Below are 55996 nucleotides of genomic sequence, written 5' to 3'. Positions count from 1 at the left end.
CCGTCACCGGGCCGTGCGGCCATGTTCCGCCCAGCAGGGTGGCGGCGAGGCCGTGGTCGGCCGTGACCCAGGTGCCGGTGGCGCTGCGCCACAGCGGCCCGAGGGCGCGGATGCGTTCGTGGCAGGGGCGCGGGTCCTCGGCGTGGCCGCGGAGCAGGTCGGCGTACGGATCGCCCTTGACCCGGCGGAGCCACAGCTCCCCGTGCGCCCGCTGGAGCCGCCTGCCCAGCTCGCCGATTCCTCCGGGGTTCCGTGTGTGCTGGCTGACGCTCACCTTCGGCGGTCTCCTCCGGCTCCGGGTGTCTCAGACGAGGGGGAACTGGTCGTTGTTCAGCGGCTCACCGGGGGTCATGTGGGCGATGTGGGCGTCCTCGGTCCCCGGCCGGTAGGTGCTGCCGGCGTTCATGTAGACGATGCCGTGGCCCATGCGGGGGCTGTCGGTCAGGTTCGGTCCGGCCATGTGCACGGTGCGGCAGTGGTGGAAGGCGACGTCACCGGCCTTCAGCGGGACGGTGACCCGGGGCTGCCAGTCGTAGTCCGGCCAGATGTCGGAGATGGCGCGGTGTTCGGCGAAGCTGGTCATGTGGGTCTGCCGGTGGGCGGCGTCGCGCAGGTGGGAGCCGGGCACGTAGCTGAGGCAGCCGCGCTCGACGGGTACGTCGGCCAGGGCGACCCACGCGGTGAGGGTGTCCTCCAGGTGGTCGAGCGGCAGACCGGTCTCGTCGTCGTGGACCAGCGTGGGCAGGGTGGCCAGTTCCTTCTGGGCCGGCTTCAGGAGGATGTCGGTGCTGTAGATCCGCAGCGGGGTGCCGGCGAGCCGCTTGGCGGCGGCGGTGATCGCCGGGTGCAGCGCCAGGTCGCGCAGTGCCTCGTGCTTGAGCCAGGCCTGGGCGACGAAGTGCACCTGGACCGAGTCCTCGTCGGCGCCCCAGATCTCGGGGCCGTGCCGGGCGACCAGTTCCTCGGAGGCCTCCCGGAACCGTGCCACCTCGGCGGCGGTCAGGACCTGCGGGATCCGGACGAAACCGTTCTCCTGGTAGTACCGGTGGGCCTCGTCGGTGAGGACGCCGGTGGTGATCGGGTCGGTCGGGGCAGCCGTCATGGCGGTGGGCTCCTTCGTCGTGGGGGTCCGCGCGTCCGCGGGCCGGGGTCAGCGGGACAGCACCTGGGTCAGTACGGCCCGCAGGGTGGCGGTGGGGTCGTCGGGCCGGGTGGCGGTGCGCCAGGCGACGACGCCGTCGGGCCGGATCAGGGAGGCGCCGGCCGTGCCGATGCCGAACCGCCGGGCCATCTCGCCCTCGGTGTCGCTCAGATCGGTGGCCGTCCCGTGGACCTCCAGCGGTACGCCGAGCTCCGTGCCGACGGCGCGGGCGCACTCCGTCCAGCCGGCGCCGTCCGCGCCGGTCAGCAGCAGCCAGCCGGAGCCGAAGAGGTCCACGGTGGAGATGCGCTCGCCCGCCTGCCGCACCCATACGTGCGGCATCCGGAATCCGGGCCGTCCGGAGGGCCGGGCGGGCGATTCGACGCGGGCGCCGTCCTCGTCGTCGACGACGACGGCGCCCGAGCGGTAGCGGAAGCCGAGGATCACCTCGGCGTACCCGGCGGGTTCCGCCATCCGGTCCTGGAGGTGAGGGGCGAGCCGGGAGGCGTAGAGATGCATGGCCTCGTCCATCACGAGCTGGGCCACGAGCCTGCGTTCGGGCTCGTAGCTGTCCAGCAGTCCGGGGCCGGCCTGGCCCGAGAGCACGGCGGACAGTTTCCAGGCGAGGTCGAATCCGTCGCCGATGGCCGTGTTGCCGCCCAGTCCGCCGGTGGGCGGTACGACCTTCGCCGAGTCGCCGACGAGGAACACCCGGCCGGCCCGCCACCGTTCGGCGATCAGGGCCGCCATCTCCCAGCGCTGGATGTCCAGCACCTTGGGTTCCAGACCGGGTGCGTCCAGGCCGAGGCGGATCAGTTCGACGCAGCGGTCCTGGGTGAAGTCCTCGGCGGATTCGCCGCGTTCCGGGTCGTACTCGACCAGGAAGGTGTGCCGTTCGGGCCGGTCGCTGCCGATGAAGATGCCGCTGAAGTGGGGGTTGCGCAGGTAGTAGAGGCCGGAGGCGTCCGGCGGGAGCACGGTCGACAGGTCGGCCTCGAAGATGGTGCCGACCACGTGGGCCAGCGAGCCGTGCCCGTGGCGGGAGATGCCGAGCCCCTCGCGCACCGGGCTGCGGTCGCCGTCGGCGGCCACGAGGTACCGGGCCCGTACGGTGGTCTCCGCGCCGCCCCGGCGGTCGTGCAGCACCGCGCTGACACCGTCCGCGTCCTGTTCGTAGGAGGCCAGCGCGGTGCCGAACCGGATCAGCGCCCCGTCCTGCTCGGCCCGGGCCCGCATCAGGGGTTCCAGCTGGTCCTGCCAGGCCAGCGCCCAGGGCAGCGGGGAGCAGGGCGCGGTCGTGGCGACGAGGTGCTCGAAGCCCTCCTCGAAGGTGCCGAGCACCTCGCCCCGCACGGTCTCGGCGACCCGCGTGGTGAAGTGGCCCTTCGCGCCGCGGTGGTCGGTGACCTGCTGCACCTGTTCGGCGATGCCGGCGAGCCGGAGCAGTTCCATGGTGCGCGGGTTCTGGCCGATGGCCCTGGGGTGGATGGAGGTCGTCGGGTGCTTCTCGGCCATGAGCACCCGGATGCCGAGCCGGGCGAGGAACATGGTGGTGGAGAGCCCGCCCAGGCCCGCGCCCACCACCAGGACGTCGACTTCCGTGTCGGCTGTGGCCATTGCCGTCCTCCCGCTTCGGTGCGGCGCCGGTCGGGACGCCTGGTTACGGGGGCCGAGACTCGCCGGTGTGCTTCGAAATCCGCTCGAGAGGGGCCGCCGGCGGCTCGTGCGGCGCTGGCGGGATCCCTCGAGCGCCCTGCGACGGGGCACCGGCAGGGTGTGGTGCCATGCGAGTGCTCTTCACGCCGTTCCCGGCGAGCACCCACGTCCACACCCAGGTACCGCTGGCGTGGGCGATGCGGGCCGCGGGACACGAGGTCCGTGTCGCCACCCAGCCGGACGTGGCCGAGGACATCGGCAACGCCGGCCTGACCGCGGTCGCGGTGGGCGAGGCGCTGGACGTTCCGGCCACGATGAACCCGGAGTACACCGACGAGCCCGAGGAGATCCGTGACGAAGCCTGGCTGGACGTGCTCGACATCAGTGAGACCCGTCCCGAGCGGCTGACCTATCCCTATGTGCACGGGGTGCTGACCGCGTGGACGTCGTTCGTCCACCAGAACACACTGCCGGACGACACCACCGAGGAGCTGATCGACTTCGCCCGTTCCTGGCGGCCGGATCTGGTCGTGTGGGACACCATGTACTACCCCGGCGCGCTCGCGGCGCGGGCCAGTGGCGCGGCCCACGCGCGGCTGATGTTCGGGCTGGACCTGGTGGGGCTGATGCGCCGGCACTATCTGCGGGGCATGGCCGCTCTGCCGCCGGCGCTGCGGGAGGATCCGCTGGAGGAGTGGATGAGCCGGATCCTGCGCCGGCACGGTCTGGAGTTCGGCGAGGACCTGGTCGTGGGCCAGTGGACCATCGACCCCGTTCCGTCCTCGCTGCGGCTGCCCGTCGGTCTGCCGACCGTTCCGGTGCGGTACGTGCCGTACAACGGGGAGGCGACGGTTCCGGACTGGCTGGGCGAGCCGCCCCGGCGGCCGCGGGTCTGTCTGACCCTCGGCCGGTCGTTCCGTGAGGTGGTCGGCGCGGACCGGACGTCCGTCGCCGATCTGCTGGCGGCCGTGGCGGAGCTGGACGTGGAGGTCGTCGCCACCTTCACCGCGGACCAGCTGGAGCCGGGCGCGCAGGTGCCGGAGAACGTGCGGATCGTCGACTTCGCCCCGCTGGACGCCCTGCTGCCGACCAGTGCGGCGATCGTCCACCACGGCGGTTCGGGGACGCTCCAGACCGCTCTGGCGCACGGGGTGCCGCAGGTGATGGTGCCGGCCAAGATGTGGTGCAACGTGCCCAAGGCGCACCGGGTGCGGGACGCGGGGGCCGGGCTGTGCATCGCTCCGGAGGAGCTGACGCCCGAGGGCCTGCGCGCCGCGCTGGTACGGGTGCTGGGCGAGCCGTCGTTCCGTCTGCGGGCGGAGCGGCTGCGCCGGGAGGTCGTCGCGACGCCCGCGCCCGCCGACATCGTCCCCGTGCTGGAGCGGCTCACCGCCGAACACCGGGCGGGACGGGCCGGGTCGGCGCTTGCCGTCTGACGGCCTGTGCGGCCGTGGGGACACCGGTGTCCCCACGGCCGCGGCCGGGCCTCATGCGGAGGCGGGCGGGGAGCTCCCGATCCGGGGGAACGGGGTGATCGAGAAGATCACCTCGACCGGGACCTCGAAGTACTCCGCGATCCGCAGGGCCAGGTACAGGCTGGGGCTGTACTCGCCCCGCTCCAGATAGCCCACCGTCTGGTAGTGCACCCCGAGGGCCTCGGCGAGCTGCCTGCGCGTGATGGAACGCTCCGCCCGCAGCACGGCGATGCGGTTGTGCACCACCTCGCCCCCGCCGCCGCCCCGGGAACGCCCCTGCTCGCCGGTGGCGCGCCAGCCCGGGGCGGGCTCACCGGCCGTGCCGGGCCGGGAGTCCGCCGCCTCGGTCTCCGGCCGCGGCGCCCCCGTGCCGGGGCGCGCCGCGCCGCCCTTTCTGCGGGATGCCCTGTCACCCAACGCGCTTCAATGCCTCCTGCTGCCGTGCCTCGACCTTCGATCCCGTCTCGCCGCGTGCCGTACGGGCCAGGACCCTCGGCGCGACCAGCAGCGCGACGACGGCCCAGACGATCAGCACGACCGCGGTCATGGGCCTGCGCCAGGAGTCGCCGAGCTCGACCGCGACCGCCGCGTCGGGCAGCAGGGCGGCACGTGTACCCAGTCCGACCCAGTACACGGGGAAGATCTGCGCGATGCCCTGGAGCCAGCCGGCGAGCGAGGTGATCGGGTAGAAGATACCCGAGATCGCCATCAGGCCCATCGTCGGGAAGATGCCCCAGGTGTTGGCGCCGCGCGGGTTCTTCACCATCGCGCCGATGATCAGGCCGATCGGCAGCGTGGCGAGCAGGCCGAGGGCGAGCACCCACAGCAGGTTCAGCCATTTGGCGAGTTCCCCGGTCACCAGGTCGTCGAAGAGGAACACGCTCGGCACCAGGATGATCGCCAGCGTGAGCAGGGTGCTCAGGGCGATGCCCAGCACCCGGCCGGCGATGTAGCCGATCAGTCCCTGCGGTACGGTCCTCGCCCGCAGCAGTGTGCCGTCCTCCCGCTCGGCGGCCAGCGCGAAGGCCGCGCCGCCCAGCGCCTGGAAGGCCAGCAGTCCGCCGATCATGCTGGGCATGGTCAGTGTGGCGAGTGAGAGGTCGCTGCCGTCCACGGTGGAGTTCCGCATGAAGAACAGCACCCCGAGGAAGACCCCCCCGAGGAACAGGTAGTAGATGATGTCGCCCGGTGTGGTCAGGCTCTGGCGGAACTCGGTCCAGCCACGGCGCAGACCGAGCCGCGCGGCGTACGCGGTGGGGTTCATCGGCCCGCCTCCCGGAAGGCCGCGACGGCCTCATCGGACCGTCCGGCCTCGTGCTCCCGGACCATGGTCATGTAGGTGTCCTCCAGGCTGGCCCGGCGCACCTCGAGGTCGCGGACCCGGTCCCCGTGCTGTTTGAACAGCTCGTGGACGAACGAGCTGGCGTCGGGCGTGGCGTGCACGAAGTGCTCGCCGTTCACGCTCCAGCGGACCTCGGCCCGCCCCGACGCCTGCCGGGCGAGCTGATCGGCGCTGCCGTCGGCGACGATGTGACCGCCGGCCAGGATCAGGATGCGGTCGGAGAGCTTCTCCGCCTCGTCCAGGTCGTGCGTGGTGAGCAGGATGGTGGTGTCCTCCAGGTCGGAGAGCCGGTGCACCACGTCGTGGAAGTCCCGGCGGGCCTTGGGGTCGAACCCGACGGTGGGCTCGTCCAGGAACAGCACCTCCGGGCGTCCGACGATGCCGATCGCGACGTCGAGGCGGCGGCGCTGACCGCCGGAGAGCGCCCCGATCTTCTGTTTGGCCTGCTGCTCCAGGCCGACCATGGCGAGCAGCTCGTCCACGTCGCGCGGGCGGGGCCGCTCGGCGGTGGAGTAGGGCCGGTAGAAGTCGCCCAGCTGGGCCAGCAGTTCGCGGACCTCCCACTTCCCGTGGTCGCGCCACGACTGCAGCACGATGCCCAGCCTGGCGCGCCACCGTTCGTCGGCCTTGGCCGGGTCGGTCCCGAGCACCCGCACCTCGCCCGCCGAGCGCGTACGAAAGCCCTCCATGATCTCGATGGTGGTGGTCTTGCCCGCGCCGTTCGGCCCCAGCAGGGCGATGACCTCGCCGCGGCGCACGCTGAAGTCGACCCCGTTCAGCACGTCCTTGGACCCGTACCGCATCCGCAGTCCACGGATGTCGATCACGCGCTCGTCCGTCGGCGGATCCGTCAGTCCCGTCGTCCCGCTCAGCTCGTGCACATCACTCGCCCCTGCCATAGGCCCTCTGCCTTTCGATCAGACCTGTTAGATCGAAGATAGTACACCTACTACGACCTATACAAGTGGAACGGCGATATGTGGTCACGGTGCGTGAGCGGGCGGGGGTCAGCGGGCCAGGGGAAGCTCCAGGACGGCTCCGGTGACCCCGGACCGCAGCCGCCGCAGCACCGGGCCGGCCCGCCGTACCCCGGGGGCCTCCTCCGCCAGGACCCGCAGCCCGCACGCGGCCTGGAGCCTCACCAGCGGGGCGAGCAGGGACAGGGGCAGGCCCGCGGAGAACGCGAGCGGTTCCCCGTGGCGCTCCCTGGCCGGGTCGAAGACGGACGGCTCCGCGTGGACCCCGGGGTCCCGGCCGGCCGCCTCCACCGCCACCACCACCTGGCTGCCGGCCGCCACGGGCGTTCCGGCCAGGTCGAGGTCCTCGTGGGCGTACAGCGGTACGAGCCGGACCGGCGGGGAGTGACGCAGCGTCTCCTCGACCACCGCCGGGGCGCCGGCCGGCTCCTCCCGCAGCGACCGCCACACCGCGGGGTGGTCGAGCAGGGCCACCACCGCGTCGCAGAACAGGGTCGCCGACAGCTCCGCCCCGGCGAGGGCGACCAGCATGCACACCGACCGCACCTCGTCCTCGTGCGTCACCGCCAGCAGCGCGCTGACGAGATCGTCCGCGGGCGCCGCGCGCCGCCGCGCGATCAGGTCGGTGAGCAGGGACCGCATGCCCTCGACGGAGGTGATCAGCTCGTGCGCCGTCCGCAGGTGCGGCGAGCACACCATGGCGTCCAGGGCGGGCGCCGCGCCCCGGCACAGCGCGGCGAAGCGGTCGCGGTCCTCCTCCGGGACCCCGAGGACCTCCCGTACGATCTCGGCGGCGAACGGGTCGGCGACCTCCGTCCGCAGGTCGAAGGCGTCGCCCGCGGCGGCGAGCACCCGGCGCTGGGCCCGCTCGACCGCGGGCCGCCGCTGCTGGAGGGCCTTCGCACCGAGCAGCGGTTCGAGCAGCCCGCCCACGCGCTCGCAGTCGGCCCGGCCCGCGGTGAGGAACATCTCGCCGAAGGGCAGGATCTCGCGCAGCGCCGGCACCTCCCACGGCATCGGCTCGTGCGGCTCGCCCTCGCCGCCGGCGGCGGGCGCGTCCTCGTCGGGGTGCCGGAAGCTCAGGCGCGGGTCGCCGAGTGCCCGCACGGCGACTTCGTGACGGGCCGTCACGAACGCCTCCGCGCTGCTCCGGTACAGCGGGCCGCGCTCCCGGATCAGTTCGCCGAGCCGGTGCGGGTCGTCGTCGGCGGCCCGCAGCAGCAGGGCGTACGGGTCCTCCTTGGTACCGATGATCCACTGGACACCGCGGTGCGTGAGCAGCACCCGGCCCAGCTCGCTGTCGGTCATGCTCACCATGTCATCGACTCCGCTTCTTCCGGTCGGGTCAGGTCAGGGAGAGGCCGCCGTCGACCGGCAGGACCACGCCGGTCAGGTGGTGGGCGGCCGGCCGGGTCAGCCGCGTGATCCACCAGGCGATCTCCTCGGGGGTGCCGACACGGCCCTGCGGTGCCAGCCCGCCGACGTGCCGGAGCATGCCCTCGTACTGCTCGGGCGACATGCCCGCCCGTCCCGCGAACCCGGAGTCGACCAGCCCCGGGGCGACACCGACGACCCGGATGCCGCGCGGGGCGAGTTCGACGGCCCAGGTCCGGGTGAGGAAGTCGAGCGCGGCCTTGGTCGCGCCGTACACGCCGTTGCCCGGCCAGGCGCGGGAGCCGCGGGCCCCGGAGGAACCGATGTTCACCACGGTGCCGCCGCCGTCGGCGGCCAGGGCGTCGAGTGCGCACCGGGTGAGCAGGACGGGCGCCGCGAGGTTGGTGGCGAGCTGGGTGGTCACCTGCTCGTGGTCGGTGTCGGCGAGGGCGCGGTGCCCCAGGGCCGCCGCGTTGTTCACCAGGACGTCGATCCGGCCCAGTTCCCGCAGGGCGGTGTCCACCACCTGCCGGGGCGCGCCGGGCGCGGTGAGGTCGACGGCGAGGGTGGCGATGGTGTCGTACCCCTTCGCGGTGGCGGCGAGGTCGGAGGCGGTGCGGCCGACGACCAGGACGGCGGCGCCCTCGTCCGCGAAGGCGTGGGCGGTGGCCCTGCCGATGCCGGAGCCGCCTCCGGTGACCACGACGGACCGCGGGGCGGGGGGCGCGGGGAGGGTGTCAGGCATCGTTCCTCACAGGGGCGAAGGGCTGGTCGGTGCCGTGCGTGCGGTGCTCGGCGGTGAGCGACTCCAGCACCGGGACGACGTCCCGGGGCGACGGGGTGGCGAGCGTCTCGCGGCGCAGCCGGCCGGCCGCGGCCGCGAACGACGGCTCCGTCAGTACGCGCCCGACGGCGTCGCGCAGGGCGGCGGCGGTCAGGTGCTCCGCGTCCAGCCTCAGGCCGGCGCCGGCGCCGGCCACGAGGTCGGCGCGGATGCCGTTGTCCCACATGGTGCCGGGCACCAGGATCTGCGGGACGCCGTACAGGAACGCGGTGTGGACCGTGCCCGAGCCGCCGTGGCTGATGATCGCCGAGCAGCTCGGCAGCAGCACGTCCATGGGGACGAAGTCGACGGCGCGGACGTTGCCGGGGAGGCGGGTGACCTCGCGCAGCTGGGCGGCGTTCAGGGTGGCGACGACCTCGACGTCCAGTCCGGCGACGGCGTCGATCAGCTCGCCGATGGACGCCTGGTCGCCGCCCATCACCTCGCGGTGCGACACCCCGAGGGTGAGGCACACCCGGGGCCGCTCGGGCGCCTCGCGCAGCCAGGCCGGGACGGTGCCCCGGCCGTTGTGGGCGACGCAGCGGACCGGCACGTACGGCAGGTCCACCGGGAGCCGCAGGGAGGAGGGCACCGGGTCGATGGTCCACTGGCCGGTGACCAGGTCCTCGGTGAACGAGCCGCCGTAGCGCTCCATCGTCCAGCCGAGCCACTCCCGCATCGGGTCCTCGCGCAGGGCGGCGGGCCGCCCCTCCAGCTCCGCCAGATAGCTCTCGCGCATCCGGCCGACCAGGTCCAGGCCGAACATCAGACGGGCGTGCGCGGCGCCGGTGACCCGGGCGGCGACGGCTCCGCCGAAGGTCAGCGGGTCCCAGACGACCAGGTCGGGCCGCCAGCCGCGGGCGAAGTCCACCAGGTCGCCGATCATCCGGGCCGACGAGTAGTTCTGGAACACCGCGGACGTCATCGCCGTGAACACGCCGTGCATGTGGTCGTACGTCAGCTTCTCCGGGCGCAGTTCGTCCATCGCGAGCAGCAGCTGCGCGTCCGGGGCGTCGTCCTGGTGGGTGTCGCGGGAGGCGTCCTCGCGTTCCCGCAGCTCCTCCATGACCTGGTCCTCGTTGAGCTCGTGGCCCACCGGGACGGCGGTCAGGCCGGTGCGGGCGATCACCCCGGTCAGGTCGGGGTGACTGGCGAGGCGGACCTCGTGCCCGGCCGCCCGCAGCGCCCACGCGAGCGCCACCTGCGCGTGGACGTGGTTGCGGGCGCCGAAGGTGGTGAACAGGACCCGCATCAGCGCTCCCGTGCGGCGCGCTCGGCGTGCTCCTTGGCGAACCTCATGGTCGCGGTGCTGTTGCGGCCGAGCGCGTCCCGGACGAAGGTCCGCGCGTCCTGGACCGTGGCGCCCTCGCCGAGGACGGGGGCGATCGCCTCGGGGTTCAGCACGACGGTGTGCGTCGAGGTGACGGTGCAGCCGGACGGACTCTTCTCCACCCGCCAGCAGCCGTTGTGGACGGTCATCAGCGCGGGTGTCCTGAGCTGCTTGTAGACGATGGCGGAGGAGGGGAAGCAGACCCGCACCGACTTGGTCGTGTGGACCGCGCCGTTCGGGGTCAGGGTGTCCATCTCCAGCAGTTGCAGGCCGGGGGTGCTCTCCTCCAGGACGACCCGCCGCACATGCGGCAGGCGGTGCTCCCACTGTCCCGCGTCGTTGAGGAAGTCGTACACCTGGGCGGGGTCGCCGGCCACGTCCACCACGTCGTCGAACCGCAGCGAGAGTTCGCCGGCGCCGGCGGCGCCTTCCGCGGCCCGCCGGAGGGCGTCGAGTTCCGCCTGGCTGTTGCGGTCGACGGCCCGGGTGATCCACTGCGCGCCGTCCGGGTCGTCGTCGACGGCCCGGAAGTCGTGCAGCAGCCGGACGAGGGCCCGGGAGTCCCCGAGCGGTTCGACGATCCACTCGCCGCCCATGGCGGCGACCGGCGGCTGGGACACCTCCTGGCGGAAGGTCACCCGCAGGCCGCCGGGGTCGAGGACGCGGCGGGAGGTCCAGGTCTTGACGGAGTCGTTGGCGGTCGCCCAGAGCCGGATGCGCTCCTCGCCCGCGCCGCGTTCGAGGACCTCCACGTGCACGGTCGGGGGGAAGACGCCCGGCCAGGCCTCGACGTCGGCGATCAGGCCGAAGACGGTCTGCGCGGGGGCCTGTACGGTGATCCGGTGCTCGGCCCGGTGGGTGTGCGTCATGCTGCCGGTCTCCTTGTCGTCGCGCGGGGCCGTCAGTAGGTGCCCAGTCCGCCGCAGACGTTGATCGCCTGTGCCGTGACGGGGGCGGCCTGGTCGGTGACGAGGTAGCCGACGAGGCCGGCGACCTCCTCGGGGGTGGTGTACCGGCCGAGCGGGATCTTCGCCTCGAACCGTTCCAGCACGGCCTCCTCCGTGGTGTCCCAGACCGCGGCGTAGCCCTGCCGTACGCGCTGGGCCATGGGGGTCTCCACATAGCCGGGGCAGACGGCGTTCACGGTGATGCCGCTCTTCGCCAGCTCCAGGCCGAGGGCCTTGGTGAAGCCGACGACCCCGTGCTTGGACGCGGAGTAGGGGGCACCGAGCACCACGCCCTGTTTGCCTCCGGTGGAGGCGATGTTGACGACGCGGCCGCGGCCCCGTTCGAGCATGCCGCCGGTGGTGAGCGCCTCGCGGGTGACCCGCAGGACGCTGTTGAGGTTGGTGTCGACGACGTCGAGCCAGAGTTCGTCGGTGAGCTGCGCGGTGGGGCCTCCCCCGCTGCGGCCGGCGTTGTTCACCAGCACGTCGACCGGTCCGTACCGGTCGACGGCGGCCCGGACGAAGGCGCCGACCTGCTCGGTGGAGCGGACGTCGCACGTGTGTCCCGTGACCTCGTACCCCTTGTCGCGGAGCCCCTCGACGGTGAGTTCGAGGTTCTCGGGGTCACGGGCGCAGATGGACACCCGCTGTCCGAGCTCGCAGAGCAGGGTGGTGACGGCGAGTCCGATGCCGCTGGTGGCACCGGTGACGACGGCGTGCCGGTCGTCGTGAGCGGACATGATTCTCCTCATCGTTGCCGGGTCACGACCGCGGCCGCGTTGAAGCCGCCGTGTCCCCGGGCCAGTACGAGCGCGGCGGCGACCGGTGTCTCGCGGGGCTCGCGGACGAGGTCGATCCCGTAGCCGGGCACGGGCTCCCGGACGTTCGCGGTCGGCGGGATCACCCCGTCGCGCAGGGACAGCAGGGCCGTCGCCAGATCCAGTGCCGCGCCGCCGGCGCCGAGTCGCCCGGTCATCGTCTTCGGCGCGGTCACCGGCACGCCGTGCGGGCCGAAGACCGCGCGGACGGCCTCCGCCTCGGCACGGTCGAGTTCGGGGACGCCGGCCGCGTCGGCGAACACCACGTCGATGCCGCCGGGGTCCGTTCCGGCGTCGGCGAGGGCGAGTTCGGCGGCGCGGGCCAGGTTGGAGGGCCGGCCCGACCCGGGCGGCGGGTCGAAGGTGGCCGCGTACCCGGCGATCTCCCCGTACCAGGAGCGCACCCCGCGTGCGCGCGCCCCCTCCGGGGACTCCAGGACGAACATCGCGCCGCCCTCTCCGGGTACGTGGCCGGCGGCGGCCGTGTCGAAGGGCAGGTAGGCCCGTTCGGGATCGGCGACGGTGCTGATCCGGCCGCCCGCGAGCTGCGCCACCCAGCCCCAGGGCGAGGGCGAGCCGTCGACTCCGCCCGCGATCACCATGCGGACGTCGTCGTCGCGCAGTTGCCTGCGGGCCTTCGCCAGCGCGTCCAGCCCGCCGGCCTGTTCGGTGACGACCACGCTGCCGGGGCCGCGCAGCCCGTGCCGGATGGAGATCTGGCCGGTGTTGACGGCGTAGAACCAGGCGAAGGACTGGTAGGCGCTGACGTGTTCCGGTCCCTTGCTCCACAGGTTGTGCAGCTCGCGGTGGCCGAAGGCGAATCCTCCGGCCGAGCTGGCGGTGGTGACGCCGATGCCGTACTCGGGCAGCGCGGCTGGATCCACTCCGGCGTCCTCGATCGCCTGTGCGGCGGCCACCAGCGCCAGCCGGGTCATGTGGTCGGTCTGCGGCAGCAGCCGGCTCGGGACGCCCTGCTCCCGCGCGTCGAACCCGCCGATCTCACCGGCCAGCCGGCTCGGGTAGCGACCGGCGTCGAAGCTGCTGACCGGGCCGATCGCGGTCCGCCCGGCCAGGGTGCTGCTCCAGTGGGACGCGGCGCCCAGGCCGGTCGGCGCGAGCACGCCCAGGCCGGTGATCACGGCGGTGGGGCTCATGACGGCGCTCCCTGCGGTCCGCACAGCACCATCGCGCTCTGGAAGCCCCCGAAGCCGCTGCCCACGGTGAGCACGGTGTCCACCCGCTGCTCACGCGCCGTCAACGGCACGTAGTCCAGGTCGCATTCGGGGTCGGGTTCGTGCAGGTTGGCGGTGGGCGGGACGGTGTCGTGCTCGATGGCGAGGGCGCAGGCGGCGATCTCCAGCGAGCCGATCGCGCCGAGGGAGTGCCCGATCATCGACTTGATGCCGCTGACGGGAATCCGGTAGGCGTCCTCGCCGAGGGTCCTCTTGAACGCCGCCGTCTCGTGCCGGTCGTTCTGCTTGGTGCCCGAGCCGTGGGCGTTGATGTAGTCGATGTCCCCCGGGGCGGCCCCGGCCCGCAGCATCGCCACGCGGATGGCCTCGGCCATCTCCCGGCCGTCCGGGCGCAGTCCGGTCATGTGGAAGGCGTTGGAGCGGGAGGCGAACCCGCTGATCTCGGCGTACACGTGGGCGTCGCGGCGGCGGGCGTGCCCGAGCTCCTCCAGGACGAAGACCGCGGCGCCCTCACCGAGGACGAAGCCGTTCCTGGTGCGGTCGAAGGGCCGGGACGCCTGCCCGGGTTCGTCGTTGCGCGGTGTGGTCGCCTTGATCGCGTCGAAGCACGCCACGGTGATCGGCGAGATCGGGGCGTCGGTGGCGCCGGCCACCATCACGTCCGCCGAGCCCTCCCGGATCAGTTCCGCCGCGTGCCCGACCGCGTCCAGGCCCGAGGTGCAGCCGGTGGAGATCAGCGACACCGGGCCCTCCGCGCCGGCGTCGCGGGCGACCTCGGCGGCGATGGAGCTCGGGACGAAGTAGTCGAAGAGGTGCCGTCCGGCGTAGGCGTCGTCGACGTGCCAGTGCCGCCCGCCGTCGCTGACGACGGAGTACTCGTCCTCCAGGCTCATGGTGCAGCCGACCGCGCTGCCGATGGTGACGCCGGTGCGCGCGGGGTCCAGTTCCGTGAACTCCAGTCCGCTGTCGGCGACGCCCTCCCGGGCGCTCACCACGGCGAACTGGGCGGCGCGGTCCATCCGCCGGACCTGCTGCGGGGTCAGCCCCTCGCGCAGCGGGTCGAAGTCGACCTCGGCGGCGACCTGCGAGCGGTAGGGGGCGGGGTCGAAGAAGCTGATCCTCCGGGTCGCCGTGCGCCCCGCGGTCAGCGCGTCCCAGAAGGTCTTGCGGCCCACGGCGCCGGGCGCGACGACGCCGATGCCGGTGATGACGACACGGCGGCCGCCGGGTTCGTCCGTCACGGTCCCTCCGTCGCCGCCCGCTCCGCCGACATGTGCTGCCGGGGGACGTACAGGCCGGGCTCGCCGGTGCTCAGTTCCCGTATCGCCGCGGCGTGCCGGGGGAAGGAGGGCCCGCTCACCGCCGCGCGGAAGGCGTCCGCGTCGCGCCAGTGCGCGATGTTGATCCAGCGGGTCGGGTCCTCGGCGTGCTGGTGCAGGGTGTACCGCAGGAATCCGTCCCGGTCCGCCAGGAAGCGTCCGGTCTCGGCGAACGCCTTGACGAACTCCTCCGGGGAGGCGTGCACGGTGAACCTGTTGACGAAGGTGACCACCCCGTTCCCGGTGGGGTCGAGGTCGTTGGGCTGCATCTCATCGCCTCTTCTCACGTGCGGCGTCGGCCTGTGACGACGTGGCGTCGTCCAACGTGGGCGGCGGCTCTCGCAGGCGGCTCAACAGCGTCTGGAACCGGTGCCGTCCGGGGCCGGACGGGGGTTCGAGCGGCCGTGGAGCGAGGGGTCGAGTCATCGTCGATCCGCTGCCGACCGGGGCGCCCGGATGCTCGTCGACGATGGGCACACCGAGAAGTGGAGGCAGACGATGAGTCGGAACGTCGAAGCGGTACGGCGGATGATCAAGGCCTACAACACGGGCAGTACGGACGACGTCGGCGAGTTCATCCACCCCGAGTATCTGAATCCGGCCACGATCGAGCACGGGATCGGTGAAGGGCCCGAGGCGTTCGCGAAGGCGGTAGCGTGGCTGCGGATGACCTTCTCCGAGGACGCGCACCTGGAGGAGGTGAAGATCGAGGAGCGGGGCGACTGGGTGCGCGCGTACCTGGTGCTGCACGGCCGGCACATCGGCCCCATGGTGGGCATCGCCCCCACCGGACGCCGTTTCGCCGGGGAGCAGATCCACCTGCTGCGCATGGTCGACGGCAAGGTCAGGGACCACCGGGACTGGCCCGAGTACCAGAGCACCTACCGCCAGCTCGGCGAGCCCTGGCCCGAGCCGGACGGCTGGCGCCGCTAGAACCTACTCTGCAAGGAGCCGAAAGATGACCGGAGCGCGGACCGTCGACTTCTGGTTCGACCCCGTCTGCCCGTACACCTGGGTCAGCTCGCGCTGGATGGTGGAGGTCGCCAAGGTGCGACCGGTGACCGTCCGCTGGCGGGTGATGAGTCTGTCGGTGCTCAACGAGCACCGGGACGACAACCCCGAGGGCGAGTGGGAGGACTACATGTGGGCGCCGGTGCGGGTGTGTGCCGCGGTGGAGGAGCGGTTCGGCCGGCAGGCGCTCGGGGACCTCTTCACGGCGATGGGCACCCGTTTCCACCTCCAGGGCGACTGGGGGAACCTCACCGGGGCCCTGGCGGACGCCGGGCTGCCGGAGGAGATCGCGCGGGTCGCGGAGTCCACGGAGTACGACGAGGCCGTGCGGTCCTCCCACGCCCGGGCCGTCGAGCTGGCCGGCGGTGACATCGGCACCCCGGTGGTGTCGGTCGCCGGGCCCGGCGGCGAGCGAGTCGGCTTCTTCGGTCCGGTCGTCTCCCCCGCACCCACCGGGGAGACGGCCGGACAGCTGTGGGACGGCTTCCTGCTGATGGCCGCCGTCCCGGGCTTCTACGAGGTCAAGCGCACCCGTACCGGGGAGCCCCGCTTCGACATGCCCGCCTGAGCGGGCCGGCGGGGCTGCCGGTCAGCCGTGCCGGTGGACGTGGCGGAGCAGGGCCTCGACGAGCGGGCGGTGGACCGCGCTGGGCAGGGCGTGCCCCATGCCCTCGATCTCCACCAGTTCCGCGCCGGGGACCTGGTCGGCGAGATGGCGGCCGTGCGGGGGCGGGGCGATCGGGTCGCACATCGCCTGGATCACCTGGGTGGGCACCTCGACGTCGCGCAGTTCGGGGGCGCGCTCGCGCGGCGGCGGCTGCACCGCGTAGTGCACCTGGGGCTCGGTCGGCGATCCCGAGTGGTCCATCGCCTGCCGTTCCCAGCGCCGGAACTCGTCCTCGTCGAAGGAGACTTCGTCGCCGGAGAAGAGTTTCCACCGGCGCACCCGGCGGTCCAGTTCCGCCTCCGGTCCCGTCACGTCCTCGTTCATGACGGCGAGCGCCTTCAGGAACGGTTCCCGGGGCAGGGGCAGTCCGTCGGCCGACGGCTCCCCGGCCATGGCGCGGCGGATGCTGTCGGGGAAGTCCACGTCGAGTGCCCCGCTGAGCATCATCGACATGCTCAGCATCCGCTGCGGGTGGTCCAGCGCGACGAGCTGGCACAGGACCGCGCCCATCGACATGCCGGCGAAGTGCGCCCGCCCGACGCCCCAGCCGTCGAGAACGGCCACCGCGTCGGCGGCCAGGTCGACGTAGCCGTACGGCCGTTCGGTGGGGTCCCAGCCGGTGGAGCGGCCGACGCCCCAGTGGTCGTAGCGGATGACGTGGAGCCCGCCGGCGGCGAGCGCCTCGACGAACTCGGCGGGCCAGCTCATCGCGGTCAGGTTGCCGCCCGCGACGAGGAGCAGGGTGGGGTCGGCGGGGTCGCCGAACCCCTCGGTCCACAGGTCGACGTCCTTGGATGTGACGACGCGTTGTGCCACTGGCGTTCCTCTCGGCTCGGGGACCACGGGTTCCGTGATCGACGGTCGTGGTGGGGGGCGTGGTCGGCGGCACCGCTCAGCGCGGGGCCAGCTCCCACAGGCAGGAGTCCAGTGGCACGCTGGGCGAGGCCAGGGGACCGGTCCGGGAGAGGACGTCGAGGCCGGCGGCGTCGGCCAGCCGGGCCCACTCGTCGTCGGTGCGCACCCGGCCGCCGAGGAAGACCAGCATGCGCATGTCGAGCACGCTGAAGTACCGGTCCGACGTGCGGGTACCGCCGGCCGGCGCCTCGGCCCGCTCGAGCAGGACGATCCGGCCGCCCGGCCGCAGGGCGGCACGGCAGCGGGCCAGGATCCGGAGCGCCTCCGGATCGGACCAGTTGAGCAGGACGAACGACAGCAGCACGACGTCGGCGGAGACCGGCAGTTCGTCAAAGAAGTCCCCGCCGACGACGTCGACGCGGTCGCCCAGGCCGGCCGCCGCGATGCGCTCGCGCGCCCGGTCCGCCGCGCCCGGCAGGTCCAGCAGGGTGCCGCGCGCCCCGGGCGCGGCCCGCAGGATCGCGGTGAGCAGACCGCCGGGGGCGCCGCCCACGTCGAGCACGTGCCGCGCCCGGCCCCAGTCGTAGGCGGCGACGGGCGCGGCGAAGGCCGCGTCCTCCCGTGTGGTCATCAGGGCGTCGAACGAGGCCCCGAGGGCGTCGTCGGCGGAGAGGTCCGCCCAGAACGGCTTGCCGTAGTGGTCCTCGTACCGGGGCCGCCCGGTACGGACCGCGTCGAGCAGGTGGAGGAAGGTCAGGTCGGCGCGTCCGACGGCCTGGTCGAGAGCGAGCCAGGAACGCTGCCGTGCCGGATGGTCGTCGGCGAGCAGGTCGCCGAGGGGGGTGGGCGTGTAGTGCCCGGGCCGTGTCTCGGTGAGGACGCCGACGGCTGCCAGGTGCCGCATCAGCCGCGACAGCGCGTCCGCGTCGGCTCCGGTGGCCGCGGCGAGGGCGTCGGTGCCCGTCGTGCCCGCGCGCAGGTGGTCGACCAGCCGCAGGGTGGCCGCGACCCGCAGCGCCATGGGGGTCACCAGGTCGGACATCCGCACCAGCGCGTCGACCGGGCGCTCCTCGGCCCCGGCGCCGTGTCCGCCGCCCGCCGCGCCGCCCGCCCCGGTCATGCCGCGCCGCCTTCCGCGCCGGTGCCGAGCGCGTGGGCGCTGAGGTGGTCGACGGCGTCGGCGTAGGTGAAGGGCTGCATGAACCAGCCGGCCCGGACGTCGCGGTAGTGGCGGGACAGCGGATGGTCGGTGGTGAACGAGGCACCGCCCACCAGCGTCATGCAGTCCTCGACGACGGCCGCCGCGGTCCGGTTGACGACGAGCTTGGCGTACTGGAAGGGGGCCATCATCAGCCGGCCGCGCTCGTCCGGGTCGTCCGCGGTCCGCCGCGCGTGGCGGTCGGCGTTGGTGAGGGCCGCGGCCAGCGCGGTGCGCAGCGTGTACAGCTTCACGTCGACCTCGGCCACCAGGGTGCGCACCGCGGCCGGGGGCTGCCCGCCGCGCCGGACGACGCCGGCGACGGCGAAGTCCCGTGCCGCCTGGGCGATGCCCGCGTACACCCCGAGCAGTCCGATGGAACTGACGGTCTGGCCCGCCATCGCGGCGTCGTTGCGTACGCCGGCCGGTCCGCGCAGGAAGACGTCGGCGGCGGGGACCGGGCAGTCCTGGAGGACGACCTCCGTGCTGGCGGAGGCCCGCATGCCCATGCCGTTCCAGTTGTCCGGCGCCTTCAGGCCGGGCGCGTCGGCGGGCAGGAAGGCCGAGGCGAGCCGCGGCGGCCCGGAGGCGGGGCGGGTACGGGCCGCGACGACGAAGTGCGTGGCGTACGGGGCCATGCTGACCAGGATCTTCCGGCCGGTCAGCCGCCAGCCGCCGTCGGCCGCGGGGACCAGCTCCGTGGTGGTGCCGGCGTCCTTGAGGGCGCCGCTGATCAGGGCCTTCTCCTCGCCCATCAGCCGCAGCAGCCGCTCGGCCAGGGCGCGCCCGGTGCCGGCCGCGTGCGCGCGTTCGTAGGACATGGTGATCCCTCGGCTGAACTGCATGTGCAGCGCCAGCGCGACGGACGCGTCGGCCTCGGCGATCCGCTTCACCGCGAGACAGACGTCGTGGACGCTGCTCACGCCGAGTCCGCCGAACTCGCGCGGCACCGTCGCGCCGAGTACGCCGTCGCCGGCCAGCCGCCGGAAGGTGTCCAGCGGGAACGTGCCGGCCCGGTCGTGCCCGGTCGCGTCGGAGGCGATGGCCGGAAGGTGCCGGTGCAGTACGTCCAGCAGTGCCCGGCCCTCGGGGGTGAGGGGCTCGTCGAGGAGTCCCGCCGTGGTGACGGCCGTGCCGTCGGCCTGATCCGTCATGGCCTTTCCGTCCTTTCCGTCCGGATGGCGTCCGCGTGGCGTGTGGCCGCCAGATACCGGTCGATGGCTGTGCGGTGGTACCCCGGTCCGAATCCCAGCCGGTCGACCTCGGGCACCAGCCGCCGGAGTTTGCGTACGGAGGGGCAGTGCTCGATGGCGTCGCCGGTGACCTGCCACTCGGCCCCGGTGCCGAGCCGGCGTTCGAGGTGCCGCACGATGGTGGCGACCTCCACGCAGTCCCCGGAGGCGAGGTTCACGGTCTCGTCGCGGACTCCGGTCCGCAGCAGGGCGTCCACCACCGTGACGAAGTCCGCCACGTGGACCATGTCCCGGCGTGCCCCGCGCTGGACGCGCACCCGGCCGGCCAGCACCTGGGTGATGAGCGCGGCGAGCAGGCGGAAGGGGGGCTCGTCCGGTCCCGGTACGTAGCCGAGCCGCAGGACGAGATGGGGCACCCCGGACGCCTTGATCAGCCGTTCGAGGTCCAGCTTGTGCTGGCCGTAGCGGGTGGAGGCGACCCGGGGGCCGCTCTCGTCGCCCGCGCCGCCGGGACCGCCGTACATGCTGACCGTGGAGAAGAACACCAGCGTCCGGTCGTGCCGCAGACAGTGCCGGACCGTGTCGTCGACGAGCCGTGTCTCACGGCGGTGCGCGGCGTCGGGCAGCGGGTGCGTGGGCACTCCCGCGGCCAGGACCGTGGCCCGGGGGTGCGCGGACGCGAGCGGTGCGAGATGCCGTGCGAGGAACCCGTTCCCGATGATCTCCATCTGACAAGACAGTCCTTCGGCTCGCTGGGGGCACCGACCCTGGCAGCGGGCTGTCGAAGGACGCTCGAAGGATCTCGGACGGCGGGCCGGGGTCGGGCGGCTGTGCGCGTTCAACGAGGCTCCGTGCGCCCTCAAGGGCGTGGGTGGACGGTGGGGACTCCACCCCGTCCCACTCGCCGTCCGAGGAGTGCCCATGCGTGTACTGTTCGTCAACTCCCCAGGGCGGGGGCACATCTTCCCGTCCGTGCCCCTGGCGCACGCGCTGACCGCGGCCGGTCACGACGTGCTGTTCGCCCAGGGCGGCGACGTCGACTCCGTGGCCGCGGCCGGTGTCAACGTCATCGATGTGACCCCCGGACTCGACTACGCGACGGTCTTCCGGCCCGAGGAGATCGACTTCAGCGTCGACGGCGGCGACGAGTTCGTCGCCGGGCTCTTCGCCAGGGTCTCGGGCGTCACCGTCGACCGGGTGGTGCAGGTCGCCCGCGCCTGGTCCGCGGAGCTGATCGTGCACTCCCCGCTCCAGGGAGCCGGGCCGCTGGCGGCCGGGGCGCTCGGCGTGCCGGCGGTGCCGGTGGTCACCGGGCCCGCCGACAGCGCGCCGCGCATCGACGGCCTGCTCCGCGACCACATGAAGGACCACTACCTGCGGCACGGTGTCGCGCCGGAGCCGGCGGCCGGGTTCCGGCTCAACTCGATGCCGCCCAGCCTGCTGGAGCTGCTGCCCGAGCGGGTGCGCGCGGACGACGACGTGCCGTTCCGCTACGTGCCCTTCAACGGCGACGGCGAACTGCCCGGCTGGCTGCTGGACCCGGCGCCGCGGCCGAGGATCGCCGTCACGCTGGGGTCCATCGCCGGTCTGTGGGGCGGTCTGGCCATGCTGGCCCCGCTGGTGGCCGCGGCGGCGGACGTGGACGCGGAGTTCGTCGTCACCCTCGGCGGAGGCGATCCGGCGCTGCTGGGAGAGCTGCCGCCCAACGTGCGGACGGTGGACTGGCTCGCCCTCGGGCCGCTGCTCAGGACCTGTCAGGGGCTGATCCACCACGGCGGCTCGGGCACCTCGGCCGTCGCGATGGCCATGGGGGTGCCCCAGTGCGTGATGGCGCTCAGCCCGGACCAGAAGGACAACGAGCGCGCGCTCGTCGACCGGGGCGTCGCGGTCGCGGCATCGGCCGGGACGGTCGGCGCGGCCGAGGTCGGGGCCCTGCTGACGGACGACGGCATGCGGGCGGCGGCCGCCGAGGTGCGCGACGAGGCGGCGGCGATGCCCTCCCCCGCCGCGGTCGTCGAACGGCTGGAGTCCCTGGCCTGAGACCCGGCCGGCGCCCGCGACCCGGGCGCCGGCCGTGGGTCAGCGGCGGGGCGGGCGTACGGACAGGGCGTGCCGGAAGACGTTCGACGGGTCCCACCGGGCCTTGATCCGCTGGAGTCTCGGGTAGTTGGCGCCGTAGTAGAAGGTGTGCCAGGGCACCCCGGAGGTGTTCCAGCGGCGGTCGGCCAGGTCGGCGTCGGGGTAGTTGATGTAGGAGCCCCCGTTCGCGGCGCCGGGCACGGGCACGCCGCCGGTGTCCGCGTAGACGTCCCGGTACAGCTCGCGCACCCAGGCCAGTTGCGCCTCGCCGGAGATCCCGGGCCACCAGGATGTCTCGTACGTCGCGCTGAACAGGCAGTCGCGGTGCGGGATCGCCGTCGCCGACGCCGGTACCTCGTTGATCCGGCCGCCCAGGGTGGACAGGTACACGGCCGACGCCTGGTGCTCGTCACCGCCCCGGGTCAGATGGTGGTGCAGGGTGCGGATCTGCGCCTCGGTCCAGGGTTTGCGCAGCAGCGCCGCCTTGGACTTGAAGGGATATCTCCCGCCGGCGTACGGGTCGACGGTCAGCGTGGACTTCATCCACAGCGCGGTCGACTCCTCCGTCTCGGGGGCGGCGCCGGTGTCCGCCGTGACCGCCGCGGCGTACTCGTCGAGCAGCGCCTTGCCGTGCGGGACGGAACCGTCCACGGTGGCCACGAGGGTGAACCGGCCGCTCGCCCGGTGGTTGAGGATGAGCCAGCTGCTGAGCGGCGCGTAACGGGAGCCGCTGCCGGACTCCCGCTCGTGCCAGGCGCCGTGGTTGCGCAGGAGCCGCACGAACGCGGACTCGGTCGTGTCCGCCCAGGACCAGCCCAGGGTGAGGGAACGCAGGGTGGCCGGCGGTCTGGGCAGCAGGGCCGTGGGGTCGTTCCCGCGGGCGCCCGGGGAGCGCATCAGGTAGCGGGTGACGATACCGAAGTTCCCGCCGCCCCCGCCGGTGTGGGCCCACCACAGGTCGTGGTGGGGATCGTCCGGGTCACGGGTGGCCACCACCAGGCGGGCCCGGCCGGCACGGTCGGCGACGACCACCTCGACGCCGTACAGGTGGTCGGCGACGTAGCCGTGGTGCCGCGACAGCCCGCCGTATCCGCCGCCGGCGATGTGCCCTCCGGCGCCGACGGCGGGGCACGCGCCGCCCGGTACGGTCACGCCCCAGCCGAGGTAGAGGGTGCGGTACACCTCGCCGAGCGTCGCGCCGGACTCGATGGCGAAGGCGCGGTGCCGGGCGTCGTAGGAGACGGACTTCATCTCGGAGACGTCGACGACAAGCTGGACGTCCGGGTCGTCGACGAAGTTCTCGAAGCAGTGCCCGCCGCTGCGGACGACGACGCGCCGGCCGGACCGCAGGGCGTCGTCGACGGCTTCGACCACGTGGTCGGCGCGGTGCACCAGGCGTATGGACTCCGGCCGGCCGGAGAAGCGCCCGTTGTAGCCTCGGGAGACCAGCTCCGCGTACCGCGGATCGTCCGGGCGGATGTCCTTGGCCGGGGGCCCGGGCGGGCAGCCGCCGTGGCCGTCCGGCGCCGCGACCGCCGTACCGGCCGTGCCGAGTGCCGCCGCGCTTCCGGCCGCGGCGCCGCCCGCGAGAAAGCCGCGGCGCGAGAAGTCCTTCACTGTCCATCCCCGTTTCGTCGTGGGTGACTCGGTGCGCTGGTGTGGCCGGGCGGGCCCGGACCGGGTCCCGGCTACCGCCCGGTCTCGGCGAGCTCCTCCAGGACCGGTACGACGGCGCCGGGCGCCGGCATGTCCCTCGACTCCCGGCGCAGCCGGGCCGCCGCTTCCGCGAAGGAGGGGTCGTTCAGGAGCCGGGTGAGCATCGTGCGGAGCGTGTCCGCGTCGGCGCGTTCGGGTTCCGCTACGCGCAGCCCGGCCCCGCGTTCCTGGAGCAGACGTGCCTTGTGGTCGGTGTCCCACACCCCGTCGGGCAGGATGAGCTGGGGGATCCCGCAGCTCAGCGCGGTGTTGAAGGTGCCGGCGCCGCCGTGGTGGATCACCGCGGAGCAGCTGGGCAGCAGGGTCTCCAGCGGGACGAAGTCCACGACGCGCACGTTGTCCGGCACGGTGCCGGCGGACGCGAGCTGGGCCTTGTTCAGGGTGGCCACCACCTCGACGTCGAGTCCGGCCACGGCCGCGAGCACCTCGCCGAGCGGCAGCCGGTCGGCGCCGAGCAGTTCGCGGTGGGACACGCCGAGCGTCAGGCAGATCCGCCGGCGGCCGGCCGGTTCGCGCAGCCAGTCCGGGAGGACGGAACCGCCGTTGTGGGTGACGACCCGCATCGGTACGTGGTCCAGGCGGACCGGGAAGCGCAGCGAGGGCGGCAGCGGGTCGATGGTGCGCTGCCCGACGACCAGGTCCTCGCCGAACGCGCCGCCGTACTGCCGCATCGTCCAGCCCAGCCACTCCTCCATGGGGTCCTCGCGCTGCCCGGGGGGCAGCCGGCGTACCGCGTCGAGGTAGGTCTCCCGCATCCGGCCCACGAGGTCCAGGCCGAACAGGAGCCGCACGTGTGCCGCGCCGACGGCCCGCGCGGCGACGGGCCCCGCGAAGGTGAGCGGGTCCCAGACGACGAGGTCGGGCCGCCACCAACGGGCGTGGCGCACCAGCCCGTCCACCATGGCGGGCGCCGAGTACTGCTGGAAGACGTGCGTGGTCATGGCGGTGAACACGCCGTGCAGGTAGGTGTACGACAGCTTCTCCGGGCGGATCTCCGTCATGTCGGTCCAGTACTCGAACCGCTCGGCCATGGCCTGGTACTCGTCCGCGCCCCCGTCCCACTCGCCGGCGCCCGACGCCTCGCCGCTGCCGGGGTCGTCGCCGGTCCCGGGGCCGTCACCGGTGCCGTCCGGTCCGTCGTGCTGCTGGTAGGCGTCCAGCTGCGCGGCGAGGTCCAGGGGGGCACCGGCCGTCACGGCGGTCAGCCCGGCCCCCGTGACGGCGTCCGCGAGATCGGGCTGGCCGGCCATGTGGACCTCGTGGCCGGCGGCCTTCAGCGCCCACGCCAGGGGAACCTGCGCGAACAGATGGGACTTGGCGGTGTGCGTGGTGAACAGGACGCGCATCGGGCACCCTTCGTCGGCCGGCTGGTGGGGCGGGGGCGCTGGGGGGCGGGGGCGGGGGCGGGGCGGGGCGGGGGCGCGTGGCGCGGGGCGCTCACACCACCCGGACGTCGGGGACGTAGAGGATCCATTTGCCGCCCGATGCCCGGAACCGCTGCTCCTTGGCGATGATCTCCTCGGCGTGGTTCCAGGCGAACAGCACGGCGTAGTCCGGGTAGGGGTTCTCGAACTCCTCCCGGGAGCGCACCGGGATGTGCGAGCCCGGTGTCAGCCGCCCCTGCTTGTTCGGGGTGGTGTCGGAGATGAACGAGATCAGGTCGGGACCGATGCCGCAGTAGTTGGCCACGGTCGCGCTCTTGGCCGTGGCCCCGTAGCCGACGACCGTGCGCCCCTCGTCGCGCAGCCCGCGCAGCAGGGAGACCAGCTCCTCGCGGGCCTGGTCCACCCGCCGTACGAAGCCCCGCAGGGTTTCGAGGTCCGACAGCCCGCGCCGGCGCTCCCGCTCCAGCAGTTCGCCGACCGCGGGCGTGGGGGTGCGCCGTCCCGCGCGGGCGATGGTGTAGCGGACCTCGCCGCCGTGCACGGGCAGCCGCTCCACGTCGACCAGCTGGAAGCCGAACCGCTCGGCCATGGCGCTCACCGAGGAGACGGAGAAGAAGTAGTAGTGCTCGTCGTAGATCTGGTCGAAGGAAGTGAGGTCGACGATGTCGGCGAGGTACGGGTCCTCGAAGACGAACACCCCGTCCGGAGCGAGGAGTTCGTCCACACCCCGGAAGATGGAGTCGAGGTAGGGGATGTGGCAGACGGTGTTGGCCGCGTAGATGACCTGGGCGTGTCCCTGGGTCTTGCGGATGTCGGCCGCCGTCGACTCCTGGAAGAACTCGGTGGTGACCCGGATGCCCAGGCGGCGCGCGATGTCGGCCACGCTCTGCGACGGCTCGACCCCCAGGTGCCGGACGCCGGCCTCGGCCAGGACCCGCAGCATCACGCCGTCGTTGCAGCCGAGTTCGACCAGGAAGGGGTCCTTGCCGGTGAGTTCGGTCTCCAGGAAGCGCTGCGCCGTCCCCTCGAAGTGCTTGCGCATGACGGAGGACCCGGACGACAGGTACGGGTAGTGGCTGTTGAACATCAGGTGCCGCGGCACTTCCTCGGTGAGCTGGACCATGGTGCACTCACCGCAGACGCCGACCGCCAGCCGGAAGAAGAACTCGTCGCCGGGGTACTCGGGTTCGAGGAGCCCGCTGGACAGCGGCTGCTGTCCGAAGTCCATGAATTCGTGCAGCCGGCCGCCGCAGATCCGACAACTGAGCATGATGGGAGCCCACTTCCTTGAGTAGCGGAGTAGCGGAGTAGCGATCGTCGTGCGGTGCGGGGCGGGTCCGGCGGGGCAGCGGTTCACAGTCCGCCCGGCCAGTCGTCGTCGCCGCGCAGCAGCGCCCTGGCCAGGCTCTGGTAGAAGGCCACGACGCCGGGTTCCTTGGGGCTCAGATGGCCGCGGGCCGCGAAGCGTGAGCCGACGGCGCGCTGCACGGCCTCCAGACCGTTGCGGTCCTCGGTGTTGATCATTCCCGCGTAGGACTCGGCCTGCCGGCGCATCTCGTCGAGGTCGGCGCCGTCCAGCGCGGCGCGCGGCACGAGGATGCCGCCGCGGACCAGGGTGCGGTCGATGGTCCGCGGGATGAGGCTGAGCCAGATGACCATCTCGCCGGCCGCCGCCAGACTCGCCGCGGGGAAGACGAAGAAGCCGTACAGGTGGGCCTTCTCCGTCTCGGTCAGGGGCAGGGTGTACGCCTCCTGCGGTTCGGTGAAGGGGATGAGCATGCGCAGCGCCCACGGGGAGTCCACCCGTACGTCCGTGTCGGACCCGCCGGGCGTCGACTGCTGGAGGGTCTCGGGGTGGAACCCCATGACGTGGTAGTTCTCGTGGGCGTTCTCGACGGCGACCTTCCAGTTGCAGGCCCACTCCTCGCTCCAGGAGCCGAGCTGTGCCATGTCGTCCAGCCGGTAGTTGGCCAGGTCGTCGGAGACCCTGCCCAGTTCGGGGCCGAGCGGTGCGGCGGACGCGTCGAGGTTGACGTACACGAGGCCGTGCCACTCCTCCACCGCGAAGGCGGGCAGCCGGCAGCCGCGGGGGTCGAACTCCGGGTTCTTGCGCATGTGGGTGGCGCCGATGAGCCGCCCGTCGAGTCCGTACCGCCACAGGTGGTAGGAGCAGGTGAAGGAGTCGGCCCGGCCGGCGGTGCCGGGTTCCACGAGCGGCATCATGCGGTGCCGGCAGATCGGCGACATCCCGTGCAGCGCGCCGTCCGCGTCCCGGGTGATCACCACCGGTTCGCCGGCGATGTCGAGCGACACGTAGCTGTTCGGCTCGGCGAGTTCGTCGCGGTGCGCCACGAGCACCCAGGAGCGCCCGAAGACCCGGGTGCGCTCCAGCTCGTACAGCTCGGGCGAGGTGAACGCGCGCGGAGGCAGGCTGAGCTGGGGCGGGAGCTCCAGGTAGCGGCGCAGTTCGTCCAGCAGTGCGGCGGTCTCGCCGGAGAGGGCGGGGCCCGCGCCGTTGCCGTTCACGGCCCCGTGGGGGCCGCCGGGCGCCGTGCCCGGCTGCTTGTCACCGGTGGTCCGGCCTGTGCTCACGCCTGTGCTCACGGTGTGACTCCAACCTGTGCCGCGGGTAGGTGGTCGCCCCGACCCTGGCAGCCGGGATTCGAACCCCGCTCGACACCGGGGCCGGCCTCCGGTGCGGGCGCCACGGCCGCACGCGTCCAGCCGGTCTCCGGTGTTCCTCTAGCCGGCCGCCCGACGATCGGTGCTCCCCGCCGTCCCCGTCCGTGTCGGGCGCGATCGAATGAGGTCACCGTGTACGGAGCCGAACTCGCCGAGATCTACGAGCTGATCCACCGCGGCCGCGGCAAGGACTACCTCCGGGAGGCGACCGAGGTGGCGAGGCAGGTGCGCAAGCACCGGCCGGACGCCGCCACGCTGCTGGACGTGGCCTGCGGCACCGGGGCCCATCTCCGGTGCTTCGACGACCTGTTCGACGAGGTGGCCGGGCTGGAGCTGTCGGAGCCCATGGCCCGGTGCGCGCGGGCGGCGCTGCCGCACGTGCGCGTGCACGTCGGCGACATGCGGGACTTCGACCTCGGACGCACCTACGACGTGATCACGTGCATGTTCGGCTCGATCGGCTATCTGCTCACGGAGCCGGAACTGACCGACGCGCTGCGCCGGTTCGCGCGGCATCTGACGCCCGGCGGGGTGCTGGCCGTCGATCCCTGGTGGTTCCCGGCGACGTACCGCGACGGTCATGTCGCCGGCGGCACGGTGACCGCCGGGGAGCGGATCCTGTCCCGGGTGTCCCACTCGGTGCGCGAGGGGGACGCGTCCCGGATGAACGTGCACTACCTGGTCGCCGATCCCGCATCGGGGGTGCGGCACTTCCACGAGACGCACCTGATCCGCCTGTTCACCCGGGAGCAGTACGAGTCGGCGTTCACGGCCGCCGGTTTCGACGTCGACCACCTCCCCGTCGAACCCGCCGGCCGGGGTCTCTTCGTCGGCGTCCGGACCGCCGGCTGAGCCCCGCGGGCCGTGGCCCGCGCGAGGGGCCGGCGGGACGGGCGGCCGTGTCAGGGCCGCAGGGCGAGCTGCTCGTTGGCCTCCGCGACGAACTGGTTCAGCGTCCGGATCCGGGCCTCCGCGTCCGGCATGCCGATCGAGTACGTCCGCTCCACGCGGCTGATCGCCTCCAGCAGGGCGAGCGAGTCGTACCCGAGGTCGTTCAGCTCCATGTCGCCGACGTCCTCGCGGTTCAGCTCGATGTCCGGCGCCTCGCCGGCGCACTCCCGGAATATCTCGACCAGGACCGGCAGGGTGAGTTCACTCATGGCACGTACCTTTCGGCTTGTGGGGAGGGGAGGCACGGGCTCAGCCCGCCGCCTCCCACATGTCGCGCAGCGAGTCGCGCAGGCCGATCTCCGGGCGCCAGCCGAGCTCCTCCCGCGCGCGCCGGATGTCGGCCCTGGTCCAGCCGCCGCCCTTGCTCTCGACCGTTCCGCCGGTCTCCTCGATCGTCCCGGGCGGGAATCCGGCCACCTCGACCAGGTCCGTGACCAGTTCACGCATCGTCGGCGCCTGCCCGCGCCCGATGTTGAACACCGTGCCGCCGGCCGCCGCGTCCGCGGCCCGCAGGACCGCCGAGGCCACGTCCCGTACGTCGATGTAGTCGCGGGCGGCGTCGGCGATCATCAGCTCCAGCCGCTCCCCGGGGGCCAGGCCGCGCAGCCGGTGCAGCAGGGTGCCCAGGAAGCTCGCCCCGGACGGGTGGGGCCCGCACACGTTGACCGCGCGCAGCACCACGCCGTCGACGTCCCCGGCGCGGGCCGCCTCCAGCACGGACCGCGACCCGGCCAGCTTCGTCCGTGCGTAGGGGGTGCCGGGGTCCGGTGGCCATGTCTCGTCGATGCCGGTGCCGGCGGGCACGGGGCCGTACTCGTGGATGCTGCCGATGTGGACGACGCGGGGGCGGGAGGGCAGGGTGGCGACCGCGGCGAGCATCCGCCGCACCAGCCGCACGTGGGCGTACCGCATCGCCTCCTCGGTCACCGCCCAGCCGCCCGTGGCGTTGACCACGACGTCCGCGTTCCACTCGGTGAGCAGTCCGGCGATCTCCGGCGGGTCCGCCGCCGCCACGTCCAGCGCGACGAACGGGTGCCCGGCGGCGTGCGGCGCGTGCTGCCGGGCCACGCCGAGGACCTTGTGGCCGGCGCGCGAGAACGCCGCGCCCACCTGTCGCCCGATGCCGCCGGTCACCCCCAGTACGGCGACCGTGCCGGGGCGTCCGGGGTCACGCGGGCTCACCACGGTGTCCGCCCTCCTCGCCGGTCCGGGCCGCCGCGCTCCCGGTTCCTCCCCCGGACATCACGGCTGCCGGTCGTCACGGGTGACCCTGCGTTCCCGCACCTTGAGTTCGCCGCCCACCCGGACCAGTACGTCGTCGCACACGCACATCAGATGGAGCCGGGGGCTGCCGCCCCGGGGGGTGGCGACGATCTGCGCGTACGACCGCACGGCGAGCGTGCCGTCCGCCCGCTCCTCGACCGCGACCATGACGAGCAGGTGGCGGTGCACCTCTCCGGCCTCGGCCAGCGCCGCGGCGGCCTTGCCGACGCCGGCGGCCAGCGCTTCGCGGCCGACGACGGGTTCCGGCAGCGAGGGCGGCGCGAACGAGCCGTCCTCGGTGAACGTCCGGGCCCAGCCCTCGCCGTCCCCGGCGTCCAGCAGGTGCATGTGACGGGCGTAGAACTGCTGCACTTCGGCATGGAGCAAACCGACCGACGAGGTTCCCACCGGCATTGCCACCGCGTCCTCCTCACGTTCGTGCCGTCCGCGTCCGTACGGCGGCGTCCACGCACGATTCCCGACGCCCTTCGACATCGGCTCGAACGCGCCGCGCGGGAGGCGAGTGAGGTTTGAGCGCTTCTCCGTCGCCGCGCGGCACGATTCCGACGCGTCGGCACGAACGGCCGGCGACGGTAGGCGGGAGGCCCGTGTGCGGTTGATCGACCTGTCCTCGGCGGTGGACGCCACGGCCCACGAACCGGATCCCGTGGTGCACGAGATATTGACGCCCCGTCAGGGGGCGGAGCACATGAGCGCGGAGATGAAGGCGCACTTCGCTCTCGACTTCGACCCGGACGAACTGCCCGACGGGGAGTTCCTGTCGCTCGACCGGATCACCCTGACCTCGCACACCGGCACCCATGTCGACGCGCCGTCCCACTACGGTTCCCGGGCCGGATACGGCGACGGCGTGCCGAGGCACATCGACCGGATGCCGCTGGAGTGGTTCTGCCGGCCGGGGATCGTGCTGGACCTGACCGACGCCCCGACCGGGGTCGTCGGCGCGGACCGGCTGGAGAAGGAGTTCGGGCGGATCGGCCGGGCCCCGGCCCCGCTGGACATCGTCCTGCTGAACACCGGCGCGTCCGCGCGCTCGGGCACCCCGGAGTACTTCACCGAGTTCGCCGGTCTGGACGGACCGGCCGTGCACCTGCTGCTGGACCTCGGGGTGCGGGTGATCGGCACGGACGCGTTCAGCCTGGACGCCCCGTTCACCGACATCATCGAGCGCTACCGGCGCACCGGTGACCGTTCGGTGCTGTGGCCGGCCCACTTCGCCGGCCGGGACCGGGAGTACTGCCAGATCGAGCGGCTGGCGAACCTCGACGCCCTGCCCGCGCCGCACGGCTTCACCGTCGTCTGCTTCCCCGTGAAGATCGCGGGCGCCGGCGCGGGCTGGACCAGGGCGGTCGCGATGGTCGACGAGTGACCGGACGGCCTGCCACCGACACCGACGGGAGAGGACATGTACGGACGGGAGCTGGCGGAGGTCTACGAGATCTTCTACCGCAGCCGGGGCAAGGACTGGCCGGCGGAGGCCGCCCAGGTCACGGAGCTGGTGCGGTCGCGCTGCCCGGGGGCGGATTCCCTGCTCGACGTGGCGTGCGGCACCGGGGCCCATCTGGAGACGTTCGCCGGACTGTTCCGGCACGCCGAGGGACTGGAGATCGCGGAGCCCATGCGGGAGCTGGCGCGTCAGCGGCTTCCGGAGGTGACCGTGCACCCGGGCGACATGCGCGACTTCGGCCTGGGCCGCTCCTTCGACGCGGTGGTGTGCATGTTCTGCTCCATCGGCTATCTGGGGACCGTGCCCGAACTGCGGGACGCGGTGCGGTCGATGGCCCGGCACCTGCGTCCCGGCGGGGTGCTCGTCATCGAGCCGTGGTGGTTCCCCGAGAACCACGTGGAGGGCTATGTCGCCGGCGACCTCGGCCGGGAGAACGGCCGCACGGTGGCCCGGATATCGCACTCCACCCTCCAGGGCCGGGCGACCCGGATGGAGGTGCGCTTCCTGGTCGGCGACCGGACCGGCATCCGTGAGTTCACCGAGATCGACGTGCTCACCCTCTTCACCAAGGACGAGTACATCGCGGCGTTCACCGACGCCGGCTGCACCGTCGAGTTCCTCCCCGGCGACCCGACCGGCCGCGGTCTGTTCGTCGGCGTACGGAGTTGAGACCCGGAGCGGGGCGTATGCCCGAAGACGAGCGGAGACAGTGACTCACCCATGACCACTTACGTATGGGACTACCTGCGCGAGTACGAGAACGAGCGGGACGACATCCACGACGCGATCGAGACCGTGCTGCGTTCCGGCCAACTCGTGCTGGGCGCCAGCGGACGCGGCTTCGAGGAGGAGTTCGCCGCCTACCACGGGGTCGGGCACGCGGTGGGGGTCGACAACGGCACCAACGCGATCAAGCTGGGGCTGCAGGCGATCGGCGTCGGCCCCGGCGACGAGGTGATCACCGTGTCGAACACGGCGGCGCCGACCGTGGTCGCCATCGACGCCGTGGGGGCGACGCCGGTCTTCGTCGACGTCGACCCCGACACGTATCTGATGGACGTGGATCAGGTGGCCGCCGCCGTCACCCCGCGCACCCGGTGTCTGCTGCCGGTGCACCTGTACGGCCAGTGCGTCGACATGACGGCGCTCCAGGCACTGGCGGACCGGCACGGACTGCTCGTCCTCGAGGACTGCGCGCAGGCGCACGGCGCCCGCCGTGAGGGACGGCTGGCCGGCACCCGGGGAGCCGCCGCCGCGTTCTCCTTCTACCCCACCAAGGTGCTCGGGGCCTACGGCGACGGCGGCGCCGTCATCACCTCCGACGCGGAGGTGGACGCCGCGCTGCGGCGGCTGCGGTACTACGGCATGGAGGAGCGCTACTACGTGGTCCGGACGCCCGGGCACAACAGCCGCCTGGACGAGCTGCACGCCGAGATCCTGCGCCGCAAACTGCGCCGGCTCGACTCCTACATCGAGGGCCGGCGTGCCGTGGCCCGGCGCTACGCCGAAGGGCTCGCCGACACCGATCTGGTGCTGCCGGCGCTCGCCCCGGGCAACGACCACGTCTACTACGTGTACGTGGTGCGCCATCCGCGGCGCGACGCCGTCATCGAAGCGCTCAAGGCCTACGACATCTCCCTCAACATCAGCTACCCGTGGCCGGTCCACACCATGACGGGCTTCTCCCACCTCGGGTACGCCAAGGGCTCCCTGCCGGTCACCGAGGCGGTGGCGGACGAGATCTTCTCGCTGCCCATGTACCCGTCGCTGGACCCCGCCCGGCAGGACAAGGTGATCGGCGCGCTCCACGACGTCCTGGCGACGCTGTGAGTCCAGCGAGCACCGGGCCGGACGGCCCCGTCCGCGGCCGGGTACGCATGGGCGTGCTCGGCTGCGCGGACATCGCGCTGCGCCGGATGCTCCCGGTCGTCGCGGCGGCCGACTCGGCCGAACTCGTCGCGGTGGCCAGCCGGGACGCCGCGAAGGCCCGACGGGTCGCGGAACGGTTCGGGTGCGCCGGTGTCCGGGGCTACCGGGCGCTGCTGGAGCGGGACGACATCGACGCGGTGTACGTCCCGCTCCCGCCCGCGCTCCACTTCGAGCAGGTGGCCGAGGCCCTGCGCGCCGGCAAGCACGTGCTGTGCGAGAAGCCCTTGTGCACGACGTACGCCGAGGCCGCCGAGCTGATGGAACTGGCACGGCGGCACCGCCGTGTCCTGGCCGAGAACTTCATGTTCCTGCACCACTCCCAGCACGCCGGTGTCCGGTCGCTCCTCGACGCGGGCACGATCGGCGAACTGGAGGTGCTGTCCGGCTCGTTCGGCGTGCCGCCGCTGGATCCCACGGGGTTCCGGTACGCCGCCCCGCTCGGCGGCGGGGCGCTGCTGGACGTGGGGGTCTATCCGCTGCGGACGGTGCAGCTGTATCTGCCGGGCGAGCCCGAGGTGCTCGCGGCGACCCTCCGGGTGGACGAGGCGACGGGGGTGGACGTGGCGGGCACGGCCCTGCTGTGCGCCCCCGACGGCGTCGCCGCGCAGATCGAGTTCGGCTTCCGGCACTCCTACCGCTCGCGCTACGCCCTGTGGGGCCGGCGGGGGCGGATCTCGGTGGAGCGCGCGTACACCCCGCCGGAGCAGCTGAAGCCGGTCGTCCGCGTCCAGCAGCAGGACCGGCTGACGGAGCTGGCGATGCCCGCCGACCACCAGGTGCGCAACGCGCTGGCCACGTTCACCGCCGCCGTCCTCGCCGGCGGGTCCGGCCCGGTGGGTGAGGCGGAGTCGCTGCTCCAGGCCCGGCTGGTCGACGACGTCCGCAAGGTCGCGAGGGTCGTCACGGCCTGACCGGTGCCCGGCCCCACCCCCGGGCGCTACGAGGTCTCGGCGGCCTTCAGCTCGGCGGCGATGGACATCACGTACTGCCCGTAGGCGGACCCGCTGATCTCCTCGCCGAGCCGGTGGCACGCGTCGGCGTCGATGAACCCCATCCGCAGCGCGACCTCCTCGATGCACGCGATGCGGCATCCCTGGCGTTCCTCCAGCATCCCGACGTACTGGCTCGCCTGGAGCAGGGAGTCGGGCGTGCCCGTGTCGAGCCATGCGAAGCCGCGGCCGAGATCGACGAGCCTCGCCTCGCCCTGTTCGACGTAGTACCGGTTCACGTCGGTGATCTCCAGCTCCCCCCGGGCCGACGGGGTGATGTTCTTGGCGATGTTCACCGCCCGGTTGTCGTAGAAGTAGAGGCCGGTGATGGCCCGGTTGGACCGGGGCCGCGCGGGCTTCTCCTCGATGGAGAGGAGCCTGCCGTCGGCGTCGGCCTCCCCGACCCCGTACCGCTGCGGGTCGTGCACGGGGTAGCCGAACAGCACGCATCCCCGGGGGTCGCGGGACTCGCGGGCCAGGACGTCGGAGAAGCGGGGGCCGTGGAAGATGTTGTCGCCCAGCACCAGCGCGACCGGGTCCGTGCCGATGTGGTCGGCGCCGATCAGCAGGGCCTCGGCGATTCCGCCCGGATGGAACTGCTCGGCGTACGTGATCCTCATCCCGAGGCGGGACCCGTCGCCGAGCAGGGTGCGGAAACGCGGCAGGTCCTGGGGCGTCGTGATGACGAGGACGTCCCTGATGTCCGCGAGCATGAGAATCGACAGCGGATAGTAGATCATCGGTTTTCCACCCACGGGCAGCAACTGCTTGGACACCACCCGGGTGATCGGATACAGCCTGGCCCCGGTGCCGCCGGCCAGAACGATGCCTTTCACGAGGACTCACCCCCACAACGCAACAGCACTACCGGGCAAGCAGTCTCACGGGGCGCTCTCGCAGGCACCTCAAGCCCCGCTCGTGCGCCCGGGCGGGCGGCGGCGCGTTCCGGGGGCGGCCGCGCCCCCGCCGCCCGGGTCAGCCCGGTGGCAGGCCCCGGCCGCGCAGCCGCCGGAGCAGGGCGTCCTCGTCGGCGGCGACGGCGCCCGGGTTCCAGCCGGCCAGCGGCACCGAGCCCAGGCGCCGCCCGGCGGGGTCCAGCAGCTGGCCGGCGAGCTTGACCGGCCACAGGGTGACCGCGCGGTCGGCGACGGTCAGGCCGGGGAACGGCGCGGTGAGCCGCGACTCGAAGGCGTGGATGTCGTCGACGGACCGCAGCCAGGCCGCGAAGAGCAGGTTGTGCGGGCCGGACAGGGAGGCGACCAGCCGGACCTCGCGCAGCCCGGAGACATGCGCGGCGATCCGCGCGGTGTCCTTCGGCGGTGCCGCGCACCACAGGCTCACGCTCACCGGCCAGCCGGACAGGCCGCGCGCCACCTCGCAGCGGAAGACCAGCGACCTGGACTCCTCCAGGCGGCGCAGCCGCCGCCGTACCGTCGTCGGGCTCAGACCCGTGCGCCGTGCCAGCCGGGCCACCGGCTGGCGCGGGTCGTCGGTCAGGGCCCGTACCAGGGTCTGGTCCTCACGCCGCACGGGTGAGCGCCCCGGCTGCCCGGGCGCGGCGCCCGTACGCCCCTGCCGCGGCCGGGCCGCCGCGGTCGGACGGTCCAGCCGCCACCGGCTGCCGTCCATGTGCAGCGCGGTCGCGATCTGCGTCCGGCTCGCCGCGACCCCGGGCAGTGCCCCGACCCGCATCCCGGTGTAGCGGGCCAGCTCGCCCAGACCGTCGAACACGCACGTCAGCACCAGGTCCCGGGCGCCGGTCATCTGCTCGACGGTGAACACGTGCGGGTCACCGGCGAGTTCGACGGCCACCTCGTGCACCCGGCCGGGCACGCAGTCCACCTCGACGAAGGCGACGACCATCGGGGCGCCCTCCAGGCTGACCGGGTAGCAGCTGAACCACGCGTGCCCCGCCGCGGAGAGCCGGGCCCAGCGCCGCGCCGCGGTCGAGGGGTCGACGCCGAGGGCCGCGCCCACCTCGCTCCACTCGGCCCGGGGCGAGTCCTGCAACAGGGTCACCAGCCGCATGTCCAGCTCGTCCAGCCCGCCCGCACCGCCGTCGCCGCCGGGGTCACGCGGGGACCACGGCCAGTCGGAAGCAGCGGATTCGGCGGTGGCGGACCGGGAGGCGGTGGATTCCTGCACGGGATCGGGTGACATCGGCGCATCCAGGCGTGTCGGCGGGTACGTCTTCGGCCAGGCGCACCCTATCGGCCATGTTCCACCTCAGCGATGCCTCCGTGCTCACCGACGACCTGCGGCGGCTGCGCCGCGCGCTGCACCGCCACCCCGAGACCGGCCTGCACCTTCCGCGGACCCAGCAGGCCGTGCTCGCCGCCCTCGACGGGCTCGGCCTGGAGATCACGACCGGCACGGCCCTCAGCTCGGTCGTCGCCGTGCTGCGCGGCGGCCGGCCCGGCCCCGCGGTGCTGCTGCGCGGCGACATGGACGCGCTGCCCGTGGCCGAGGAGACCGGGCTGCCCTACGCCTCCGAGCGCCCCGGTCTCATGCACGCCTGCGGGCACGACCTGCACACCGCCGCCCTGGTCGGCGCCGCCCGGCTGCTGGCCGGGCGCCGGGAGGAGCTGGCGGGTGACGTGGTGTTCATGTTCCAGCCCGGGGAGGAGGGCCACGACGGCGCCCGGCTCATGATCGAGGAGGGCGTGCTGGACGCGGCCGGCGAGCGCGTCGTGGCCGCGTACGCCCTGCACGTCACCGCCAACACGCTGCCCGCCGGCGTCGTGGCCACCCGGCCCGGCACGGTCCTCGCCGGCTCGGACGGGTTCGACGTCACCGTCACCGGCCGCGGCGGCCACGGCTCCTCGCCGCACACCGCCGCCGACCCGGTCACCGCCGCCTGCGAGATGGTGACCGCGCTCCAGACGATGGTCACGCGCACGGTCGACGTGTTCGACCCGGCCGTCCTCACCATCGGCTCGGTGCACGCCGGGGATGCACGCAACGTCATCCCGGAGACCGCCGTGCTCCGGGCGACGGTCCGCACCTTCTCCGAGGCCACCCGTGCCAAGGTCCGCGAGGGCGTCCTGCGCACGGTGCGGGGCATCGCGGACGCGCACGGCGTCACCGCCGACGTCGACTACCAGGACGGCTACCCGGTGACCGTCAACGACCCGGCCGAGACCGCGTTCGCCACCGCCGTGGCCGCGGACCTGCTCGGGCCGGGCCGCAGCCTCACCGCGCCGCGTCCGATCTCCGGCTCGGAGGACTTCTCCCTCGTCCTCCAGGAGGTGCCCGGCGCGTTCCTGGGTCTGGGCGCCTGCCCCGCCGGCCGCGACCCCGCCACCGCCCCGATGAACCACTCGCCGCACGCCGCCTACGACGACGGGGTGCTGCCGGCCGCGGCGGCGCTGCTGGCCGGCCTCGCCGCCCGGCGGCTGGAGCGGGCGGCGGAGGCGGTGACCGCATGACCGGCACCGCCACGCCCGGCAGGGCCGCCGGCACCGCGCCCGCCGCCTCGGTGAGCGCGGTCGTCGGACTGCTCGTGCTGTTCGAGGTGATGAGCGGCTTCACCCAGATGGGCATCACCCCGCTGCTGCCCGAACTGGCCGCCGCCTACGGCCTCGACGACTCCGCCGCGAACTGGATCGGGGCGGTGCAACTGCTCGCCGCTACCGTCTGCGTGCCGCTCTTCGGGCGCCTCGGGGACCTGTACGGCCACCGCCGGATGCTCAGGGTGGCGCTGGTGTGCGTGGCGGCCGGTTCCCTGCTCGTGGCGCTCGCCCCGGCTCCGGCGCTGCTGTGGACCGGGCGGGCGCTGCAGGGGCCGCTCGCCGCGCTCCTGCCGCTGGAGATCGCCCTCGTCCGGGACCGGCTGTCGGTGCCCGACGCCCGCCGGGCCATCGCCCGGCTGGTCGGCGCGCTGACCGTCGGCGGGCTGCTCGGCGCGGCCCTGATGGGTGCGGCGGCCGGCGCCCTCGGGGACGTCCGCGCCGCGCTGCTGATCCCGGCCGGGCTCGCCGCGGTGTGCGTCCCGCTGTCGTTCGTCGCGGTCCCCGAGTCCGCCGCGGCGGGCGGGGCGCGCATGGACTGGGCCGGGTTCGCGCTGCTCGCCCTCGGCGCGAGCACCCTGCTCGCCGGGGTCTCCGCACTGGAGCGGGACGGCGGCGCGGGGCCCCTGGTCGTCGGCCCGCTGGTCCTCGGGACCGTACTGCTCGCGGTGTGGGTACGGGTGGAACTGCGCCGCCCCGATCCGCTCGTGGACGTACGGTCACTGGCCGACCGGCGGGCGGGCCCGTTCTATCTGGCGGCGGCGGGCTTCGGCGTCGTCTACTTCGCCGCCCAGGCGCCGGACACCACGTTCCTGGCCGCCGACCCGGGCGACACCGGCTACGGCTTCGCGATGTCCTCGGCGGACATCTCGCTCATGCTGCTGCCCGCCATCCTCGCCGCCGTCGCCGGGTCGGCCCTCGCCGTGCCGCTGGCCCGCCGCGTCGGCTACCGCTCCGCGCTGGCCTGCGCGTTCGCCCTGGTCGCGGTGAGCTTCCTGGTGCTGGCCGCGCGGCACGGCGCCGTGGGCGAGATCGTGGCGGCCAAGGTCGTCACCGGACTGGGGCTGGGCATCGCCCTGAGCGCCATGCCCACGGTGATCGTCGAGGCCGCCGACCGGTCCCGCAGCGGGGTGGCGACGGCCCTCTACAACAACGTGAAGACGTTCGGCGGGGCGGTCGCCGGCGCTCTCATGGCCGCCGTGCTGGCCGCGTCCACCCGCGACGCCCCGGCACCGGACGCGGCCCCGACGGAGGGCGCCTACGTGGTGGTGTGGCTGCTGTGCGCGGCATGCGCGGCGGCCGGGTCCGGCGCGGCCCTGCTGGCCCGCCGTACGGAGGGGGCGGACGACGGCGTTCCCGCCTGACGACGGGCTCACGGCTCCGGCGATCCGGTGGGCGGCGGGTCCCGGTGCACGGCGGCCGTTACGGCTCCCGTGCACGGGGGACCCGCCGCCCATGGCACTCACACATGCGAAGCACCGCTCGCACCACCCCGCCGCGGCCATCGGCATCGGCGCCGCGGCAGGCCTCACCACGGCGGCGAGCGTCCTGCTCGGCCGCAAAGCGGCCACGATCGGCAGGATCGGCAAGGGACACCCGCTCAAGCACCGCGCGCTGGACCTGGCGGCCGGTGCGATGCAGCCGAAGTACCCGCTGGACGCGATGAGCACCTACCTCAACGGGTTCCACCTGTACGCCGACGACATGGGCCGGCAGGTGGAGGCCACGCACTTGTGCATCCACCTCCGGCACGACCTGCACCAGTGCGTGATCTTCGACCGCAACGCGCCCGACGCCCGGCTGATCGGCATCGAGTACATCGTCAGCGAGGAGCGCTTCCGCGGTCTGCCCGAGGACGAGAAGCGGCTCTGGCACAGCCACCACTACGAGGTGAAGTCGGGCATCCTCACCGCACCCGGCATCCCCGACCTGGCCGAGCACGTCTACTTCGAGGACCTGGTGACCACGTACGGGAAGACGTTCCACACGTGGCAGTACGACCGCGACGACTTCCCCTACGGGATCCCGCAGCTGATGATGGGCTTCACCGAGGACGGACAGGCCGCGGACGACATGGTCCGGGACCGGGACGACAGGCTCGGCGTCTCGACGTCCCGCAAGCGGCGGAACCGGTCGGACATCCCCATGCCGGACGTGGCACCGGGCGCCAACGCGTGGGAGAGCGGCCGGACGGTGCAGACACGCCTGGAGGAGATGGACTTCAGGCGCTGACCGTCACCGCCCGGGCGGCTCCTCCAGCGCGTGCAGCACCTTGTCCAGCGTGATCGGCAGGTCCCGTACGCGCACCCCGCAGGCGTGCCACACCGCGTTCGACACCGCGGCGGCCGTGCCGACGATGCCGATCTCCCCGATGCCCTTCGATCCCATGGCGTTGACGTGGGGGTCGTGCTCGGGGAGCCAGTGCGCCTCGATCCGGTCGACGTCCGCGTTGGCCGTGATGTGGTACTCGGCGAGGTCGTGGTTGACGACATGGCCGGTGCGGGGGTCGAGGACGCTGTTCTCGTGCAGCGCCATGGACAGCCCCATCGTCATCCCGCCGACGAACTGCGACCGCGCCGTGCGCGGGTTGATGATCCGGCCCGCGGCGAACACGCCGAGCAGGCGCGGCACCCGCACCTCGCCCGTGTCCGTGTGCACGTGCGCCTCGGCGAACTGCGCGCCGAAGGCGTGCATCGCGTGGTGTTCGTCGGGCGGCCCGACGGAGCCGGACGCCTCGGCCCCGTCCGGCGGCTCGGTCCCGTACCTGTCGCGGAAGGCCCGTGCGGCCTCGACCACGGCCGAGCCCCACGTCGTCATGCCCGAGGAACCCCCGGCCACCGACGCCATCGGGTAGTCGGTGTCGCCGATCCGCACGTCCACCCGGGAGACCGGTACGCCGAGCGCGTCCGCGGCGATCTGCGGCAGCGTGGTCCAGGTACCGGTGCCGAGGTCGGCCGCGCCGATCTCGGCGACGTAGCGGTCGCCTTCCCGCCGGACGGTCGCCGTCGACTCCGGCATCCTGCTCACCGGGTAGGTGGAGGCCGCGACGCCCGTGCCGACCAGCCAGCCGCCGCGACGGCGCACACCCGGCCGCGGATCGCGCTCCGTCCAGCCGAACCGCGCCGCGCCCTCCCGCAGACAGCCGACGAGGTCGCGGCTGGAGAACGGCTTGCCCGAACCGGGTTCGACCTCGGGCTCGTTGCGGATCCGCAGGTCGACGGGGTCCATGCCGAGGCGCTCGGCCAGCTCGTCCATCGCCACCTCGGGCCCGAACATGCCGGGGCACTCGCCGGGGGCGCGCATCCAGGACGGCACCGGGACGTCGAGGGCGGCGAGCCGGTGCGTGGTCCGCCGGTTCGGCGAGGCGTACATCATCCGGGCGGGTACGCCCGTCTGCTCGGCGAACTCCTTGATCCTTGACGTGTGTTCGACGACGTCGAGCGAGACGGCGGTCAGCGTGCCGTCGCGGTCGGCGCCGAGCCGGCACCGCTGGATGGTCGGGGTGCGGTGGCCGGCGAGGGAGAACATCTGCTGACGGGTCAGGGCCAGCCGCACCGGCCGGCCGGGGACCGCGCGCGCGGCCAGCGCGGCGAGCACCACGTTGACGTGCGGCTGCCCCTTCGACCCGAACCCTCCCCCGACGTACGGGCAGACGACCCGCACCCGCGCCTCGTCGAGGCCGAACACCGACGCCACGGCGGTACGCGTCGGATGGACGCCCTGCGTGGAGTCCCAGAGGGTGAGGAAGCCGTCGCCCTCCGGGTCCCAGAGGGCCGTGGTGGTGTGCGGCTCCATCGGGTTGTTGTGGTACATCGCGGTGGTGTACGTCTGCTCGACGGTCACCGCCGCGGCCGCCATGGCGGCGTCGACGTCGCCCTCGGCGGTGTCGGTGGGAATGCCCCCGCTCACCGTCTCGGGCGCGTACAGGTCGTCGCGGTCGGCCCGCAGGCCGACGTCGTGCGCCGCCTCCGCGCAGGTCACCCGGACGAGAGCGGCGGCGTGCCGCGCCACCTCGGAGCTGTCGGCGACGACCGCGGCGACGACCTGGCCCCGGAAGGCGACCTCCTCGTCCTGCAGGACCGCCAGTTCCCTGTCCTCGGTGGAGGCGAGGCGCTCCGCGGTACCGGGGGTGAGCACCGCGACCACGCCGTCGAGCGCCTCGGCGGCGGTGGTGTCCAGCTCCGTGACGCGCCCCCGGGCGATGGCGGCCTGGACGGGGTGCAGGTAGGCGGCGTTCTCCAGCGGGGTCTCGTAGGCGTAGACCGCGGTGCCCAGGACCTTGACGGCTCCGTCCCTGCGGGGCAGGTCGCGGCCGATGGCGTCCGGTTCGCTCAGGAAGGTCATCGGGCGTCGTCCTCTCGGGCCAGGTCGCGCAGGGTGGCGGTGAGGGTGCGGCGCAGCAGGGGGATCTTGAAGGCGTTGCCGCCGTCGAGCCCCTCGGCCGGCCGGGCGTCGGCGAGTTCCGCGTCCGCGGCGGCGCGGTAGCCGCGCTCCGACGCCGTCGAGCCCCGCAGCGCCTCCTCGGCCCGGTACGCGCGCCACGGCGCGTGTGCCACGCCGCCGAACGCGATCCGCGCGTCCACGATCACCCCGTCCTCGATCTCGACCGCCGCGGCCACGCTGACCAGGGCGAAGGCGTACGAGGCACGGTCGCGCACCTTGCGGTAGGCCGACCGGCGGGCGAGGGGCAGGGCCGGCAGGTCGATCGCGGTGATCAGCTCGCCGTGCTCGAGCACCGTGTCGCGCTCGGGGGTGTCGCCGGGCAGCCGGTGCAGGTCGACGAAGGGGAGGGTGCGCTCGCCGTCCGGGCCGAGCACCCGTACCCGCGCGTCGAGCGCGGCCATCGCCACGGCCATGTCGGAGGGGTGGACCGCGATGCAGTGCTCGGACGCGCCGAGGATCGCGTGGTGGCGGGTCCAGCCACCGATGGCGGAGCAGCCCGAGCCCGGGGTCCGCTTGTTGCACGGCGTCGTGACGTCCTGGAAGTAGACGCAGCGGGTGCGTTGCAGCGGGTTGCCGCCGGTGGTGGCCATGTTGCGCAGCTGCCCCGACGCGCCCGACAGCAGCGCCTGGGACAGTACGGGGAACCACTCGCGCACCCGCGGGTCCGCGGCGAGTTCGCTGTTGCTGACGCCCGCTCCGATGCTGAGGGCGCCGCCGCCGAGCTCCTCGATCCCGTCCGGCAGCAGCCCGGCGACCCCGACGACCAGGCCGGGCTCGACGATGCCCAGCTTGAGGTGGTCCACCAGGTTCGTACCGCCGCCGAGGAAGACGGCGGTCGGGTCGTCGGCGACGCTGCGCACGGCGGCCGCCGCGTCGGCGGGGCTCCGGTAGTCGAACGGCTTCATCCGGCCGCCTCCGCACCGGCCGCCCGCCGGGCGGTGGACGCCCCCGCGGCCTGCTGGACGGCGGACACGATGCTGACGTAGGCCGCGCAGCGGCACAGGTTGCCGCTCATCCGCTCGGCCACCTCCGCGCGGTCGAGCGTCGGCGCCGCCGTGCCGTCGGTGACGGCGCTCGGCCAGCCCCGCGCGAACTCGTCGAGCATCCCCGCCGCGGAGACGACCTGTCCCGGGGTGCAGTAGCCGCACTGGAACGCGTCGCAGTCGATGAAGGCCCGCTGCACCGGATGCAGCTCGCCCCCGGCCTGCTGTCCGCCGGCGGTGGCTCCCTCGGCGGTGGTTGCCTCGGCGGCGAGCCCCTCGGCGGTGACGACCCGGGCGCCGTCCTGGGTGACGGCGAGGGTGAGGCAGCTCAGCACACGCCGCCCGCCGGACAACACCGTGCACGCGCCGCACTGCCCGTGGTCGCAGCCCTTCTTGGGGCTCGTCACCCCCAGCCGTTCACGCAGGGCGTCGAGCAGCGTCGTGCGGGTGTCGACCGTCAGCCGATGCGGGACCCCGTCGACCTGCACGGTGATATCGGTATGCATTGCGCGAGAGTTCCCCGCACCGGCTGCGCTGACACGGCGGACGGCACCCGCTCACACAGGTGGCGGCAGGGGGCAGGGGAAGCACGGGCACGTGCATCCGCGTCCGCGTCCGTGTTGAAGCCGGCCGCCGCCGCGGGGGCGGCGTTTCGCCCGTGCCCGCACGGTTACCTTGCGCGAGTGGGATGTCGACCACGTCTTCGCCTACCCGGGCGACGGCATCAACGGTCTGCTGGCGGCCTGGGGGCGGGCGGACAACAAGCCGAAGTTCGTCCAGGCCCGTCACGAGGAGATGGCCGCGTTCCAGGCCGTCGGCTACGCGAAGTTCTCCGGCAGGGCCGGGGTGTGCGCGGCCACCTCGGGGCCCGGCGCCATCCACCTGCTGAACGGACTCTACGACGCCAAGCTGGACCACGTTCCCGTCGTGACCCTGGTGGGGCAGACCGACCGCACCGCCATGGGCGGCTCCTACCAGCAGGAAGTGGATCTCGCGAGTCTCTACAAGGACGTCGCCTCCGACTTCTGCGAGACGGCGACGGTCCCCGAGCAGCTGCCGAACCTGATCGACCGCGCCTTCCGCACCGCCTACGCCCGGCGCACCGTGACGGCGATCATCCTGCCCGGTGACGTGCAGGAGCTGGACTACAGCCCGCCCACGCACGCCTTCAAGATGGTGCCCTCGAGCCTCGGACTGGGACGGTACGCGCCGGTGCCGACCGACGAGGACCTCCAGCGGGCCGCCGACGTGCTGAACGCCGGCGAGAAGGTCGCCGTCCTCATCGGGCAGGGCGCCCGCGGCGCGAGGGAGGAGGTCGAGCGGCTCGCGGACGTGCTCGGTGCGGGTGTGGCCAAGGCCCTGCTCGGCAAGGACGCGCTGCCCGACGACCTGCCCTACGTCACCGGCTCCATCGGGCTGCTCGGCACCCGCCCCTCCTACGAGCTGATGCAGGAGTGCGACACCCTGCTGATGATCGGCTCCAGTTTCCCGTACACGCAGTTCATGCCGGAGCTGGAGCAGGCGCGGGGCGTGCAGATCGACATCGACCCGCACATGATCGGCCTGCGCTACCCCAACGAGGTCAACCTCGTCGGCGACGCCCGCGAGACGCTGCGCCGCCTGCTGCCCAAGCTGCACCGCAAGCAGGACCGGGCATGGCGGGAGAGGACCGAGAAGAACGTCGCCCGCTGGTGGGAGGTCATGCAGCGGCGCGCCGCCGTCAGCGCGGACCCCGTCAACCCGGAGTACGTCGTCCACGCCCTCGACGGCAAGCTGCCCGACGACGCGATCCTGAGCGCCGACTCCGGCTCGGCCGCCAACTGGTACGCCCGTCACCTGCGGCTGCGCGGCCGTATGCGTGGTTCCCTGTCCGGCACGCTCGCCACCATGGGCCCCGGCGTGCCGTACGCCATCGGCGCGAAGTTCGCCCACCCCGACCGGCCCGCCATCGCCCTGGTCGGCGACGGTGCCATGCAGATGAACGGCATGATGGAGATGGTCACCGCCGCGAAGTACTACCGCGAGTGGTCCGACCCGCGGCTGATCGTGGCCGTGCTGAACAACGGCGACCTCAACCAGGTCACCTGGGAGATGCGCGCCCTGTCCGGCGCCCCCCGGTTCGAGGAGTCGCAAGCCGTCCCCGACCTCCCCTACGCGGACATCGCCCGGCACATCGGCCTGGACGGCGTACGGGTGGAGAAGCCCCGGCAGGTCGAGGCCGCCTGGGACCGGGCCCTCGCCGCCGACCGGCCGTTCGTCATCGACTTCCGCACCGACCCGGCCGTGCCGCCGATCCCGCCGCACGCCTCGCTGGACCAGATCGAGGCCGCGGCCACCGCGATCCTCAAGGGCGACAGCGACCGCGGCTCCATGGTGAAACAGGGCCTGAAGGCCAAGGTGCAGGACATGCTCCCCGGCATCGGCGCCCTGGACGTCCCGACTGAGCCGCGGGGTGTTGACGGCCGGCATCCGGAACCGTCATGGGCTGTGAGCGGAACCGTCTGCGCACCGGTTACGGTTTCCTGGACCGTGCCCGTACACAACTCTGCACGAGGAGACGGACGTTGACACCCGACCCGACGACCCTTCACCCGCTGCCGGCACATGACCGGGTGGTCTTCCTCAAACCGCTGGTCGGCTCACCGAAGATCGTCGTCGGCGAGTACACCTACTACGACGACCCGGAGACCGCCACCGAGTTCGAGCACCGCAACGTGCTCTACGCGTACGGCCCGGAACGGCTGATCATCGGCAGGTACTGCGCCATCGCCGCCGGCACGCGATTCCTCATGGCCGGCGGCGAGCACCCCACGATGGGCGTGTCCACGTACCCGTTCACCATGTTCGGCGGCGACTGGGCCGAGCGGACCCTCGACATCGTCACCGGCATGCCCAGCCGCGGCGACACCGTGATCGGCAACGACGTCTGGTTCGGCCACCGGTCCACCGTCATGCCCGGCGTACGCATCGGCGACGGCGCCATCGTCGCCGCGGGCGCGGTCGTCACCGCGGACGTACCGCCGTACACGATCGTCGGCGGCAACCCGGCCCGCCCGATCCGGCAGCGGTTCGAGGACGCCGACGTCGAACGGCTCCTGCGTGCCGCCTGGTGGGACTGGCCGGCGGAGCTGGTCACCGAACACGCCCGCACCATCATGGCCGGCACCCCGGCCGACATCGCCCGTATCGCCGCCGGCCCGGACGGCTCCCTGTGATTCACCGAGTACCAAGCAGACCGCATCGGCCGGATCACACGCTCCGTGGACAGTGCTTTCAGGTCGGTGGCCCGTAGCGCGCCGCGATCACCGAAGCACGGTGGTGCAGGGAGGTGCGCAGCCACTGCGGGGCCTCCACCTCCGCGTCCATGGCGTGCTGCCACAGCGCCCATTCCGCGTGCCGTGCGTCCTGGAAGACGACGTGCAGCCGGAGCCGGCCGTCCTCGTCGGTCTCCTCGGAGCGGACCGCCAGGGCGGTGGCGACCAGGTGCTCCCGGTGCGCGGGGTCCACGCGGACCACCACGGTGGTGTTGTCGCCGCCGGTCCGGAACCGTACGTTGCGTTCGCGCCAGGCCCGGTCCAGATCGACCGTGTCCGAACGCTGCGCGGGTTCGTCGAGCTCCTCGGCTGCCAGGATCCGGCTCAACCGGTAGGTGCGGTCCTCGGTGCCGCGCTTGGCCAGCAGGTAGCCCTGGTCCCTGACGGTGACCAGACCGATCGGGTCCACCGTGCGCCACTTCGGGGGCCGGCCCACGGCCTCGTAGCAGATGCGCAGTTTGTGCCCGGCGAACACCGCGCGCCGGACCTCGGCGGTGATGGAGTCGGGGATCTCCTCGGGGGCCACGCGACGCGAGAGGAGGTCGGTCTCCGGGTCGATGAGCAGCCGCTGCGCCGCTCCGGCGGCGGTGTCCCGCAGCCCCTCGGGCAAGGCGTCGACCACTTTCAGCACGGCCGAGGCGAGCGCCGATCCCAGACCGAACAGCTGCGCGCCGCGCCGTGATCCTGCGACCACGAGGGCGAGCGCCTCGTCGTGGTTCAGTCCGGTGAGCGCCGTCCGGAAATCCGGCAGCAGCTCGAACCCGCCGTGCCGCCCGCGCTCCGCGTAGACCGGGACCCCCGCCGCGGAGAGTGCCTCCATGTCGCGCAGCACCGTCCGGGTCGACACCTCCAGCTCACGGGCGAGTGTCTCCGCGGTCATCCGGCCCCGCTGACGCAGTAACAGCACCAGGGAGACCAACCGGTCGGCGCGCATGGGAAAACCCTAACGACATACATGACCAAAGGTGTCACGTTTTCCTGGCAGCGTTCATCACACGACGTTAGAGCGCGGCGGTTGCCGGCGCGATGGGCGTGCGCAGTGTCAGTGAACCGAACGGAGCAGATGCGGCAATGGAACGTAACGCGGTCAACCCGGTGTCGTGGTCGGTCGAGATGGGCTTCAACCAGGGCGAGGTCGTCTCCGGGCACTCGCGCACCCTGTACCTCTCGGGCCAGACGGCGATGAGCAAGGAAGGCAGGCCCGAGCACGACGGTGACATGGCGGCGCAGCTGGCGCTGGCCATCGACAACGTCGAGGCGGTGCTCGCCGAGGCGGGCATGACCCTCTCGGACCTCGTCCGGCTGAACGTCTACACGACCGACGTCGATCTGCTCTTCCAGCACTACGGTGTGCTGGCGGGCCGCCTGGGAGCCGCCGGCGTCGCGCCGGCCACCACCATGCTCGGTGTGACACGGCTGGCGATCCCCGGTCAGATGATCGAGCTCGAGGGCACCGCCGTCGCGTGACGTGAACCCGTCTCGGCCACTGCTCAAGCCCGTCGAACCGGCACGAGCAGCGGGCGGCTCGTCACCCGCCTGCGCGCTACCGCTCCCCGCCGTGCCGCGTGGGGCGGTAGTGGTCCTCGTCCACAAAGTCGCCCGGCGGGTACTGCTTCGGCATCCCGGGGACCGGGCGACGTCCACCACGTCCACGCCGGACCACCGGTACGGCTTCCGAACCGAAACGAACCGTAGCCTGACGCCTCGTCGGGTCCGGCATCGGACGAGCGTCAGGACGGTCGGCGCCCGCCCGCGGAGGTCACGGCCTGTTCGCGGCAGGCTCCAGAATCGCCACGCACTGCTGAGAGCAGGGTTCGGTTTCCCGAACCCCTGAATCGGTGGCTGCCACGATCGATCGCCGTGCCGTGGCCGCCGAGGATGAGGGCATGGCTGAGATGACGACGGATACCGGCGGGGGAACCGCCGCCCGGGCGGCGGACCTGCACCGTGAGTACGGGCGCGGCGCCGCAGCCGTGCATGCGCTGCGCGGGGTGTCGGTGACCCTCGCACCCAGGACGTTCACAGCGGTGATGGGGCCCTCGGGCTCCGGCAAGACCACTCTGCTGCACTGTCTTGCGGGGATGGACCGGCCCACTCGGGGCTCCGTCTGGTGGGGCGGTACCGAGGTGTCCCGGCTGCCCGAACGGCAGTTGGCAAAGCTGCGGCGCAGCCGGGTCGGATTCGTCTTCCAGGCATTCAACCTGATGCCTGCCATGACGGTCTCGCAGAACGTCGAACTCCCCGGTCGGCTGGCCGGGAAGCGGCCTGACCGGGGCCGGGTGATGGAGGCGCTCGACCGGGTCGGGCTGGCCGGGCGTGAGCGACACCGGCCCGGGCAGTTGTCCGGCGGGCAGCAACAACGGGTGGCGATCGCCCGGGCGCTGGTGTCCCGCCCCGAGGTGCTTTTCGCCGACGAGCCGACGGGCGCGCTCGACCGGGCCACCGGCCAGGAGATCCTCGCCCTGCTGCGCGCCGGTGTGGACCGGGAGGGCCAGACCTGTGTGATGGTGACCCACGATCCGGTCGCCGCCGGGTACGCGGACCGGGTGCTGCTGCTCGCCGACGGTCTGGTGGTGGACGAGCTCGACCGGCCGTCCGCCACCCAGGTCGGCGAGCGTCTGAGCCGGCTGGGCGGGCGAACATGATGGCCTCGGTCGCCCTTGGACAGATGCGCCGGCGTCCGGCTGCCTTCGTCGGTCTGGCGGTCGCGCTTTTCCTCGCCATTGCCACCCTGACGCTGTTCGGTTCCCTGTTCGCCGTCGATGTCACCACACCTGCCTCCGTCCGGGAGGCGACCGCAGGGCCCGGGCTGATGGTGATCGCCGGTGCCTTCGGGGAGATCGCTGTCCTGGTCGCGTTCTTCGTCGTGATCAACGCGCTGGGTTTCGCCCTCCGTCAGCAGCACCATGAGCTGGCCCTGCTGCGCACCATCGCGGCGACGCCGCGTCAGGCACGGCGACTGGTCCGTGTCCAGGTCTTCACGACCACCTTGCTGATGGCTGTGCCGGGCTGGGTCGTCGGAGTGGCCACGGCACGTCGTCTCCTCGCCGAGCTCCAGCGGCTGGGGTTGGCCGTGCCGGGGGTTCGGGTTCCAGTGATGCCGGTACCGATGCTGGTCGCACTGGCCGCCGCGCTCGCCGTCGGTCTGGCGGCCTCGGCCGTCGCGGCCCGGAGGATCTCCCGCATCGCGCCTGCGGCAGCCCTCACCGCGAGCTCCACCGAGCACGGGCGGGCGGGCGCGCTGCGCCTGCTCGCCGGCATCGGCGTACTGGTGGGCGGAATCCTGCTGCTGCGGCTGGCCGCGACGCGGCCGCCCGAACAGGCGGACAAGGCCGGGCAGGCAGCGTTGCTCGGCTCGCTGGTTCTGCTCATCGCCGTCGCCCTGACGGGGCCGTTCGCGGCGCGGCTCCTGGCGGCAGCGCTGGGGGCGCCGGTACGGGCGCTGGCACCCGGTGCGGGATGGCTGGCCGACGCCAACCTGCGCGGGTATGCGCGGCGGATGTCGTCCGCCGTGGTGCCGGTGGCACTGCTCGTGGGACTGTCGGGCACCATGCTGATCATGACAAGCACCGCCGAGCATGCCACGAACCCGACGGCGGCCGGCGCCACCTCCGCGACGGACGTCTGGCTACGCCAGGCCGAGTTGGCGCTCCTGGCCTGCTTCGCCGCCGTCTCCACCCTGAACACCCTGGTCGCCGTGACCGCCGAACGGCGCCGCGAGTTCGCGCTGCTGCGGCTGGCCGGCGCGACCCGGCCGCAGCTCATGCGCATGCTGACCGCGGAGGCTGTACTGACCACGGCGGTGGGTGTCCTGCTCGGAGCGGCGGTCGCGGGCGCCGCGTCAGCGGCGTTCAGCACAGCGGTGACCGGATCACCCGTGCCGTCCTTCCCCGTGGTCGCCTGCTGGCTCATCGTCGCGGGTGCGGCTCTGCTGACCGTCCCGTGCATCCTGGCCACGGGCCTGCGGGCGGCCCATGGCCCGGCGGCGGAACTGGTGGGCGGTGGCCGTGAGTAAGCGCAGCGGTGGACCCGTCGCCGGGGACGCGGCCGGCAAGCAGACGTCCACCCGCACGGGACTCCGGACCGGGGTGAACCCGCCACCCCCCGGGTCGTTTCTGTCACCCTCCACGCAGGAGGTGGCCGGGCCGGAGATGGCTGAGCAGCGGCGCTACCTGTCCGTCCGAGGCGGCGAGTGGGCCTTCGCCGTCGTCGGGCTGCCGCTCGCCCTGCTCGGCGGCGTCTACGCATTCGCCGTCCTGTATGCGGGGGCACTGCTCTCGCTCACCGTGATCGGTCTGCCGTTCGTGGTCGCCGCGCTGCTGGGCGCGCGTGCTTTGGGCACGCTGCACCGACGGCTGGTCGACCAGTTGCTCGGCGAATACGTCGAGGCACCGGCGAAGCTGCCTCTCCCGGCGAGCGCAGTCGTCCGTGGCCGTGTCGTGCTGACCGATCCGGTTGCCTGGCGAACACTGCTCTACCTGGTGTTGCGGTTGCCACTCGGAGTACTCGGGTTCGCCACCGCCGTGGCGCTGCCCCTCGGCTGCGGCTGGCTGATCGGCTTTCCGCTCTGGGTTCACCTGCTGCAACCGGGTACGCGGCCGGCCGGCTGGCTGGATACCGCCTCCACGGTGCTGGGACTTCTCCTCCTGTCCGCGGTGCCCGGTACGATCCGGTTGCTGAGCGGAGCGAACCGACGACTCGCACGATCGCTGCTCGGCCCGGCCCGTGCACAGCAGCGTGTCAGAGCGCTGGAGACTGCCCGTGCCGCCCTGCTCGCGGACACTACCGATCAGTTCCGCCGCCTGGAGCGCGACCTGCACGACGGTACCCAGGCCCGGCTCGTCGCCCTGGCCATGACCCTCTCGCTGGCCGACGACGCCCTCTCTCCCGCCGGCGGCCCGGACCTCCGACGGCTGCGGTCCCTGCTGGACCGCGCCCGCACCCAGACCGACGACACCGTCGCAGAACTGCGGCGGCTCACCCAGGGGATTCACCCGGTGGCGCTGGACGGCGGCCTCGGCGAGGCGCTACCGGGCCTCGCCGCCACCTCACCGGTACCGGTCCTCGTCCATCTGGATCTGCGGGAACGCCCCCACCCGGTGGTCGAACGCGCCATCTACTTCTGCGCCGCCGAACTCCTCACCAACATCGCGAAACACAGCGGTGCCCGCTCAGCCGAATGCACAGCGCGCGCCGCCGACGGGCGCGTCCGACTGATCGTGCGCGACGACGGCTGCGGCGGCGCGACCCTCGGCACCGGCACCGGACTGACCGGCCTGGCCGAGCGGCTCGCGGCGGTGGACGGGGTTCTGCGGGTGGACAGCCCGCCCGGCGGGCCCACTGTCGTCACCGCCGAGTTGCCGACGCATCTGTGCTGAGGTCTCGACCGCCACTCTCCGACAGGTAGGCCAGGACGGCCTTCACCCGCCTGTTGTCGGTGTGTGTCGCCCGCAAACCGAACTTGGCGAAGACAGCAGCGACGTACTTCTCCACCGCCCGCTCCGACACCACCAGCAGTGCGGCGATGGAGCGGTTGGAATGACCTTGCGCCATCAGTTCCAGCGCCTGGCGCTCGCGCGGTGTGAGGGTGTCCACCCGGCTGCGCTGTCCACCGCGCATCATCCGGGTGACCACGTCCGGGTCGAGCGCCGTGCCCCCTTCGGCAACCCGGTGCAGCGCGTCCACGAACTCAGAGGTTCGGGCGACGCGTTCCTTCAACAGGTACCCGGTACCTGCGGCGCCGGCGGCCAGCAGCCGGGAGGCCCAGGCTGTCTCGAGGTGCTGGGAGAAGACCAGGATGCCGACCTCGGGTGTCTTCGCACGGATCTCGACGGCGGCACGAATGCCCTCGTCGGTGTGGGTGGGCGGCATCCGGATGTCCACCACGGCTACGTCAGGTTGGTGCTCGGCCACCCCGGCGAGCAGCTCGGGGGCCGTCCCGGCGATGCCCACCACCTCGCATCCGCGGGCACCCAGGAGCTCGACCATACCGTCGCGGAGAACGACGGAGTCCTCGGCCAGCACCACACGCAAACGCCTGTTGATCACGACGCCATTATCGGGCCCCGGCCGACAGCCGTCACTGCCTGTCGCCCCGCCGGATGCTCTTGCAGGGCGATGCCGTCCGGGCAGGGCCGGCCCCTCCGAGCGGGACGGCCCCGCGTCAGCAGCCCGAATGGAGCGTCATCCGAACGTCAGCAGCCGTGAAGGCCACGTCGTCACCATCACTCGGACGATCCTCGCCCCCGCCCCTGTGCCCGCAGGTCGGCTCGGTTCTCGACGACGGTGACACAGCGGGGCTTGAAGCCGGTGCGGGGCTTGGCGACGACCGGGAAGCCGTGAGGGAGGGCGTCGCCGACGCAGGTTCCGTCCGACCGGCCGACGCTTCGGGTGGCCGGCACCCGTGCCGCCCCTTCACATGTCTCGACGAGGCGCCGTGGAGCGGCAGAAGGGCATGGCTTTTCGGCGGACTCGTTTTCCGGACCCGGCCGGCCGGCGACGTGGTCGGCGCCATCGTCTTCCTCCTCGCTCCCAGGCCGCCCACCCTGTCGGCGGGCCCGGAGCGAAGCGCGCGGGCGGCCGAAGTACCGGCGAAGTGACCTGCTCGCCACGGCCCGCGGCTCAGGCCCCCTTCGCGGCCGGTTCGAGGATGGCGACGCACTCCACGTGGTGCGTCATCGGAAAGATGTCGGCCTGAGCGAGTCTCGGAAAAGGCCAGGTCAAAGCCTCTTTCTCGGCTCGCTGTCCTGCATACGGACGCCCAGAGCGTCAAACGAGCGTCATGACGAACTAGCCATCTCTCCTGGGGGCGGAACTGGCTGGCACGACCAGCTCCCCCTGCGTGAGCTCGACTGCGTTCACTGCGGACACCGGCTCGCACATCATGATCCGCACCACTTGGCCGGCCACGACAATGGAGTCATGCCTTCCAGCCCACAGCGCCCCGCACCCGCGCCGAGGGCCCTCTCGGGAGCGAACGCCGAGGATCTCGCGTTGTACGGGAGAAGTTGCGGCGGCGCCTACCGGAGTCGCTGGCCGAGCTGCAGGGACCCACTCAGGGGGCGTGGCGCTGCCGCCGCACATGGCTTGGTCCGGGATGACCTCGTACGACCTCAGCAAGCCACGCCAGCGCATGGGGCTGCAGCGCACCGTCCTACACGAGGGCCTACGATGATCTGCCCCTCTATCTCAACCAGGACCTGCTCCTCCAGCTGTGGCCGATGCTGTGCACACTCGTCGGTCGCACCGTGCGCACTGTCTGGGAGGACACCTTCCCCGAGCTCGCCTCCCGCACTCGGGCAGCCTCGTGACGGACATGCCGGGGCTCCACACGTGGCTGCTGGCGGATGTGACTGCGCTCGGCTCCCCGTACACCCCTGGTCCTCACTGGCGGATACACCGTGCGGGCGCACCACCTTGTAAACCGCCCTCGCCAGGACCTCGATATCGCCACCGACAACCCGGCGCCCGCGGCCGCCATCGCAGCCCCTCCGTAGGGTCTGGAAGCCGGGACTGGAAGGTGCAGGCGCTCGAGACCGCCCCGCTGGCCGCCCGTTTAACCGTAACCGGCTCAGCCACCGGGCAGGACGTGAGGTCGGCATTCTCAAGGAGATCTTCTGGCGGCCGTCCCCCAGAACCCGTACAGGCTTGTCCTCGCGGAGGAGGACGTGATCGGGACGAAGATCCGCGCTCTCGCCGACTGCGGAGTGCCGCGTGATCTGATCGACGTGTTCGCTGCGTGCCGCCTCTTGACCACGGCCGAACTCGAGGAGTTCGGCCGTCGCCGCGCCCGCGGCCGCTTCGCCCCAAGCCAAACAAAGGTTGATCATTCAGCAGGCCCCGCTGCCGTGTGGACCTCGAAACGTTCAGGTACCCAGCCTCCGGGTTCACTCTTCCCGAAGGACGTGCACAGGTCATTGTCAGTGGTCCCTCTTATCCTGAGTTGACTCGGACCACGCGCGAACGACGGAGGATCACTGCATGGGGTGGGACAACAAAGCGCGCCGTCGGCCGCCCAGATTCAGCAGGGCTGCGGAGCACACATGTGTGCGTTTCTCGGAGCACTGATCGGATGCCGAAGCGCAGTGTCCAGCAGCGGGCTGGGTACCGGGGTGAAGCATTCGTCGACAAGGCCGTCTCCGATGCCGGCCATGTGTGGAACGACACCAAACGTGACTTCGCCGTCGACGGGCAGATCGAGTTCGTGGATGTCGACCGGGAAGTCACCGGTGTCGCCGTCCTGGCTCAAGTGAAAGGCACAGAAGTCGGATTTCGGGGCGAGACGGCGACGGGATTCAAGTTCACGTGCAAGGCCGACCACATCGCCTACTGGCTTCGGCTGGGGCGACCAGTCGTGCTCATCTGCGTCGACCTGCGTATCCAACAAGCATGGTGGAAGCGCGTCGACACCTGGTTCGCCGACCCTGAACGCAAAGCCCGGCGGGTCGTTCAGTTCGACAAGGCCGCAGACCGCTTCGACCCCGACGCCTTCAGCCGACTGTCGGCCCTGGGCGTACCCGTGGGGGAGCCGTTGCCGCGGCTCGAAGGAAGCGAACAGCTGGTCTCGAACCTCCTCAAGGTTGAGGGCTTCGCCCCACTCATCTACGAGGCGTCCACGCCCTGTCGTGACCGCGGCGATGCCTGGGAGCGGATGCGATCGAACGGCAACCAGTTCGAGAGCGGCTTCGTCCTGGCTGCCGGACGGATCTTCTCGCTGTGCCGACTGGACGAGGGCCCGCTGGCCGTGCTCTGCGACGGGCCGGTCACCTCCGTCCTCAGTGAGGAATGGGCGACCACCGAGGACCCCGACCTGCAGCGGCGCTTCGTGTCCCTGTTGAACTTCACGCTGCGCTCCGCCCACCATCCCGAGTTGGTCTGGCATCCCACCAAGAAGGTCGTCTATATGCAGGCCCCGCCCGACCGGTCCCGCCGGAAGATCAAAGGCCGCTACCGAGGCAGCCGCGGACGCACCTTCTTCACCCCGTATTTCGGCAAGGACGACCAGACCAAGATCAGCTTCTGCCGTCACTACGCTGCCAGCCTGTACTTCCGCCGCTGTAGTGAGCAGTGGTTCTTGGAGATCAACCCCACCTACCACTTCACCATCGACGGTCACCGCGACTCCCTGTTCGACGCCGAGTACGTCCAGAAGATCAAGCGGCTGGAACGCAACAATGCCGTCTACCAGCTCGTACGCGCCTGGGCCGACTATCTGCAAGGCGATGACACCCTGTTCAGGAGCCGGGATGAGCGCATCCGATTCGGCCAGCTCCTACAGCTCGACTGCGATGCCGCCATCGACGAAGGCGTCTGGATTCCGCAAGAACCAGCGCCGAAGCCGAGCGTGAACGGGCTGGCCGAGGGACTGTGGGAGCTGCCGCAATGAAAGCACCAGTGCTTCATGAGCCGGAACTGGAGTTCCGCGCCGGAAACCGTCACATCGATCCCCGCTACGGCATCAGCGTGTTCGGCCCGGCCGACGCCGACTCCCCTACCGGACCCCGTCAGATCCCCATCGCCTTGGTCGGCCCCGCCCATGCGGTCGACGGCATCCGGAGTTGGCTGCAGCGCTGCCAGGACCCAATCGAAGCGAAGGAGACGAAGCCCGGGCAGGAGAATCTTCACCAACCGTTCCCCGGTTTCAGCGGCGACTCCCCGTTCGGTGCCCAGCTCGTCTTCGACGACGCCCTCGTCCGCGAGATCCCCGAACGCCAGCTGCGCCGCCTTGCCCGCGTCGACATTGCCTCCGCCACCGCCGATGCGGTCGAGCTCTACGCCGACGCCGCCCGGTCGCTGGCCGAGACCGGGCGCTGCCGGGTCATCATCTGCGCTCGCCCTGAAGAACTGCGGGACAGAGAAGACCCTCTTCCCTCCAGGGTCTTTGAGAAGTCTCGAGGTGGGCGGTTTGCCTGCTGAGCTCCGGATGTGACGATTTGTCGCCTTCTGCCCGTGGCATGCCCTGGACGT

Annotated in this window: 53 protein-coding genes and 1 pseudogene (1 of these 54 cut by a window edge); 21 read left to right on the top strand and 33 right to left on the bottom strand. The window is 72.6% G+C overall.

Features of this window, described 5'->3' with window-relative positions:
• The 3 genes in view from ACZ434_RS31060 to rdmE are tightly spaced (at most 48 nt apart) and all read right to left on the bottom strand, a layout consistent with a single transcriptional unit that may run on beyond the window.
• A protein-coding gene (locus ACZ434_RS31060; protein WP_468461741.1) for a cytochrome P450 family protein crosses the window boundary here: on the bottom strand, positions 1-274 show its beginning. 878 nt of this gene lie to the left of the window's left edge; the window shows 274 of its 1152 coding nt (coding positions 1-274); the start codon lies at positions 272-274; its stop codon lies off the left edge, out of view.
• A gap of 30 nt (positions 275-304) precedes the next feature.
• Positions 305-1102, bottom strand: coding sequence for a phytanoyl-CoA dioxygenase family protein (locus ACZ434_RS31055; RefSeq protein ID WP_468461738.1), 798 nt, complete (start codon positions 1100-1102; stop codon positions 305-307).
• Positions 1103-1150: 48 nt separating this feature from the next.
• Complete coding sequence (gene rdmE, locus ACZ434_RS31050; RefSeq protein ID WP_468461736.1) at positions 1151-2758, bottom strand: aklavinone 12-hydroxylase RdmE; 1608 nt, start codon at positions 2756-2758, stop codon at positions 1151-1153.
• Between the two features lie 167 nt (positions 2759-2925).
• Here rdmE and ACZ434_RS31045 point away from each other — a divergent pair, with 167 nt between their 5' ends.
• Positions 2926-4233, top strand: coding sequence for an activator-dependent family glycosyltransferase (locus ACZ434_RS31045; protein ID WP_468461734.1), 1308 nt, complete (start codon positions 2926-2928; stop codon positions 4231-4233).
• 51 nt (positions 4234-4284) lie between these two features.
• Here ACZ434_RS31045 and ACZ434_RS31040 read toward each other — a convergent pair whose 3' ends face one another.
• From ACZ434_RS31040 to ACZ434_RS30990, 11 genes are all read right to left on the bottom strand, one after another.
• Entirely contained in the window at positions 4285-4689 is a 405-nt protein-coding gene (locus ACZ434_RS31040; RefSeq protein ID WP_468461732.1) for a helix-turn-helix transcriptional regulator, read from the bottom strand.
• Entirely contained in the window at positions 4682-5536 is an 855-nt protein-coding gene (locus ACZ434_RS31035) for an ABC transporter permease (RefSeq protein WP_468461730.1), read from the bottom strand. Before ACZ434_RS31035 ends, ACZ434_RS31040 begins: the two co-directional genes overlap by 8 nt.
• Complete coding sequence (locus tag ACZ434_RS31030) at positions 5533-6417, bottom strand: ABC transporter ATP-binding protein (RefSeq protein ID WP_468461760.1); 885 nt, start codon at positions 6415-6417, stop codon at positions 5533-5535. The genes ACZ434_RS31035 and ACZ434_RS31030 overlap by 4 nt, the downstream gene beginning before the upstream one ends.
• Before the next feature lie 204 nt (positions 6418-6621).
• Positions 6622-7899, bottom strand: a complete 1278-nt coding sequence (locus ACZ434_RS31025; protein ID WP_468461728.1) for a cytochrome P450 family protein — start codon at positions 7897-7899, stop codon at positions 6622-6624.
• A 37-nt stretch (positions 7900-7936) separates the two neighbouring features.
• On the bottom strand, positions 7937-8710 hold the full coding sequence (locus ACZ434_RS31020) for an SDR family NAD(P)-dependent oxidoreductase (RefSeq protein ID WP_468461726.1): 774 nt from the start codon (positions 8708-8710) through the stop codon (positions 7937-7939).
• Positions 8703-10040 (bottom strand): activator-dependent family glycosyltransferase, encoded by a 1338-nt coding sequence (locus tag ACZ434_RS31015; RefSeq protein WP_468461724.1) that lies wholly within the window; start codon positions 10038-10040, stop codon positions 8703-8705. Before ACZ434_RS31015 ends, ACZ434_RS31020 begins: the two co-directional genes overlap by 8 nt.
• Entirely contained in the window at positions 10040-10987 is a 948-nt protein-coding gene (locus ACZ434_RS31010; RefSeq protein ID WP_468461722.1) for an aromatase/cyclase, read from the bottom strand. The genes ACZ434_RS31015 and ACZ434_RS31010 overlap by 1 nt, the downstream gene beginning before the upstream one ends.
• 32 nt (positions 10988-11019) lie before the next feature.
• Positions 11020-11805 (bottom strand): SDR family NAD(P)-dependent oxidoreductase, encoded by a 786-nt coding sequence (locus tag ACZ434_RS31005; protein WP_468461720.1) that lies wholly within the window; start codon positions 11803-11805, stop codon positions 11020-11022.
• Positions 11806-11813: 8 nt separating this feature from the next.
• Positions 11814-13037, bottom strand: coding sequence for a ketosynthase chain-length factor (locus tag ACZ434_RS31000; RefSeq protein ID WP_468461718.1), 1224 nt, complete (start codon positions 13035-13037; stop codon positions 11814-11816).
• A complete protein-coding gene (locus tag ACZ434_RS30995) occupies positions 13034-14317 on the bottom strand; it encodes a beta-ketoacyl-[acyl-carrier-protein] synthase family protein (RefSeq protein WP_468461716.1) in 1284 nt (427 codons plus the stop codon). The genes ACZ434_RS31000 and ACZ434_RS30995 overlap by 4 nt, the downstream gene beginning before the upstream one ends.
• Complete coding sequence (locus ACZ434_RS30990; protein ID WP_468461714.1) at positions 14314-14664, bottom strand: antibiotic biosynthesis monooxygenase family protein; 351 nt, start codon at positions 14662-14664, stop codon at positions 14314-14316. Before ACZ434_RS30990 ends, ACZ434_RS30995 begins: the two co-directional genes overlap by 4 nt.
• 229 nt (positions 14665-14893) lie before the next feature.
• Between ACZ434_RS30990 and ACZ434_RS30985 the strand changes: the two genes are divergently transcribed.
• Positions 14894-15328, top strand: a complete 435-nt coding sequence (locus ACZ434_RS30985) for a SnoaL/DnrD family polyketide biosynthesis methyl ester cyclase (protein ID WP_468461712.1) — start codon at positions 14894-14896, stop codon at positions 15326-15328.
• Positions 15329-15353: 25 nt separating this feature from the next.
• Positions 15354-15974, top strand: a complete 621-nt coding sequence (locus tag ACZ434_RS30980; RefSeq protein WP_468461710.1) for a mycothiol-dependent nitroreductase Rv2466c family protein — start codon at positions 15354-15356, stop codon at positions 15972-15974.
• Positions 15975-15995: 21 nt separating this feature from the next.
• Here ACZ434_RS30980 and ACZ434_RS30975 read toward each other — a convergent pair whose 3' ends face one another.
• The 4 genes from ACZ434_RS30975 to ACZ434_RS30960 all read right to left on the bottom strand — a co-directional run bounded on the left by ACZ434_RS30975 (position 15996) and on the right by ACZ434_RS30960 (position 20047).
• On the bottom strand, positions 15996-16889 hold the full coding sequence (locus ACZ434_RS30975) for an alpha/beta fold hydrolase (protein WP_468461708.1): 894 nt from the start codon (positions 16887-16889) through the stop codon (positions 15996-15998).
• A 76-nt stretch (positions 16890-16965) separates the two neighbouring features.
• Positions 16966-18048: a methyltransferase gene (locus ACZ434_RS30970; RefSeq protein WP_468461706.1), complete on the bottom strand. Its 1083-nt coding sequence runs from the start codon at positions 18046-18048 to the stop codon at positions 16966-16968.
• Positions 18045-19280: an acyl-CoA dehydrogenase family protein gene (locus ACZ434_RS30965; protein ID WP_468461704.1), complete on the bottom strand. Its 1236-nt coding sequence runs from the start codon at positions 19278-19280 to the stop codon at positions 18045-18047. Before ACZ434_RS30965 ends, ACZ434_RS30970 begins: the two co-directional genes overlap by 4 nt.
• On the bottom strand, positions 19277-20047 hold the full coding sequence (locus ACZ434_RS30960) for an NAD-dependent epimerase/dehydratase family protein (protein WP_468461702.1): 771 nt from the start codon (positions 20045-20047) through the stop codon (positions 19277-19279). The genes ACZ434_RS30965 and ACZ434_RS30960 overlap by 4 nt, the downstream gene beginning before the upstream one ends.
• Before the next feature lie 193 nt (positions 20048-20240).
• On the opposite strand from ACZ434_RS30960, the gene ACZ434_RS30955 reads away from it, so the two are divergent.
• Positions 20241-21359 (top strand): nucleotide disphospho-sugar-binding domain-containing protein, encoded by a 1119-nt coding sequence (locus ACZ434_RS30955; RefSeq protein WP_468461700.1) that lies wholly within the window; start codon positions 20241-20243, stop codon positions 21357-21359.
• Positions 21360-21398: 39 nt separating this feature from the next.
• On the opposite strand, the gene ACZ434_RS30950 is transcribed toward ACZ434_RS30955, so the two are convergent.
• From ACZ434_RS30950 to ACZ434_RS30935, 4 genes are all read right to left on the bottom strand, one after another.
• Positions 21399-23015, bottom strand: coding sequence for an FAD-binding oxidoreductase (locus ACZ434_RS30950; RefSeq protein ID WP_468461698.1), 1617 nt, complete (start codon positions 23013-23015; stop codon positions 21399-21401).
• A 71-nt stretch (positions 23016-23086) separates the two neighbouring features.
• Entirely contained in the window at positions 23087-24460 is a 1374-nt protein-coding gene (locus tag ACZ434_RS30945; protein WP_468461696.1) for an activator-dependent family glycosyltransferase, read from the bottom strand.
• A gap of 91 nt (positions 24461-24551) precedes the next feature.
• Complete coding sequence (locus ACZ434_RS30940; protein WP_468461694.1) at positions 24552-25769, bottom strand: methyltransferase domain-containing protein; 1218 nt, start codon at positions 25767-25769, stop codon at positions 24552-24554.
• A gap of 83 nt (positions 25770-25852) precedes the next feature.
• Complete coding sequence (locus ACZ434_RS30935) at positions 25853-27091, bottom strand: aromatic ring-hydroxylating oxygenase subunit alpha (RefSeq protein ID WP_468461692.1); 1239 nt, start codon at positions 27089-27091, stop codon at positions 25853-25855.
• A 222-nt stretch (positions 27092-27313) separates the two neighbouring features.
• Here ACZ434_RS30935 and ACZ434_RS30930 point away from each other — a divergent pair, with 222 nt between their 5' ends.
• Positions 27314-28033 (top strand): class I SAM-dependent DNA methyltransferase, encoded by a 720-nt coding sequence (locus ACZ434_RS30930; RefSeq protein WP_468461689.1) that lies wholly within the window; start codon positions 27314-27316, stop codon positions 28031-28033.
• A 50-nt stretch (positions 28034-28083) separates the two neighbouring features.
• Here the strand turns inward: ACZ434_RS30930 and ACZ434_RS30925 are convergent, their stop codons facing one another.
• The 3 genes from ACZ434_RS30925 to ACZ434_RS30915 are packed head-to-tail and all read right to left on the bottom strand — an operon-like array spanning position 28084 to position 29809.
• Positions 28084-28341, bottom strand: coding sequence for a phosphopantetheine-binding protein (locus tag ACZ434_RS30925; RefSeq protein WP_468461687.1), 258 nt, complete (start codon positions 28339-28341; stop codon positions 28084-28086).
• Positions 28342-28381: 40 nt separating this feature from the next.
• A complete protein-coding gene (locus tag ACZ434_RS30920; RefSeq protein WP_468461685.1) occupies positions 28382-29317 on the bottom strand; it encodes an NAD-dependent epimerase/dehydratase family protein in 936 nt (311 codons plus the stop codon).
• 57 nt (positions 29318-29374) lie between these two features.
• The gene (locus ACZ434_RS30915) at positions 29375-29809 is read right to left on the bottom strand and encodes a nuclear transport factor 2 family protein (protein WP_468461758.1); all 435 of its coding nucleotides are present in this window, start codon (positions 29807-29809) and stop codon (positions 29375-29377) included.
• Positions 29810-30005: 196 nt separating this feature from the next.
• Between ACZ434_RS30915 and ACZ434_RS30910 the strand changes: the two genes are divergently transcribed.
• The 4 genes from ACZ434_RS30910 to ACZ434_RS30895 are packed head-to-tail and all read left to right on the top strand — an operon-like array spanning position 30006 to position 33703.
• Positions 30006-30785, top strand: a complete 780-nt coding sequence (locus ACZ434_RS30910; RefSeq protein ID WP_468461683.1) for a cyclase family protein — start codon at positions 30006-30008, stop codon at positions 30783-30785.
• A gap of 36 nt (positions 30786-30821) precedes the next feature.
• Positions 30822-31532, top strand: coding sequence for a class I SAM-dependent methyltransferase (locus tag ACZ434_RS30905; protein WP_468461681.1), 711 nt, complete (start codon positions 30822-30824; stop codon positions 31530-31532).
• A gap of 51 nt (positions 31533-31583) precedes the next feature.
• Positions 31584-32693, top strand: a complete 1110-nt coding sequence (locus ACZ434_RS30900) for a DegT/DnrJ/EryC1/StrS family aminotransferase (protein WP_468461679.1) — start codon at positions 31584-31586, stop codon at positions 32691-32693.
• Positions 32690-33703 carry a Gfo/Idh/MocA family protein gene (locus ACZ434_RS30895; protein ID WP_468461677.1) on the top strand — a complete coding sequence of 338 codons (1014 nt, stop codon included), beginning with the start codon at positions 32690-32692 and terminating at the stop codon, positions 33701-33703. The genes ACZ434_RS30900 and ACZ434_RS30895 overlap by 4 nt, the downstream gene beginning before the upstream one ends.
• A 26-nt stretch (positions 33704-33729) precedes the next feature.
• On the opposite strand, the gene rfbA is transcribed toward ACZ434_RS30895, so the two are convergent.
• Positions 33730-34617 (bottom strand): glucose-1-phosphate thymidylyltransferase RfbA, encoded by an 888-nt coding sequence (gene rfbA, locus ACZ434_RS30890; protein ID WP_468461675.1) that lies wholly within the window; start codon positions 34615-34617, stop codon positions 33730-33732.
• 139 nt (positions 34618-34756) lie between these two features.
• The gene (locus tag ACZ434_RS30885) at positions 34757-35941 is read right to left on the bottom strand and encodes an Lrp/AsnC family transcriptional regulator (protein WP_468461673.1); all 1185 of its coding nucleotides are present in this window, start codon (positions 35939-35941) and stop codon (positions 34757-34759) included.
• Between the two features lie 56 nt (positions 35942-35997).
• Between ACZ434_RS30885 and ACZ434_RS30880 the strand changes: the two genes are divergently transcribed.
• The 3 genes from ACZ434_RS30880 (at position 35998) to ACZ434_RS30870 (ending at position 39522) form a co-directional block, all read left to right on the top strand.
• Positions 35998-37209, top strand: coding sequence for a M20 metallopeptidase family protein (locus tag ACZ434_RS30880; RefSeq protein WP_468461671.1), 1212 nt, complete (start codon positions 35998-36000; stop codon positions 37207-37209).
• Positions 37206-38654, top strand: coding sequence for an MFS transporter (locus tag ACZ434_RS30875; protein WP_468461669.1), 1449 nt, complete (start codon positions 37206-37208; stop codon positions 38652-38654). Before ACZ434_RS30880 ends, ACZ434_RS30875 begins: the two co-directional genes overlap by 4 nt.
• A 91-nt stretch (positions 38655-38745) precedes the next feature.
• A complete protein-coding gene (locus ACZ434_RS30870; protein ID WP_468461667.1) occupies positions 38746-39522 on the top strand; it encodes an OBAP family protein in 777 nt (258 codons plus the stop codon).
• Between the two features lie 3 nt (positions 39523-39525).
• Here the strand turns inward: ACZ434_RS30870 and ACZ434_RS30865 are convergent, their stop codons facing one another.
• The 3 genes from ACZ434_RS30865 to ACZ434_RS30855 are packed head-to-tail and all read right to left on the bottom strand — an operon-like array spanning position 39526 to position 43222.
• Entirely contained in the window at positions 39526-41634 is a 2109-nt protein-coding gene (locus ACZ434_RS30865; protein ID WP_468461665.1) for a xanthine dehydrogenase family protein molybdopterin-binding subunit, read from the bottom strand.
• The gene (locus tag ACZ434_RS30860) at positions 41631-42638 is read right to left on the bottom strand and encodes an FAD binding domain-containing protein (RefSeq protein ID WP_468461663.1); all 1008 of its coding nucleotides are present in this window, start codon (positions 42636-42638) and stop codon (positions 41631-41633) included. Before ACZ434_RS30860 ends, ACZ434_RS30865 begins: the two co-directional genes overlap by 4 nt.
• Positions 42635-43222: a (2Fe-2S)-binding protein gene (locus ACZ434_RS30855; protein ID WP_468461661.1), complete on the bottom strand. Its 588-nt coding sequence runs from the start codon at positions 43220-43222 to the stop codon at positions 42635-42637. Before ACZ434_RS30855 ends, ACZ434_RS30860 begins: the two co-directional genes overlap by 4 nt.
• A 169-nt stretch (positions 43223-43391) precedes the next feature.
• Between ACZ434_RS30855 and ACZ434_RS30850 the strand changes: the two genes are divergently transcribed.
• Both ACZ434_RS30850 and ACZ434_RS30845 read left to right on the top strand, forming a co-directional pair.
• Positions 43392-45284: a thiamine pyrophosphate-requiring protein gene (locus tag ACZ434_RS30850; RefSeq protein ID WP_468461659.1), complete on the top strand. Its 1893-nt coding sequence runs from the start codon at positions 43392-43394 to the stop codon at positions 45282-45284.
• A complete protein-coding gene (locus tag ACZ434_RS30845; protein WP_468461657.1) occupies positions 45281-45931 on the top strand; it encodes a CatB-related O-acetyltransferase in 651 nt (216 codons plus the stop codon). Before ACZ434_RS30850 ends, ACZ434_RS30845 begins: the two co-directional genes overlap by 4 nt.
• A 58-nt stretch (positions 45932-45989) precedes the next feature.
• On the opposite strand, the gene ACZ434_RS30840 is transcribed toward ACZ434_RS30845, so the two are convergent.
• Entirely contained in the window at positions 45990-46964 is a 975-nt protein-coding gene (locus ACZ434_RS30840) for a helix-turn-helix transcriptional regulator (protein WP_468461655.1), read from the bottom strand.
• Positions 46965-47101: 137 nt separating this feature from the next.
• Here ACZ434_RS30840 and ACZ434_RS30835 point away from each other — a divergent pair, with 137 nt between their 5' ends.
• The 4 genes from ACZ434_RS30835 to ACZ434_RS30820 all read left to right on the top strand — a co-directional run bounded on the left by ACZ434_RS30835 (position 47102) and on the right by ACZ434_RS30820 (position 51408).
• A complete protein-coding gene (locus ACZ434_RS30835) occupies positions 47102-47497 on the top strand; it encodes a RidA family protein (RefSeq protein WP_468461653.1) in 396 nt (131 codons plus the stop codon).
• 419 nt (positions 47498-47916) lie between these two features.
• On the top strand, positions 47917-48675 hold the full coding sequence (locus ACZ434_RS30830; protein WP_468461651.1) for an ABC transporter ATP-binding protein: 759 nt from the start codon (positions 47917-47919) through the stop codon (positions 48673-48675).
• Positions 48675-50045, top strand: a complete 1371-nt coding sequence (locus ACZ434_RS30825; protein WP_468461756.1) for an FtsX-like permease family protein — start codon at positions 48675-48677, stop codon at positions 50043-50045. The genes ACZ434_RS30830 and ACZ434_RS30825 overlap by 1 nt, the downstream gene beginning before the upstream one ends.
• A 136-nt stretch (positions 50046-50181) precedes the next feature.
• Positions 50182-51408 carry a sensor histidine kinase gene (locus ACZ434_RS30820; RefSeq protein WP_468461649.1) on the top strand — a complete coding sequence of 409 codons (1227 nt, stop codon included), beginning with the start codon at positions 50182-50184 and terminating at the stop codon, positions 51406-51408.
• Here ACZ434_RS30820 and ACZ434_RS30815 read toward each other — a convergent pair.
• Together ACZ434_RS30815 and ACZ434_RS30810 are read right to left on the bottom strand one after the other, a co-directional pair.
• Positions 51377-52078, bottom strand: a complete 702-nt coding sequence (locus ACZ434_RS30815; RefSeq protein WP_468461647.1) for a response regulator — start codon at positions 52076-52078, stop codon at positions 51377-51379. The genes ACZ434_RS30820 and ACZ434_RS30815 overlap by 32 nt on opposite strands.
• 176 nt (positions 52079-52254) lie before the next feature.
• A complete protein-coding gene (locus ACZ434_RS30810) occupies positions 52255-52431 on the bottom strand; it encodes a hypothetical protein (protein WP_468461645.1) in 177 nt (58 codons plus the stop codon).
• Between the two features lie 905 nt (positions 52432-53336).
• On the opposite strand from ACZ434_RS30810, the pseudogene ACZ434_RS30805 reads away from it, so the two are divergent.
• The 3 genes and pseudogenes from ACZ434_RS30805 to ACZ434_RS30795 all read left to right on the top strand — a co-directional run.
• Positions 53337-53836 (top strand): annotated as a pseudogene (locus tag ACZ434_RS30805) (hypothetical protein); the annotation flags it as partial.
• Between the two features lie 265 nt (positions 53837-54101).
• The gene (locus ACZ434_RS30800; RefSeq protein WP_468461643.1) at positions 54102-55415 is read left to right on the top strand and encodes a DUF4365 domain-containing protein; all 1314 of its coding nucleotides are present in this window, start codon (positions 54102-54104) and stop codon (positions 55413-55415) included.
• Positions 55412-55945, top strand: coding sequence for a hypothetical protein (locus ACZ434_RS30795; protein ID WP_468461641.1), 534 nt, complete (start codon positions 55412-55414; stop codon positions 55943-55945). The genes ACZ434_RS30800 and ACZ434_RS30795 overlap by 4 nt, the downstream gene beginning before the upstream one ends.
• The last annotated feature ends 51 nt before the right edge of the window (positions 55946-55996 follow it).

The organism is Streptomyces sp. NPDC030893, from assembly GCF_055571535.1.
The sequence above is the reverse complement of the archived record's forward strand: the minus strand, read 5'-3'. Positions and strand labels throughout refer to the sequence as shown.

Excerpts from the sequence above, each read along its gene's own strand:
- ACZ434_RS31005 (WP_468461720.1), bottom strand. The coding sequence starts at position 11,805 with ATGTCCGCTCACGACGACCGGCACGCCGTCGTCACCGGTGCCACCAGC.
- ACZ434_RS30985 (WP_468461712.1), top strand. The coding sequence starts at position 14,894 with ATGAGTCGGAACGTCGAAGCGGTACGGCGGATGATCAAGGCCTACAAC.
- ACZ434_RS31030 (WP_468461760.1), bottom strand. The coding sequence starts at position 6,417 with ATGCGGTACGGGTCCAAGGACGTGCTGAACGGGGTCGACTTCAGCGTG.
- ACZ434_RS30880 (WP_468461671.1), top strand. The coding sequence starts at position 35,998 with ATGTTCCACCTCAGCGATGCCTCCGTGCTCACCGACGACCTGCGGCGG.
- ACZ434_RS30865 (WP_468461665.1), bottom strand. The coding sequence starts at position 41,634 with ATGACCTTCCTGAGCGAACCGGACGCCATCGGCCGCGACCTGCCCCGC.
- ACZ434_RS30940 (WP_468461694.1), bottom strand. The coding sequence starts at position 25,769 with ATGCTCAGTTGTCGGATCTGCGGCGGCCGGCTGCACGAATTCATGGAC.
- ACZ434_RS30835 (WP_468461653.1), top strand. The coding sequence starts at position 47,102 with ATGGAACGTAACGCGGTCAACCCGGTGTCGTGGTCGGTCGAGATGGGC.
- ACZ434_RS30955 (WP_468461700.1), top strand. The coding sequence starts at position 20,241 with ATGCGTGTACTGTTCGTCAACTCCCCAGGGCGGGGGCACATCTTCCCG.
- ACZ434_RS30990 (WP_468461714.1), bottom strand. The coding sequence starts at position 14,664 with ATGCAGCCCAACGACCTCGACCCCACCGGGAACGGGGTGGTCACCTTC.
- ACZ434_RS30970 (WP_468461706.1), bottom strand. The coding sequence starts at position 18,048 with ATGACCGGGGCGGGCGGCGCGGCGGGCGGCGGACACGGCGCCGGGGCC.
- ACZ434_RS30820 (WP_468461649.1), top strand. The coding sequence starts at position 50,182 with ATGGCTGAGCAGCGGCGCTACCTGTCCGTCCGAGGCGGCGAGTGGGCC.
- rdmE (WP_468461736.1), bottom strand. The coding sequence starts at position 2,758 with ATGGCCACAGCCGACACGGAAGTCGACGTCCTGGTGGTGGGCGCGGGC.
- ACZ434_RS30800 (WP_468461643.1), top strand. The coding sequence starts at position 54,102 with ATGCCGAAGCGCAGTGTCCAGCAGCGGGCTGGGTACCGGGGTGAAGCA.
- ACZ434_RS31045 (WP_468461734.1), top strand. The coding sequence starts at position 2,926 with ATGCGAGTGCTCTTCACGCCGTTCCCGGCGAGCACCCACGTCCACACC.
- ACZ434_RS30960 (WP_468461702.1), bottom strand. The coding sequence starts at position 20,047 with ATGGAGATCATCGGGAACGGGTTCCTCGCACGGCATCTCGCACCGCTC.
- ACZ434_RS30905 (WP_468461681.1), top strand. The coding sequence starts at position 30,822 with ATGTACGGACGGGAGCTGGCGGAGGTCTACGAGATCTTCTACCGCAGC.
- ACZ434_RS30795 (WP_468461641.1), top strand. The coding sequence starts at position 55,412 with ATGAAAGCACCAGTGCTTCATGAGCCGGAACTGGAGTTCCGCGCCGGA.
- ACZ434_RS30925 (WP_468461687.1), bottom strand. The coding sequence starts at position 28,341 with ATGAGTGAACTCACCCTGCCGGTCCTGGTCGAGATATTCCGGGAGTGC.
- ACZ434_RS31010 (WP_468461722.1), bottom strand. The coding sequence starts at position 10,987 with ATGACGCACACCCACCGGGCCGAGCACCGGATCACCGTACAGGCCCCC.
- ACZ434_RS31055 (WP_468461738.1), bottom strand. The coding sequence starts at position 1,102 with ATGACGGCTGCCCCGACCGACCCGATCACCACCGGCGTCCTCACCGAC.
- ACZ434_RS30860 (WP_468461663.1), bottom strand. The coding sequence starts at position 42,638 with ATGAAGCCGTTCGACTACCGGAGCCCCGCCGACGCGGCGGCCGCCGTG.
- ACZ434_RS31015 (WP_468461724.1), bottom strand. The coding sequence starts at position 10,040 with ATGCGGGTCCTGTTCACCACCTTCGGCGCCCGCAACCACGTCCACGCG.
- ACZ434_RS30915 (WP_468461758.1), bottom strand. The coding sequence starts at position 29,809 with ATGCCGGTGGGAACCTCGTCGGTCGGTTTGCTCCATGCCGAAGTGCAG.
- ACZ434_RS30885 (WP_468461673.1), bottom strand. The coding sequence starts at position 35,941 with ATGTCACCCGATCCCGTGCAGGAATCCACCGCCTCCCGGTCCGCCACC.
- ACZ434_RS30875 (WP_468461669.1), top strand. The coding sequence starts at position 37,206 with ATGACCGGCACCGCCACGCCCGGCAGGGCCGCCGGCACCGCGCCCGCC.
- ACZ434_RS31000 (WP_468461718.1), bottom strand. The coding sequence starts at position 13,037 with ATGAGCCCCACCGCCGTGATCACCGGCCTGGGCGTGCTCGCGCCGACC.
- ACZ434_RS31035 (WP_468461730.1), bottom strand. The coding sequence starts at position 5,536 with ATGAACCCCACCGCGTACGCCGCGCGGCTCGGTCTGCGCCGTGGCTGG.
- ACZ434_RS31025 (WP_468461728.1), bottom strand. The coding sequence starts at position 7,899 with ATGACCGACAGCGAGCTGGGCCGGGTGCTGCTCACGCACCGCGGTGTC.
- ACZ434_RS30900 (WP_468461679.1), top strand. The coding sequence starts at position 31,584 with ATGACCACTTACGTATGGGACTACCTGCGCGAGTACGAGAACGAGCGG.
- ACZ434_RS30980 (WP_468461710.1), top strand. The coding sequence starts at position 15,354 with ATGACCGGAGCGCGGACCGTCGACTTCTGGTTCGACCCCGTCTGCCCG.
- ACZ434_RS30840 (WP_468461655.1), bottom strand. The coding sequence starts at position 46,964 with ATGCGCGCCGACCGGTTGGTCTCCCTGGTGCTGTTACTGCGTCAGCGG.
- ACZ434_RS30965 (WP_468461704.1), bottom strand. The coding sequence starts at position 19,280 with ATGACGGATCAGGCCGACGGCACGGCCGTCACCACGGCGGGACTCCTC.
- ACZ434_RS30830 (WP_468461651.1), top strand. The coding sequence starts at position 47,917 with ATGGCTGAGATGACGACGGATACCGGCGGGGGAACCGCCGCCCGGGCG.
- ACZ434_RS30870 (WP_468461667.1), top strand. The coding sequence starts at position 38,746 with ATGGCACTCACACATGCGAAGCACCGCTCGCACCACCCCGCCGCGGCC.
- ACZ434_RS30855 (WP_468461661.1), bottom strand. The coding sequence starts at position 43,222 with ATGCATACCGATATCACCGTGCAGGTCGACGGGGTCCCGCATCGGCTG.
- ACZ434_RS30825 (WP_468461756.1), top strand. The coding sequence starts at position 48,675 with ATGGCCTCGGTCGCCCTTGGACAGATGCGCCGGCGTCCGGCTGCCTTC.
- ACZ434_RS31020 (WP_468461726.1), bottom strand. The coding sequence starts at position 8,710 with ATGCCTGACACCCTCCCCGCGCCCCCCGCCCCGCGGTCCGTCGTGGTC.
- ACZ434_RS30945 (WP_468461696.1), bottom strand. The coding sequence starts at position 24,460 with ATGCGCGTCCTGTTCACCACGCACACCGCCAAGTCCCATCTGTTCGCG.